The sequence below is a fragment of the Veillonella parvula genome (assembly GCF_040097785.1).
Lineage (GTDB): Bacteria > Bacillota > Negativicutes > Veillonellales > Veillonellaceae > Veillonella > Veillonella parvula_D.
Genome location: NZ_JBBNNS010000003.1, coordinates 230687 through 288357 on the forward strand (window position 1 = coordinate 230687; position 57671 = coordinate 288357).

Consider the following 57671-nt stretch of genomic DNA (forward strand, 5'->3'; position numbering starts at 1 on the left):
GATGGACGGATCATTAATGGTGAAACAACGGTAGATCAATCCATTATGACAGGAGAGTCTATACCTGTTGATAAAACAATTGATGATGATGTATTTGGCGGAACGATTAACTGTTTTGGTGCCATAGATATTATAGCTACCAAAGTGGGCGAAGATAGTTCTATTCAAAAAATGATTCAGCTTATTAGAAATGCAGAACAGAAACAGGCTCCTATTCAGCGTATAGCTGATACTGTTGCTAGTCGATTGGTTCCTATTGCATTGTTGATTGCTTGCATAGGCTATCTAGTAACTGGAAATATCATCGTCGGTGTTACTGTGTTGGTAGTGTTTTGTCCTTGTGCATTGGTGCTTGCTACACCTACTGCGGTTATGGCCGCTATTGGTCAAGCTACTAAACATGGCGTTATTATTAAATCTGGTGAAATTCTTGAAACTATGGGAAAAGTAGACACCATGGCATTTGATAAAACCGGTACTTTAACACGTGGCCAGTTAGCGGTTCAATCTATTTTAGCCGTTGATACAGATTATAGTGAGATTGATATTCTTCAATTAGCTGCATCTGCAGAGGCTAAGAGCGAACATCCTATTGGTAAAGCTATCGTTTCTCATGCGATAGAGCAAGATTTAGAAATACTTGATACGACTTCGTTTACGATGTCTGTAGGTAAAGGGATTATAGCCGTAATAAAAGGTCGAGAATTATATTGTGGAAATGAACGATTCCTTGAAGAGTATAATATTATTGTCAGTGAGTCTATTCAAAAAGTCATTAATGTATATCGAAGTGAAGGAAAGGTATCTGTTATTATTGCAGATAGAGAGCATATTATAGGTATCATTACATTATCTGATACAATGCGAAATGATGCGATAAATATGATATCTGATATCTCAAGCTTAGATATGACAACAGTATTACTTACTGGTGATAGTAAAGCAGCCGCTACATATATTGGAAAGAAATTTGGTGTTTCCGAAATACATGCGGCGCTTTTACCAGGAGAAAAAGTAAGTATTATTGAAGCATTGCAAGGGAAACATCACAAGGTTTGTATGGTTGGCGACGGAATTAACGATGCTCCGGCTATGAAGACTGCTGATGTGAGTATTGCAATGGGGACTATTGGTAGTGATATTGCCATAGAAACAGCAGACATTGCTTTGATGAGTGATGACCTTAGTAAAATTCCTTATATTAAACGATTATCAGATGCTACGATTAAAACTATAAAATTTAGTATTGCTTTATCAATGGTCATTAATTGTATCGCTATTATTCTCTCATTGCTTGAGGTTTTGACGCCTACTACAGGTGCATTAGTGCATAATGTGGGATCTTGTTTAGTGGTCCTCATCGCTGCCCGTTTGTATGATAGAAAGTTTATTTAAATGCAATAAGAGCCGTCCCCGGTTGTATGGGGGCGGCTCTATTGATTAGGGCTATCATAGATCAAGTCTTGGTATATATATTTATATATATCAAGGGAGGTAGTTATCCTCAAACTTGATTATGATTGATGTTGTGTTTTGATGGGACTCCACCAATGGCGTCTATAGGCCTTGATGCCTTCCACCACGGTTCTTGTCGCTTTAGCTGCAATATCTTTCGTTGCAGCCGGGATGCCCTCTAGGCGATAGGGAATACCTAACTCCTTATATTTAGCAATACCCATAACGTGATAAGGTAAGCAATCAACGGCTTGTAAATTTTTCAGAGATCCTAGAAAAAAGCCTAGACGATAGTGACGATCGGCATTATCTGTAATCGTAGGGACTACTACGTGACGAACCCAAATCGGAACTTCCACGTCTGCCGTCAATCGAGCAAACCCGAGAATGGGCTCTAACGGTTTACCCGTTAACCATAAATGCTTGGCTGGATCGATTTCCTTAATGTCTAGGATGACGAGACTAGTTACACTGAGTAATTTACGGTATGCCACCTCTTGGTGGGGGTCAAAACAAATTCCACTTGTATCTAAACAGGTATGGACGTTTCTTTCACGGAAATATGTGAAAAGCTCAATAACAAAGTCGATTTGCATAAGAGCTTCCCCACCTGTGACGGTGATACCACCATTAGTATAAAATTGGTGGTTACGTTCGTACTGGTCCCATAATTCCTTTACGGTCATGAATTTAGCATTATCGCTAGTTTCATCCCATGTATCAGGATTATGGCAATAAGCACAGCGCATGGGGCATCCTTGAAGAAATACCACCATGCGCATGCCTGGACCATCAACCGTACCCATCGTTTCAACCGAATGAATACGTCCAGTCATAGGAAACCTCGATTAGATACGTTGATGGAATGTACGGGAAATAACTTCGTCCTGTTGTTGTTTTGTCAATTTGTTGAAGTGCACCGCATAGCCGGATACACGAATCGTCAATTGAGGGTACAACTCAGGATGTTTTTGAGCGTCTAACAATGTTTCACGAGTAAACACGTTAACGTTCAAATGATGGCCGCCTTTTTGGGAATAACCATCCAATAACTCTACCAAGTTATCAACTTGTTGGTTGCTCATGGGTATAACCTCCTTTCAACCAAGACTAACACTCGTATCGGTGCCGGTGAAAGCAGTTCGATACTGTGGAAGATTTTATTTATCTTCCTCTATAGTAACATTTGGTTCGCTACATGCGAAATTTGTATTGCTGTTAGGTAATTGAGATGGATCTAACTCAATATCAAAATCGCTGACGGAAACAAATGTTTCACCAGATTTACCTAATGCGTCCGGAATGATAGAGAAGGTATTAGAAATACCATCGGAGCAATCACGCCATGGCATTTTAGCTACGGATGCCAACGAGGATACAGCACCGTGAGAATCACGACCGTGCATTGGGTTCGCGCCAGGAGCGAAAGCTTCGCCAGCTTTACGGCCGTCTGGAGTAGAACCTGTAGCAGTACCATATACTACGTTGGAAGTAATTGTTAACAAGCTCATAGTTGGAACGGATTGACGATATGTAGGATGTTTACGAATCTTGTTCATAAATGTGGAAACAACCTTTGCTGCCAAGCTATCTACACGGTCATCATCGTTACCATATTTAGGGAAGTCACCTTCGATTTCGAAATCAACAGCGATGCCATTTTCGTCACGAATAGGTTTTACCTTAGCATATTTAATAGCGGATAAGGAGTCTGCTACTACGGATAAACCAGCGATACCAGTTGCAAACCAACGAGTTACTTTGCGGTCATGCAATGCCATTTCTAGTTTTTCATAAGCATATTTATCGTGCATGTAGTGAATGATGTTCAATGCATTTACATATACGCCTGCCAACCATTCCATCATGTCGTCGAATTTTTCCCATACTTCGTCAAATTCTAAGTACTCGGAAGTGATAGGGCGGTATTTAGGACCAATTTGTTTCTTCAACTTTTCGTCAACGCCACCGTTGATAGCGTAAAGCAAGCATTTAGCCAAGTTGGAACGAGCACCAAAGAATTGCATTTCTTTACCGATACGCATTGGGGATACGCAACATGCGATGGCGTAGTCATCACCAGAGTTAGGACGCATCAATTCGTCATTTTCGTATTGAATGGAAGATGTTTCAATGGATAATTTCGCACAGAAACGGCGGAAACCGATAGGCATGCGAGGGGACCATAATACAGTGAGGTTTGGCTCTGGAGCAGGGCCAAGGTTAGTCAATGTATGTAGGTAACGGAAGGACATCTTAGAAACCAATGTACGGCCGTCAGTACCCATACCACCGATGGATTCAGTGGTCCAAACAGGGTCACCTGTGAACAAATTGTTGTATTCGTGGATACGTGCGAAGCGAACCATGCGCAATTTCATGATGAAATGGTCTACGAATTCTTGGATTTGTTCCTCTGTGTATGTGCCGTTGCGAAGGTCTCGTTCCGCATAGATATCGAGGAATGTGGAGTTACGACCAATGGACATAGCAGCACCGTTTTGCTCTTTAATAGCACCAAGATAGCCGAAGTAAATCCATTGCATAGCTTCGCGAACATCCTTAGCTGGTTTGGAAATATCATAGCCATAGGACGCTGCCATCTCTTTCAATTCTTTCAAAGAACGGATTTGATCTTGTATTTCCTCACGGTCGCGAATAACATCTTCTAGCATGTCACCCATTGTAATGCTAAATTGTTCTTTTTTATCTTCAATGAGATAATCAACACCGTAAAGAGCGATACGGCGATAGTCACCGATAATACGACCGCGGCTGTACGCATCTGGCAAACCAGTTACAATGTGAGCGGTACGTGCAGCTCGCATTTCTGGAGTATATACATCAAATACGCCATCATTGTGCGTTTTGCGATGTTTCTTGAAGAAGTCCTCTGTTTGCGGATCCATTTTGAAGCCGTATTCTTCAATAGCGGATTTTGCTGTGCGCAAGCCACCATATGGGAACATAGCGCGTTTTAAAGGTTTGTCAGTTTGCAAACCAACGATTGTTTCACGTTCTTTGTCGATATATCCTGGCGCATGGGCAGTAATGTGTGTGGCCACAGAAGTATCAGCATCGAGCATGCCGCCTTTTTCACGTTCTTCTTCATAAAGCTTCATTACTTGTTCCCACAATTTTGTTGTTCGTTCTGTAGGACCAGCAAGGAAGGAATCGTCCCCTTCATAGGGAATATAGTTTCTTTGAATAAAGTCGCGTACATCAACGGCTTTATCCCACACACCTGTGTTAAAATCTTTCCATGCAGTATGTTGCATTTTGCACCTCCATAAAAGGATATAACTATAGATTTCTATGCCTATAGTGTACAATGTTTGTAACAATTCCACAATGAATAGATGATATAGATTTTCAATAAATACTATGCGATTTTGTGAAGTATCTCATAAATTTCCATAAGCTAAATTGTTTAAATACACCAGTATATATAGGCTTATATGGGATTTTGCTTTTTGCAATTTCATTTAATGTATATATAATAATATGAAATTGCATATCAATATTAATAAAGGAAATAAAAATTTTATTAAAGAGGATGAAGGCGGATTATTCAATAGTATGATTGGATAGTTTATATTTGTGTACTGTTCGGAGGCCGTTTATATCTTGTACAGAATCAGCCTGCAAGTCTTTATAAATGCATGTATATTGTAATGCTACGGAACGTTGCCAGCCAGGAAAACAAGCGTTTCTTTTCTTCACTGACACTATATACTATACTCTGAGCAGCTCTTGTTGAAGAGTAACTGATATTGCTTAAAATAGGAGGTCACATTATGGATTTTAATGAAAAATTACGGGAGTATAGAACACAATCTGGATTATCTCAGGGGAAATTAGCAGAAACACTTAATGTGTCGAGACAGGCCATAACAAAGTGGGAATCGGGCAATGGAATGCCGGATATTTCAAATTTAAAGGCCCTTTCAGGTGTATTCAATGTCTCTGTGGATGAATTGCTTTCAGAAGAAGCGGTTAAACCTCGATATCCTTATGAAAGCATCGTAGAATATGATATCGATGAGATAAAACATTTCGATATTAAACTGGGTTCTGTTAATTGCGTAAAAATGAGAGCTGGAGAGGGTGAGAAGATAAAGGTTCAATTGGTCAGTGATACTATTGAAAATTTGACGGAACTGGTGAAAGTAAAAATCGATGATATCAAAAGGCGTATCGATGTGGATGTAAATTGTTCCAAATCCTTATCTGAAGAGCTTGTAAAAGAACATTTGTGGATTTTTATAAATTTGCCTGAAAAATATATGGGAGATACGGAGCTAGCGACCCATTGTGAAAAACTAGAGCTATTTGATATTATTAGTGAAAAGTTTGAGCTAGACGGAGCGGTTAAAGAAATTTATATTGCCGGCGGTAACAGTCATATAGAGCTGGATAACAACTCTCCAATGGAGATATATGTAGCGGATTATACGGGGCGAATTGATGTGAATCAGATATCGGCGAAATCTCGGCTGCATGTCCCTCACGAGTATGCTTTCAAAGCGGTGAAAAAAGGTATTCGTACTAAATTGCTCTTTGAAGATCGTGGACATCTTGTAGACGATTTTTCTGTGTCTGAATCAGAAAATCAAATTGAAATTAATGGAATCAATAGTGAACTTACAATAGTCAAGTTAAGTGAATAGTTGTATTAACTACATAGACATATCTGCTACATAGTTTTCATAAAGCGTTATTACTTTTTCTAACGACTTTGTTACACATTTTGTAGGTCCCATAAGGAACAAAGCATCCCCTTCATAGGAATAAAAAATATGATTTAATTTATTGTAGTGTTAGGGGTATATTATGGTACTATTGAGATAGTGTTATTAAGCTATAAAACATGTAGATAACATGATCTTGGTAGAATGAATCAAGATAGAAATAATTTGGATAGAATATACGTTAATCAAAGTGGATTATAAGATTGTATAGGCGAATGCTATTGAAAGGTGGATGTTAATGACAAATCGAAAGAAAGCACTTTTAGGTGCTTCTGCTACTATTGCGGTGTGGGCTACTGCATTTCCTTTCAGTAAAATAGCATTACAGTCAGTAGATTCATTGACATTGTCTGTGGCAAGGGTCATGGGTGGCGCTTTACTTATGCTGGTAATCGGTGTTGTAAAAGGGCTACATATACCGACAACATGGCGTGAGTGGGGACTATATATTCTGTTAGGTGCTACAGGGAATTTTCTTTACCAAGTTGTATTTAATGAAGGCTTGCGCACAATTCCAGCGGCCACATCCAGTATTATTATGGCCTTGACTCCGATGACGACAGCACTGATGGCCACGATTATTTATAAGGATACAATACGACCTATAGGATGGCTATTTACCATAACTGCATTTATAGGTGTAGCCATAATTATTCTATGGAATTCCGCCCTTACTATTCCTGTAGGAGCCTTGTGGACTTTGTTAGGGATGATACTCTTTGCAGTGTATAATATTCTAAATCGTGGACTTAGTTTAAAGGGACATAAGCCTATCACTATCGCCATGTGGTCTATGTTTACGGGGGCTATTATGGCATTGCCCTTTGCGGAACATGCTATTGAATTGATTGTGGTGGCACCGATTAGTGCAAAATTTGCTATGGCCTATTTAGCATTCCTATCTAGTGCGTTAGGCTTTGTATTCTGGAGCTATGCCTTGGAACATGCTGAAAAGGTTTCTGATGTAACTAATTTTATGTATATCTCGCCTATAGTGGCAGCTATTGTAGCAGCCTTCTTATTGGGGGAAATACCTAATATGGGTCTCTATATAGGGGCGCCTGTCATTTTAGGATCCCTATATCTCTTTAATCGATATAGATAATTTATTTTTGTTAGTGTTTGAATTGGTTCAGCTTGATGTAAAAAAATAAAATTAGATAAATAGGGATGTGAACCCTTATAAGATAAGAGCTATATAATAAAAGAACCTCAACCTTTTAACTGGTGAGGTTCTTTTTTGGTTTGACAGTCCTTATAAATTGTAGTAATCTAAGTACATAATTAAATCATACCTTATAGATATGTTTTAAATTTAAAATTAATTCCTACTGAATTGTAGGAAAAGAGGTGGTACAGTGATTGCTATACGAAATGTAACGAAAGAGTTTGATGTTAATAAGCAAAAGGTTACTGCATTATCTGATGTAAACTTTACCATAGAAAAAGGCGACATATTTGGCATTATTGGCTTTAGTGGAGCCGGTAAATCTACACTGTTACGCATGATTAATGCTTTAGAGGTACCTACCTCTGGTCATGTTGAAATAGATGGTGTGAATATCAATGGTTTAAGTTTTAACGAGCTCAGAAAGGTTCGTAAGCGCATCGGCATGGTGTTTCAACAGTTCAATTTATTGAATGCTAAATCTGTGTATGATAATGTGGCGATTCCATTAATTCTAAATAAAGTTCCTAAATCAGAGATTGATAATAAGGTTAAAACCTTGTTAGACTTTGTTGATTTAGGTGATAAAGCAAATGCCTATCCAGGAGAATTATCTGGTGGTCAAAAGCAGCGCGTTGGTATTGCTCGTGCGTTGGCTACAGATCCATCAATTCTGCTTTGCGATGAAGCAACAAGTGCTCTTGATCCAGATACAACAGAGTCTATTCTTCAATTATTAGAACGCGTTAATCGTGAACTAGGGGTAACAGTCGTTATCGTAACTCATGAGATAGATGTAATCCAAAAGATATGTAATCGCGTTGTAGTTATGGAACATGGGAAGCTTATCGAGAGAGGTTCTGTACTTGAGGTGTTTAGTAAACCTAAGCATGAAACAACAAAACGATTTGTTAGGACTGTTATTCCTGATGAAATCCCATCTACAGTTAAACATACCTTGGCTTGTGATAAAAGGCCTTACACAATACTTAAAATGCACTTCTTAGGAAATAATACAACTGATAATGTGCTATATCATATTAATAAAACTTTTGATTTAGAAACGAGTGTGTTGTTTGCTACGGTAACAGAGTTAGAGCATACGGTACTTGGAATTTTCATCGTTCAGTTCATTGGTGATGATCTTGAAGTGGGCAAGGTAAAAGAGTATCTTGTGACACAAGGCATTGAATGGCAGGAGGTGGCACTATAATGGATTTCTTTATGCAAGAACTTGGCGTTCCCGGTTCGCAGTTATTACTAGCTGCAGAACAAACATTATATATGGTGTTCCTGTCTTTATTCATTGGTACAATACTAGGGTTAATTATTGCAGTTACACTGGTGGTAACAAATCCTAATGGGATTGTTAAAAATAGTGTTGTTTATACCATTACAAATACAATTGTTAATATCGTGCGTTCCGTACCATTTATCATCTTGATGGTGTTTATCTTACCGTTGACTAAGATGATTGTTGGTACTCGTGTGGGCACAACGGCGGCTATTGTACCGCTTGTTATATTCATTGCGCCTTATCTTGCTCGACTCTTTGAAAACTCTATTTTAGAGGTCAATAAAGGCATTATTGAGGCTGCACAGTCTATGGGGGCCTCTCATTTTGAGGTGATTTGGCATTTCCTTTTACCAGAGGCAAAGGGATCGCTTATCTTATCCATTACAACAGGTACTATAGGTCTTATCGGTGCTACTGCTATGGCTGGTGCCATTGGTGCAGGTGGTGTAGGTGACTTGGCTCTTACCTATGGTTATGAACGGTTGAACTTCCCATTGATGCTATTTACCGTTGTTATTTTAATTATTTTTGTTCAAATTATTCAAACAATAGGTAACTACTTTGCACGTCGTGCGCGTCGTTCCTAATTTGATGAAATAGATTTTAGTTATATGGATTGTGAAAGTATAGGAGAATGTACTATGAAATTTAAAAAATTCCTTGCCCTTGGTATGGCATTAGTATTTAGCGTAGCTTTTATCGCAGGTTGCGGCTCTAATAATAGCGATAATGGTGCTAAAAAAGAATTAACCTATAGTAAATCTCAAGGCCCTTATTCTGAATTGTTTGAAAAAGGTGTAAAACCAATTTTAGAAAAACAAGGCTATACCTTCAAAGGTGTAGATATGTCTGACTTGGTACAAGCAGACCAAGTATTGAGTGATGGTGAAGTTGATTTTAATGTTGAACAACATACAGCATACATGAAAAACTTCAACGAAAAACAAAATGGTCATCTTGTAGCATTGACCCCAATTCCAACAGTGCCAGCTGGTATCTTTAGTGGTTCTAAGACATCTTTAGATCAAGTAGCTGATGGCGATACTATTGCAGTTCCTAATGATGCGTCTAACATGGCTCGTGCCTATGCGTTGTTGCAAAAAATCGGTTGGATTAAACTTGATCCTAATAAAGACTTAGCGACAGTCACACAAGCAGATATTATTGAAAATCCTAAACATCTTAAATTTACAGAAATGAAGTCCCTTACAATTCCTTCTGTACGTACTGATTTTGATTATATTGTTATTACAGGAGCTATTATTTATAATGCAAAAATTGACCCTAAATCTGCATTGGCAAATGAAGATGTATTGCCACAATGGTTATTACAACTTGTAGTAAACGAGAAAAACAAAGAGGCTCAATGGGCAAAAGACATTGTAGCAGCTTATCATTCTCAAGAATTTAAGGATTACATGGAAAAAAATAATAACGGTTTATGGTTTGTACCAAAAGGTGAATAAATAAGAGAACCACCGATAAGTTGCAGCTTATCGGTGGTTCTTTTTTCCTATAATTCTATTGTATGGTAATACAAAAAATAAACCAATTAACAGTCAATAACGTCCAATCAAGCGGACAAATGAGTGTTAATCAGTTTATGATTAACAATAGTATACTAAACGAAAAAGATTTAGACAAGCTTCAAAAACAATATAATTATCAGTACTATCAAGCTGCGTGTCATGGGTCGTCACATGATTTTGATTTGTTTGATTTAGGTGCTATTAGGTTAACTACGGAACAAGGTTTGAATAAAATAAGGGTTTCACCTAATGATTTTAATTTATATGAAATTATATATTATAATAAAAAGCAGAATTACTGCTGCTGCTGTACATAAAGGTACAGGTAGTCAGACCAGTAATTCTGCTTCTATGGTTACTATATATGAAATGACGAAAGATATCAATGATGGATATGGAACCCTTCACATTGATGTTAATGGCAATCCTGAATTTTATATACTTATTCCTGCCACATAGTTTTCGTATAGTTCTTTATAGTGACCACCGCGTTTGATGAGTTCGTGGTGTGTTCCTTGTTCTGTGATAGTGCCGGTAAAAATCCAAGTATCTTGCAGTACCATGCCTACCGTGTTGTGTAAGCTTTCACGAGATACGTCGCGAATATCTACGCCATCGTTGATGATTGTGGCCGTTAAGGTTGGTATATATAATGTGCCTGCCACGGTGAGTAACGAAAGAATTGATACGATAATGACTGGAAACCATAAAGATTTTATATAGCGTATAAAAGGTTTCATTTAAATCCTTTCAGTAATTTTAGTTAAATTAATAATTTTCGATATTTATATTGTATTGTATAAAACCAAAAATATCTAGTAAAAACTATTACTAAAAGTTTAGTATTAATCAATAAGTATTATGACGAATATTATATTCTCACTAAAAAAATTCTGCTATACTGTATTAGCAATTTTGCAGTTTTATTTTTAGTAAGGAGTGTTCTTAATGAAGTTGAATTGGAAATTATTTGCACCGCTTGTAGTAGCTATTCTTGTATGGCTCATCGGTGCTCCTGAAGGTCTTAGCGCAAATTCTTGGATTTATGTAAGTATTTTTGCAGGCCTTGTGGTGGGGTTGATTTTAGAACCAATGCCACCAGCTTTCATCGGTATCATTGCTGTTACCGTATCTATGTTATTTAAGGTTGGTCCAGCACCTATTATAGACAAAGCAACTGGTGTAGCAAAGGCTATTACGGATGCCCAAGCTATCAGCTGGGGACTTAGCGGTTTCTCTAATGCTATCGTGTGGTTGATATTCGCAGCATTTATGATCGGTATCGGTTATGAAAATTCTGGTCTTGGTCGACGTATTGCATTGTTCCTCGTAGCCAAGCTTGGAAAGTCCTCTTTAGGCCTTGGGTATGCTATTGCTATTACTGACCTTGTGTTGGCTCCATTTATTCCAAGTAATGCGGCTCGTTCTGGTGGTACGATTTATCCAATTGTATCTAGTATTTGTCCGATGTTCGATTCTTACCCCGATAAGAATCCTCGTAAAATTGGTTCCTATTTGAACTGGGTAGCATTGGCAACAACTTGTGTATCTAGCTCTATTTTCTTGACTGGTGCGGCGCCAAATCCATTGGCTCTTGAATTGTCTGCAAAGTCGGGTATCGTAGCTGCCAACTGGGGCACATGGTTCCTAGCATTCTTGCCAGTGGGTATTATACTATTTATCATCACACCATTATTGACCTATGTATTCTGTAAACCGGAGGTAAAAGGGTCCCCTGAAATTGCAGCATGGGCAAGGGATGAATATAAGAAATTAGGTTCCATGACACGCAGTGAAATCTTCATGGCCTTGATTTCTGTATTGGCTCTTGTGTTGTGGATTGGTGCTTCTACATTTAAAGTGAACCCAACTACAACAGCTTTGATTGTTATTATCTTGATGATTTTCACCAAGATTATGACATGGCAAGACTTCCTTGCTAACAAACCAGCATGGAATGTTTTGACTTGGTTCGCTACACTCGTACCTATGGCTGCGGGTCTTAAAAACGTAGGCTTTTTGGAGTGGCTTGCTAAATCTGCAGGTGGTTCTTTAGTATCCTTAGATCCCACAATGGCAGTTCTTGGTTTGTTATTAGCATTCTGCTTGCTTCGTTACTTCTTTGCTTCTGGCACCGCTTATGTAACTGCCATGGTAGGCTTATTTGCTACTCTAATTCTTCAGATTCCTAGTGTTGATCCAGCTCAAGTTATGTTGATTCTTTTAGTACCAATGGGTATTATGGGTATCCTTACACCATATGGTACTGGTCATAGCCCAATTTGGTTTGCTAGTGGTTATAATAAAGGCCCTGAATTCTGGAAATTAGGTGCTATCTTTGGGATTATCTACCTTGCGATATTTATTGTGGTGGGTATTCCATGGATTCAGTTCGTAATGCCACTTTTAGGATAGGCTTTCCGCCGCCATATGTCTCTCTGCGCTCCATTCGCTGCAAGTCGCTGGACAGACATATGGCGGCTTCTTTTATCCTGAAATGGCAATACTCACTTTGGGAAAAGCAAGTCGAGCTTACAGAACGCTACGAGGGGCTTCCTTTATATCCGAAAATGGCATAGCTCACTTCGGGAGGGCAAGTCGCTGGACAGACATATGGCGGCTTCTTTTATCCTGAAATGGCAATACTCACTTTGGGAAAAGCAAGTCGAGCTTACAGAACGCTACGAGGGGCTTCCTTTATATCCGAAAATGGCATAGCTCACTTCGGGAGGGCAAGTCGCTGGACAGACATATGGCGGCTTCTTTTATCCTGAAATGGCAATACTCACTTTGGGAAAAGCAAGTCGAGTTTAAAGAACACTACGAGTAGCTTCCTTTATATCCGAAAATGGCAAAACTCGACAGAACTCGACAAATCTAAAATAATAAATATAATATTGATGTGATAGTAAATATCTTTTTTGGGTTTTCTGATGGAGGTGGTTTATTATTATGTCTGCTACAGAGCGTGTTGTACAGTCGATTTTATATGAGCTGGGCTGTGTTTTGATTGGCTGTTTGGTGATGCAGTTTGTTCCGCATGAGGGGCAGCCTTTGGTCTTGATGATTATTTTTTCCTTGTTGGCGATGGTTTGGAATTTTGTGTTTAACTGGATATTTGATAAACTAGTACCAGGTGACCGATTAGCGCGAGGGCCTGTAATCCGCACAATTCATGCAGTGTTGTTTGAAGGTTTGTTTATGCTTGCCACAGTGCCTATTATTATGTACATGATGCATATGAGCTTTTGGATGGCCTTTGCTACAGATATAACGATGACATTAGTCATATTAGGTTATACTTATATTTATAATTGGGTATATGATCGAGCACGTCTATATTTTGTAGAGGCTTAATTTTAAATGTGAGGTAGGTACCTCTTGTAAAATCTATATCGTATAGTAGGAGGTTCTTATGTCTACAAAATCTATTACGGGCACAGGTCTCTTCTTGGCCGTTGCCTTATTGGCGCAAAGCTTGCGCCTTATGTTTCCATTTATTCCAAACCAAGTGAGCATGTTCCTCATTGGTTCCATTACGTCCGCAACCTTTGTACTTGCCACATGGCGCTATGGATGGAAGAATGGTCTCGTTATCGCTTGGATTGCTCCGGTAGTAGCGCATTTACAAGGCATGTTGCCGTTGCCGCCGTTCATTTTGATTACGGCCCTAGGAACGACAGCGTATGTATTCGTAGCCCACTGGTTAGAACATAAACCAAAGGCATTGCTTATCATTGTGGCTGCTTTGGTAAAAGCCGGCGTACTCTTTGGAGGGTATTCCTTGTTCTTCTCCTTGTTCCAATTTCCACCAAAGATTGTAAATACCATGCTTTTCGTATCTAGTTGGCCGCAATTGGTAACTTCGTCATTAGGTATAATTTTGGCATTACTTATTACTAAACGCACTAAAAATTAGGTCAACTTAACTTAGAGTTATGACAACCCATTCAAAATATATATGACCTTTTAAGGGCACTCAAGACCTATGAGTGCCCATTTTTGTTGACCGTAATCATTGTCTACTTTTATAATTAATATATTGTATACAAATATGAGGAGTTGATAGGAATGAAATTTAATACAAAATGTGTTCACGGCAGTGGCAAACCAGATAGCACTGGTGCAATTTCCCCTGCAATCTATATGTCTAGTACATTTTCCCATCCAAAGTTGGGGGATACAACAGGTTATCAATATTCGCGCGAGTCTAATCCAACGCGTGACCGATTGGAACAATTGATAGCTGGCCTTGAAGAAGGCACAGATGCATTGGCATTTTCCTCCGGTATGGCAGCTGTGGACGCAGTATTCCATCTATTCTCCTCTGGGGATCATATCATCTTGGGTGATGACTTGTACGGTGGCTCTATCCGCATGTTCACGAATATTTACGAGCAAAATGGTATCGAGTTTACGTATGTAGGCACTTCTGATCTTGACGCGGTGAAAGCGGCTTTTAAACCGAATACAAAGGCTGTATATATTGAAACACCGACAAATCCTATGATGGAGATAACCGATATTCGTGCACTTTGTGCATTGACTCACGAACGCAATGCGCTAGTAATCATCGACAATACCTTCTTGAGCCCATACTTCCAAAAACCATTGACCTTGGGTGCCGATATTGTTGTTCATAGTGGTACAAAATTCATCGGTGGTCATCACGATGTAATTTCTGGTTTTACTATTGTAAAAGACGAAGAAATCGCTGCAAAATTGCGTTTAACATATAAAACCGTAGGTGCATGTTTATCTGCTATGGATAGCTGGCTCGTTATTCGCGGTGTAAAAACATTGGCTCTACGCATGGAGCAACATCAAAAGAATGCCATTGCTCTTGCTGAATGGCTAAAAAAACAACCAAAAGTAACTAAAGTTTTGTTCCCAGGCCTTCCAGAACATCCTGGTTATGAAATCAATAAAGCCCAAACAACAGGCTTTGGAGGCATGCTATCCTTTGAAGTAGACAGCGAAGAAACGGCTAAACAAGTATTAGAAGGTATTAAGCTTATTCAATTCGCTGAAAGTCTTGGTGGTACAGAATCCTTGTTGACATACCCTGTAACGCAAACACATCCAGATTTAAAACCGGAAGATGCAGAACGTAAAGGTATTACACGTCGTTTGTTGCGTTTATCTGTAGGGATTGAAGATACAGAAGACTTGATTGCAGACTTGGAACAAGCTTTTAATAAATAAAGGAGTTCCTATGGGACAATATAACTTTGATCAAATTTTAGATAGAACGCACACGAAATCTTTAAAATATGATTTTGCTGTAAAACGAGGCAAACCTGCGGATGTGTTGCCATTCTGGGTAGCGGATATGGATTTTGAAATTCCCCCTGAATTGAAGCAAATTTTATTAGACCGCGTAAACCATGGTGTGTTCGGATATACCGAGTCCGACGACGAATACTTTGATGTGTTACAAAATTGGTTTAGCACTCGTTTTAACTGGATTCCAGAACAAAAATGGCTTGTTAAAACGCCTGGGATTGTATTTGCTTTGGCGATGGCGGTGCGAGCTTTCACCAAGGAGGGTGAAGGTGTGCTCATCAACCAACCAGTGTACTACCCATTTAGCATGGTTATTGATGACAACAATCGGCATCTTATCAATGTGCCGCTCATCAAAGGCGAAGAGAGATATACTATCGACTTTGAAGGCATTGAGCGAGCTATCGTTGAGGAAAATGTTACATTATTCCTCTTGTGTAACCCCCATAATCCGGTAGGACGCGTGTGGACTGAGGACGAGTTGAAACGCCTCGGCGATATTTGTATTAAACATAATGTGCTCATTGTGAGCGATGAAATCCATGCAGATTTTGTATGGAAAGGGCATACGCATAAGGTCTTTGCCGCTCTTGGTGAAAGCTATGCAGAACACTGTATTGTATGTACAGCACCTAGTAAGACCTTCAACATTGCAGGCTTACAAGTAAGTAATATTTTCATTCCTAATGATTCCTTACGCCGCCGTTTTATCAAAGAAATCGATCGTGCTGGTTATAGCCAATTGAACACGATGGGGATTGTGGGCTGTGAAGGGGCCTACAAAGTAGGGGCTCCTTGGCTTGATGAATTGAAAGAATATATTCAAGACAATATTCAATTTACCATCGACTATATAGCAAAATATATGCCAAAAATCCATGTGTATCGGCCTGAAGGGACATATCTCATGTGGCTAGATTGTTCTCAATTGCCGCTGAGCCCTAAAGAGCGAGATGAATGGATCGTTAATGATGCCAAGTTATGGCTCGATACGGGTTCTATGTTTGGCATCGATGGGGAGGACTTTGAACGCATTAATGTTGCTTGTCCTCGTAAAATATTAGAAGAAGGGCTCGAATCTTGGCGCCGTGCCTATGAGGCTAAGGGCTTTTAATTAGATTAGGTTATCAAATTGTAGAATATGTAGAGGTGACATTATGCCTATTAAAGTAATAAAAAATTTACCGGCCATAACGAAATTAGCTCAAGAGAATATTTTCGTTATGGATACTGAGCGGGCGGAAAATCAACAGATCCGACCTTTGCAAATTTTGCTAGTCAATTTGATGCCTACTAAAGAAGTGACGGAGACGCAAATTTTGCGTGCTCTCAGTAATAGCCCATTGCAAGTTAATTTAACATTGTTGCATACCGCATCTCGTAAGGCTAAAAATACAGATGAACAATATTTAGAAACTTTCTATCGTACTTTTGATGAGGTAAAAGACCAGTTCTTTGACGGTATGATTATTACCGGTGCTCCTGTTGAGTTAATGCCTTTTGAAGAGGTAGACTATTGGTCTGAACTCGTAGAAATCATGAACTGGGGCGAAGAACATGTATATTCGACCTTCTATATCTGTTGGGGGGCTCAAGCTGGTTTATATCATCACTTTGGTATTAACAAATCTATTATGGATGAGAAATTATTCGGTGTTTATGAACACGATATTTATAATGATCGACCAGTGCTCATGCGTGGATTTGATGAAAAGTTTTGGATGCCACATTCTCGTCACACTACAGTTTCTTTGCAACAAATTAAGGAAAATCGTGACTTGGAACTTTTGGCTGGGTCTGAACCAACAGGTGCTGCTATCGTTCGTAGTTTAGATAATAAGCATATCTTTGTATTTGGTCATGCCGAATACGATTGGGACACACTTAACCGTGAGTACGTGCGGGATATCAAAAAAGGTATGGATATTGCAGTTCCTGAAAACTACTTCCCGGATAATGATCCAAAACAACGTCCCATCGTGCGCTGGCGCTCTGTAAGTACACTATTATTTACAAACTGGTTGAACTACTATGTATACCAAGAAACACCGTACATCATTGAACAAATCCAAAAAATGAAATTTGAACGGGATAAAAATTTAGGCGCTTACATCTAAATGTAAGTACTTATTTCTAATCTATTGATAGTAATATGTACCCCTAATTACTTCTAACATTTCTCAAGGGAACTAGTTCTTTGGAAGTAATTAGGGGATTTTTATTTTTCATAAAATGATTTAGTTCGCATTAGAGTCTTTGGTAAAAGTTTTTATCGTCCTTTGCTTACCATAGTTTAAAGTTATGGAGAAGACCATATAAAAAATAGTAGACATATTTTTTAAAACATAGTACTATACTAGGCATAAAGAATGAACTCAATTCACAGTTAATATAAAGGAGTTGTTATAATGAGCAAACAATACAGATTTGAAACATTACAATTACATGCTGGTCATACCGTTGATCCAACAGGTTCTCGTGCAGTACCTATTTACCAAACTACATCTTTCGTATTTAAAGATGCAGAAGAAGCAGCAGGCCGTTTTGCATTAACTAATCCTGGTGGTATTTACTCTCGCCTTGGCAATCCTACTACAGATGTATTGGATGCTCGTGTAGCACAACTTGAAGGCGGTGCAGCTGGTATCGCAGTAGCATCTGGTTCTGCAGCGGTTACGTACTCTATTTTAAATGTAGCAGATGCTGGTGATAATATTGTTGCTGCATCCACATTGTATGGTGGTACTTATAATTTGTTTACTGCTACATTGCCTCGTTTGGGGATTCAAACTAAATTCGTAAATCCGGATCATTTGGAAGAATTTGAAGCAGCTATCGATGAAAAGACTAAAGCCGTTTATATCGAATCTATTGGTAACCCTGGTATTAATCTTATCGATGTACAAGCCATAGCTGATATTGCACATAAACACAATATCATCTTGATTGTAGACAATACATTTGCATCTCCATACTTATTCCGTCCATTAGAACATGGTGCTGACGTAGTTGTACACTCTGCTACTAAATACCTTGGTGGTCACGGTACAACATTGGCTGGCGTAGTTGTAGAATCTGGTAAATTCGACTATAAAGGTTCTGGTAAATACCCTGGCTTCTCCGAAGGTGACGAACACTACAATGGATTAGTATTTGGTAATTTGCCAATCCCATTCACTGTAAAAATTCGTGCTCAATTACTTCGTGATACTGGTGCATGCATTACTCCACTTGCAGCATGGCAAATCTTGCAAGGTATTGAAACATTGTCCTTGCGCGTAGAACGTCACGTAGAAAATGCTCGTAAAGTAGTAGATTTCTTGAGCAAACATCCTAAAGTAGCATGGGTAAGCTATCCAGAATTAGAAGACAGCAAATACAAAGCATTAGCTGATAAATACTTCCCTAAAGGTGTTGGTGCAGTATTCACATTTGGCGTAAAAGGTGGTAAAGAAGCAGGTATTAAACTTGTTGACTCCTTGGAAATCTTCTCCAACCTTGCCAATGTAGCAGATGCTAAATCTCTTGTTATCCATCCTGCATCCACAACACATGCACAACTTAACGAAGAACAACAAAAATCTGCTGGCGTAACACCAGATATGATCCGTGTATCTATCGGTCTTGAAAATATAGATGATATCATCGAAGACTTAGCACAAGCTTTAGATAAAGCATAGTTTTCGTACCTCTTGTTTGGAAAACTATAGATCAAACCTTCAAAACTTACAAATGACATCCTTAAGCTGAACTTTGCTTAAGAAATAGAACACATAACTATCAAACCTATAAAACTTATACAAAAGGCCTCCCGCTGGGAGGCTTTTTTGTTATTAGTGTGTGTTGTCTTTATAAGAATGAAATGTTGTGTAGGTGTAATACAACCTTGATAGAATGGGCATAAAAAGACCTTGGATTTAATGATCCAAGGCCTTTAAGGGAGTATAGTGTGTGTAACGTTTGGTCTGTGGTGTGTGAGCACAGACCGTTTTCCTATTGTGTGAGATAGGATTTAGGGAGTCCGTGGTTAGTGTTACGGACTCTCTGAGAGTGTGTTAGAGAGTGTATCTAAAGGATACAGTGTGTATAGTATGTGTGTTATATGTGTAGTGTGTCATCTAAGTGGGTTAGGATAGGGTTTCACTTGATGATAAAATCTTAGTATTTTGTGTTTTTAACTTTAGCGCTAATAACTTTGCCGGATGTAGCGTCTACTTTTACTTCCGCATTTTTACCGCCGCCAGTTGTCATATCAAATTCATATACAACTCTGCCGTTTTCACGTTCAACAGTCCAATCCATAGTTTGGAAATCAGAACCAACTTTTTCCATAGCTTTTGTTTCAGCTACTTCAGGAATGATGATGTTTTGAACGTTAATTGTTTTAGAAGCTTTGGAGTAACCTTTTACTTCTTTGCCAACGATTTGACCAGATGCTTCGTCTACTTTAATTTCTACTTCGCGGTTGCCATAATAACCTTCTACTTCATAGTAAGGATTGTGTTTTGCATCATAGGAAATAGATTTTACAGTAGCGCCAGGGAATTGTTGTTGGAATACTGTAACAGCGCCCATGTAATCAACAGAATAGTTTGCTTGTGCGGATGGAGCAACGCTACCAACACCGTTCCAGTTGCTATGGTTGTTGTAACCATGGTTGCTAGCTGCACCAACTACACCTGCTAATAATACTGTACTAACGCCAAATGCACATAGTACTTTGGATACTTTCTTAACATTTTTCATAAGCAATGCCTCCTGATAGCAAATTATAATTTTCGTTTAGTTACGATTTTGTGAAAGTAGATTTTACTCAATCTACTTATATATAATTTAATATTGTTATATGAAAATAAGGTGAAATTAGATGATTTTTGTATGAAGATGAGTATATCTTTTAGTTATTATGAACTATTGATAATAACTATTAGCTATAGTCAAAATTAAAAAGTACTAAAAACATAGTATATATAGTATTAGACTATATAGTAAACTAAAAGTCAACTATTATAGTTGACAATTAAAAATACAAGTGCTTTAATTTAGATAGTTAGTAGTTTGTTTCCGTGTTATCTTGGACTTTTATTCTCCATTGATAGCACAAATTCCTGCTTAGGTCTGTTATGAATGGAGGTATACCATGAGCTCTACTGTATCAAAACAAACTCGCATTACCACCCGTCAGTTAACGATGACAGCACTCTTTGTGGCGCTAATCGCGGTTGGTGCTTTCATACGGGTCCCATTACCGAATTGTCCGTTTACATTGCAAATCTTATTTACTACATTAGCGGGCATTGTTTTAGGTAGTCGTTTAGGTGCCGCTAGTGTTGGCATTTATATTGTACTAGGCCTTGTTGGGGTTCCTATTTTTACATCTGGTGGTGGTCCTAGTTATATTTTGCAACCTACCTTTGGTTATTTAATTGGCTTTATGGTTGGTGCGTATGCAGTAGGACGCATTGCAGAGACAATGGATACACTATCGTTTAAACGTTTGCTAGCCGGATCTATATTAAATCTATTTATTGTATATGGTCTTGGCATGGTGTACCTATACTTTATTATGAATCTGTATTTAGGTAAGCCGATTGGTGTGGAAGCTGTCATTATTACATGCTTCCTAATCCCAGTTGGCCCAGATATTTTCTTGTGCGCTGTAGCAGCATCTCTTGGCAAGAGAATTATTAAAGAATTACAGCACTAATAGAATGTTTTAATAACTATTTTTTAATAACTATTATAATTAGAATAACTAGAAAAAAAATATAATAAATATAATAACTATAATAACTATTATAACTATTATAACTATTATAAAGCATCAATCTTTTGTAGATTCATATAGATATTGAATTATGAAATATACGTTATTTTATTCAACAGAATCATTCCTATTAAAAACGAGGCGTTAAGCCTCGTTTTTTATGTAATTCTTAAGGGTATACATAGCCTAATATAGGTTCTGCAGATTTGATTTTTGTAATCTCTACATATGGTTGTTTACGACCGTGGAAGTCTCGCGTAGAAACCTTTCCTTCAATCGATACCCATTGTTCATTTTGTAAGCTATCACCATCTGTTTTATAGGCTGTCATGCCAATAGGGGCAACGTCAGCAATACAACAAGCCATAGCCATACGAGAAATAGTAAATTCGTTAGATTTTAATGTATTATCTTCGCGGTTCACATAGCCTGTCATATAAACTGTGTAGTCTTTATATTGATCAGCATTAGATCCAACTTTTACAATGGTTTGATAGAAATTGTCTGAGTTCAAAACGATTTCTTTTTTGTCCTTGGAAATTCCTGGCTCTTTGCTTTCACTGTTAACAGTGACAACCTCTCCAATAGCATCGTTTGTAAAGTCAAAATTGTTAGTATCATCGTTTACACGAGTGGCACCATGAACGCCTGTTGAGGGTACAAGAACGGGAGGAACGATGAGCAACATAATAGGAATAATAATCGGAACGATAGATTTCCAGTTATGCTTGTAGTATTTTGACGGTGCCCAAATAATCGTCGCTAGACCACCTAAAATAAGGGCAACGCCACTAATACCTAGTAAAAGTTCATAACGCGGTGCAATATAGTTCAAATAACGACCTGTCACAATGAGGTAAATACAACAGATACCTAAGATGAGATACAATAGACCTTTCACGATAGAAAAGCGATCTTTCAGTCCTAATGTCATGAAATCATCTCCTTTTAATTAATTAAGAACTGAGATAATGATTATAAAAATTTGTAAATTAGCTAAGAAAGAATTTGAATACTAATGCTGCCATATAGGACATAACGGCAATCGTTATGCTTAATCGTATGATAAATGAGGTAGGCATATATTGCTTTAATATATATACGTTTTTGATATCTAGCATCGGACCTAAGATGAGAAAGCCCATTACGGAGCTAATAGGAAATAAGGTGCTCAAGGATTTACCGATGATGGCATCTGATGTAGAGCAGACTGAAAAGAAGAATGCTAACATCAGCAAAATTGGAATGGCTGTAAATTCTGGCAAGGTTAATCCTGCGTTGAGAAGCCAAGGCTTGCCATACACTTGAACTATAGATAGTACAGTTGCCGCCATGGAAAAATAGAATAAGAGTTGAGAAAACTCTCGTTCCATATGGACTAACAATCTTTTTTTATCGATATGTTTAGTTTTAGTTGTTTCTAAAACGATTTCTTCGTAGCTAAGATTCTGTGGTGTTCTTGCTTTCAAAATAGATGTGGCTGGAGGCCAAAATCGGAACGATAGGGCTACTAACAAGGCAACACCTAGTCCTAAAACGATACGCCATACGGAGAGCATGGGATTGTCAGGAAACGCATACCATGTAGAAAGAATGGTGATAGGGTTGATAATCGGGCTAGCGAGCATAAATAAAAGAGCTACTGATAAAGGGATGCCTCGATCTATTAGCGCCTTGAATAAGGGGATGATGGCACAGTCACAAATTGGCAAGGCAAAGCCACTGACCATAGCAGCCCCATAGCTTTTCAAAGAATGGTCACCTAACAGTTTTAGTAATACTCGTTGTGGTACGAAATAGCGAATAATCGTTGAGCCTACCGTGCCTAATAAAAGGAATGGAATGGCCTCGATGATGAGGCCCGTGATTATGGCGAAGCATTGGTGAATGGAATAGGGGATGTCATGGCGAAAAGCTGTGACCAACAGTATATAGGTTGTAATACCAATAACTAATAGATTAGGAATGAGTCCCCATGTGGAATTCCGGCACAGTTGTTCTACTTTTTCTGGTGTAGGAGCTGTTATAATTTTAGCCTCTCCGTTGTAGGTACGTAGTAAAGCGTGATGTGTATTGGATTCTGTGATAATACAATCTGCACTATACAATTGACTCATTACATCATTACCTAAACCAGGGAGTATGGTTGAAACAAATTGATCGGTACAAATATACAATACCTTTTCTACTTGTAATAGGTGGCTTAATATATCGCTATATAGTAAGGCTTCTAGTTGATGAAAGCTTACCATGCCATTCCACTCAATCCATAGCTCTTTTGGCTGTAGTCGTTTTAAATAATCCCCGATTTTACAGGCTATCAATTCGTAAGACTTGATATCGCTAGGAACAATGGCACTGAGTTCATCCGCATTGAGTTGTAAGGGCTCTTTGATGAGAGGTTCACTGCCTTCTTCGGCGCTGATTATTGCGGTACCGCCTAGCTTTTTACGGTATTGTAATTGTTCGTTTATGAACGTGCTTTTACCGGATCCAATAAACCCTGTAACGATATAAACTGGTATCATGATTGACACACTTCGTTATGTACCATTGGTACATTAAAATCTGTGCCGATAACGACTAAACTATAGTCATTAGTTTCACTAGGTGAAAGCGAACAGTAATGAGTGCCGTATTGGAGTTCGTGAGGACCTTCCGTGGTTGGTACAATCCCTTTGGCACGAAGCACTGTATCAGGCATGCCTTCTAAAATGGTTTTCCATTGTGCAAGACTAAGGGTGCGCAAATCCTTAAAGGTATGACTCATAAATAAATGTTCATCGTGTAAGCAGTGATCATCATGACAATGATACAGGCGCTTGATGTAATCACGCAAACCAATGGTATCCCATGCTTCTTCATGAATTGGTGTATGTGGCGCGAGGTCGCGAATCATACGTTTTGTAATGCTTGTCTGTTGAATATCTTCTGTATGGCTCAAAAAAATCGCATCACTATGAGTGATTTGATCCTTGAAGAAAAGACCAAAATTTTTGATAAACATTGGTGCTTGCATAGCATCGACAGTCGTTATTGATGCGTGAATGTAAGCAGATTTTGCAATGTCCTCGTCGTTACAAGTATGGATGATTTCACTGAGCTTGCTAACACCTGATGGCTCGATGTAGATCATATCGATTTTGTAATTTTGCAGAATATCAAGTAGTGCTTGTTGGAAATTTCCTTGTAAGCTACAGCAAATACAGCCAGATGTTACTTCACGGACTGTGGCCCCTGTTTTTGCAAGATTAGCAGCATCGAGGCTAGTTTCACCAAAATCGTTTTCTATAATAAGAATTTTATCTTTCGATGTATGTTCTTTTAGTATATGTTGTAAGAATGTTGTTTTTCCAGAACCTAGAAATCCGGATATGATAACTATTGGAATCATATATACCTCCTGCGTAATGTAAACACAGTATACACCTATAGGATAACACAGAAAATACTCTATGGGGTATATGGAAACTAGCAAGTTTATCAGAGTTTAACAGCCTTCTCTGAAATTTATAGATTATATACTATATATGAGTATACTGGCACATGTAGTTGATATTCATAATTATTTATAAATAAAACGATGCATTCCATGTTGTTCATATATGAAAGAATACTCCTGTATGAATAAATATTTATTTATGTAGTTGAAAAATTTTTATGAAAAAAATCCCTCCTACAAGATAATTCAGTTGGAGAGATGGCTGAATTACTTGTAGGAGGGTTGGAGAGTCACTATTACATGGGTCTCGTAACTTGATGTGTTATTTGCTTATAGTATAACAAATTATACATCAAAAATATAGTAATTATTTATTTTATTGTAATTTTGCTAATAATGCTTTGAGGTACACATATACATTTTCAACAGAAGGTAAATGAACGCGTTCTGATGGTGTATGAGGACTTACGATAGTAGGCCCAAAGCTAATCATTTGTGTATTTGGCAATACGCCTTTTAACAAACCACATTCGAGACCTGCGTGAATAGCATTTACATTAGCTGGTGTATCGAACATTTCGTTATGCAAGGAAATCGCTTGTTCTTCCAATTTTGAGCCTTTGTCGTATTCCCATGCTGGATATCCACCTGTACGCTCTGCAGCTACGCCAAGTGCTTTTGCAAGAAGCATCATTTTTTTCGTTAAGAATTCAAGACTATTGCTATTGGAACTACGAATAGAAATGAGTATTTCAATGGTATGTTGATTTTCACGTACGATAGCAATATTATTAGATGTTTCTACAAGGTTTGGAATAGACTTACTTACAGAATGAACCCCATCTTGTGCAAGATAGATATATGTAATAAGTGCTTCTGTTGTGTCTTCTGCATATACTATTTCAGGAGTAGGAACATCTTCAACTACGAATGTAAGTCCTGGATCCTGTACGCTATATTCGTGTTGATATTGTTTTTCTTGGTATGCGAGTAATGTTTTAATGGCTGCCACATCTTCAGAACGTACAGATAATACAGCTACTGCCTTAGACGGGATTGCATTATGTTTTACGCCACCTTCGAAGAACGCTAAACTAATAGGATATTGCTGTTGAATATCATAGAGCACACGGGTTAGCACTTGGTTAGCATTGGCTCGTTGCTCGTTGATTTCGATGCCGGAGTGCCCCCCCTTGAGGCCGGTTACTGTAATGGATAGGCCCGCATCATAGCCTGGTTGATTGTTATCGCGTAACAATGGAATTTTTACATGTACGTGGCAACCGCCAGCACAACTAACGGTGAAGTCATGTTCTACCTCTGTATCCAGGTTGAGTAAGTAGTCACCAGTTACTTGACCTTCTTTAATGGCAAAGGCACCATCCATACCAGTTTCTTCGTTGGTAGTGAATAATAATTGCATAGGTCCATGTTGTTGGCTTTCATCTTCAAGGAGAGCAAGCATCATAGCAGCACCCATGCCATTATCGGCACCTAATGTTGTATGGTCTGCGTGCATCCATTCGCCTTCGATGATATTGGCGATTGGATCTTTAGAGAAGTCGTGGTTAGAGTCATGGTCTTTAACACAAACCATATCAATATGACCTTGTAAAATGATGGATGGACGGTTTTCATAACCTGGAGATGCAGCTTTTTTGATAATTACATTAAAGATTTCGTCTTGATGAACTTCAAGACCTAAATTTTTAGCAAAGTTCACGATGTAATCGCTGATGCCTTTTTCATTGCCGGACTCACGAGGGATTTGGCTCATTTCTTTAAAAATTTCTAATACGCGTTTTGCTTGAACGATTGTTTCCATAATGGTACCTTTCATTCTCATGTAAAATAGACATGTATGTATTATTGAAAGCTTTTAAAACAATATAAAATATTATAGCGTAATGGTCGCTTGTTTTACAGCCTAGACTAGGTCCTTTCATACATACGAACTATATAAATTATTATTGTATATATATAGTTATATCACAATAAAGATTATTAGGATAGCTTATGCTAGGCTAGCTATATAGGAATAATATTGTATAATGAGGGTATACGAATAACGAATAACAATTAACTAAATTTCTATAGATCTTAGAAGGTTGGTGAACTAATGCAACATGAAAGCCGCAATATTAGCATGCTTATGGATTTTTATGAGATGACTATGGCACATGGCTACTTTACAAAATTAAAAAATGTGGATCGCGTCGCATTTGATGTTTTCTTTAGACGTAATCCAGACAAGGGCGGTTTTGCTATTTTTGGTGGTCTCGAACAAATCGTTGAGTACATTTTAAATTTACACTTTGATGAAAGTGATATCTCTTATTTACGGAGTCAGGGTATTTTTAGTGAAGAATTTTTAGCATATCTAAAAGATTTCTCTTTTACCGGTGATGTATATGCCTTTCCAGAAGGTTCTATCATCTATCCTAATGAACCTGTTATTACAATTGTGGCACCTCTCATAGATGCACAAATCATAGAAACTGCAGTGCTTACTATGATGAACCATCAATCTCTTATTGCCACAAAAGCTAATCGTATTGTTCGCGCTGCGGATGGGCGTATTGTGGCTGACTTTGGTGCTCGTCGTGCACATAATGTAGACGCTGCTGTATACGGTGCAAGAGCTGCTTATATTGGTGGTGTTCAGTCCACTGCAACTGTTTTAGCAGGGCAACAATTTGGTATTCCTGTCAGTGGGACCATGGCACATAGCTGGGTTATGTACTATGGCTCTGAATATGATGCTTTCAAAGCCTATGCCGAAGTGTATCCAGATAATCCAGTATTCCTCGTTGATACTTATGATGTGTTAAATTCTGGCGTGCCTAATGCTATTAAGGTAGCAAAGGATGTATTGGAGCCAATGGGTAAACGCTTAAAAGGAATTCGCCTAGATTCTGGTGACCTTGCGTATTTGGCAAAAAAAGCACGGCGCATGCTAGATGATGCAGGTTTAGAGGATTGTAAAATCATGGCATCTAATAGTCTAGATGAGTATACAATCACATCTTTGCTAATACAAGGTGGGCCTATTGATATTTTTGGTGTAGGGGAACGCCTCATTACCTCTAAGAGTGACCCCGTATTTGGTGCGGTATATAAGATTGCTAGCATCGAGAAAGATGGTATGTGGGAACCGCGTATCAAGATTTCTGAAAGTGTTGAAAAAATTACTAATCCAGGTTTAAAAAAGGTATATCGTGTTTATAATGATAAAGGTCGTGCGATTGCAGATCTATTAACATTGTTGCGAGAGGTACCTGATACAGAGGAACCATATCGTTATATCGATCCTGAGCAACCTTGGCGTGAATTATATTTTGAAAATTGCACTTTTAAAGAGATGAAGCAGCTTATTATCAAGGATGGTAAATTAGTTGTGGACTTACCAACTCTAGAGGAAATTCGAGCATATGTGCAAGATCAATTAGCTAATGAAATTTGGCCTGAAGAGCAACGCTTTGAAAATCCACATCGTCACTATCTTGATATGAGTCCTAGCTACTATCAATTGAAGATGGATTTATTGAACCGTATTTATCGGAAAAAGTAGGAGGGCCTATGTTAGAAAATCCACAAGCTACAAAGGATGCCCTCGTTCAATGGATTCGAGATTATTTTGGTGAAAATGGTCCTAACTGTAGTGCTGTAGTGGGCATTTCAGGTGGTAAGGACTCTACTATCGTGGGGGCTCTTTGTAAAGAAGCTCTCGGTGCAGATCGCGTAGTTGGTGTTCTTATGCCAAATGGAGTGCAATCGGATATTGATGATGCTCAGGCAGTGGTAAATCATTTAGGAATTCCGCACATAACGGTCAATATTGGTGCTGCCTATGAGGCGCTAACTCATGCTATCGTTCAGGCTAAGGGGTATGATGTTGTAACGGGGAGAACCGATTTATCTAAAGATGCTGCCATTAATACGCCGCCTCGTCTCCGGATGGCAACTCTCTATGCAGTAGGGCAAAATTTGCCAAATGGTGCTCGTGTAGCCAATACTTGTAATGGTTCTGAAGACTACGTAGGATATTCTACAAAATACGGAGATAGTGCAGGTGATTTTAGCCCTCTCGCACAACTCGTAGTAGAAGAAGTTCGTCAAATAGGAAAACTTCTTGATATTCCATTGCACCTAGTTGATAAGGTACCAAGTGATGGTCTCAGCGGTCAGTCCGATGAGGATAAATTAGGATTTACCTATGCTGTATTGGATCGTTATATCAGAACTGGGGAAATTGAAGATCAGATAACAAAAGAGCGAATCGACTATCTGAATCGAATTAATAAACATAAATTAGAGCTGATGCCGTCATTTGATCCAAAGCTTTAATTGATAAGGCAGAAATCTCGATTTATAGAGATGAATCTATGAATCTATAGGGGCGAAGCCATAAAATAAGATAAAATAATTTTTTAGAATATAATAAGGCTGGCCATTATTGACCAGCCTTATTGAATCGTACTTAGTTTAAATTTAATACCAATAATTATTTTATAGTTTTATAGTGGAGGTAATATGGATACAAAAATCGCTTTGATTGGTACTGGAGGAACTATTGCAGGAAAAGGTACCTCAAATACTGATTTAACAGGCTATACGGCAGGGGTATTAGGACTTGACGAAATCTTAGCCTCCGTACCTGGTACAAAACCGTATGGTCCTTATACATATACTCAGTTTAGTAATATTGAAAGCTCCGATATTACCGTAAATCACTGGTTAGAACTTTCTAAGTTAGTGCAAAAATTGGTTAATCGAGATGATATCGGTGGTGTTGTTATTACTCATGGCACAGATAGCATGGAGGAGACAGCATATTTTCTGAATCTGACAGTTCATACAGACAAGCCAATTGTTATTACTGGATCTATGAGACCCGCAGGTGCTATTAGTGCAGATGGGCCAATTAATTTATTGCAAGCTATCCAAGTAGCGAGAACACCATCGTCTGTAGGTAAAGGTGTGATAGTCGTATTAAATGGCTACATTGATGGGGCAAGGGATGTATCTAAATGCAACACTACTAATGTAGCGACTTTTGATAGTCCATTAGTGGGGCATCTTGGTATTGTACAAGATGGTGTTGCCCACTATTATAAAGTGTCTACTCGACGTCATACTCAAGACTCTGTATTTGATGTGAGTAAATTGTCTGAGTTACCTCGTGTAGTTATAATGACCTGCTATGGTGGTATGGATGATATGGTGCCTATGAGTGTAGTTGCTACAAATCCTGACGGTTTAATTTTAACAGGTCTTGGTCATGGTACAATCCCACAAAACGTACGTCAAATCACACAGAATACAAAGTTTCCAACGGTACGTGCTTCTCGTACCGGTAGTGGTATGGTATCTGCAGTGCCACAAGATGCACTGGCAAACTATCTAGTATGTGATACTTTAAGTCCACAAAAAGCGCGTATTTTATTGATGCTAGGGCTTACAAAAACTAAAAATCTTAAAAAGTTACAACAATTCTTCTATGATTATTAAAAGCACATAATATTCATGGAACATAATGATTCTTTGATCTAATAATTAATTTAATAAAAGTTGAGAAAATATCTCAAAATTTAATTTGATATTCATTTTCAAGAATTATACTACATGTAACAGTTTTATATGCAATAAACCGCACATTCCGATCGCCTAGGATGTGCGGTTTTTCATTTGTATTATATTTTTCATATATGAGTGGGGTGTTGAATGATAATTTGGGGGCATTCTAGATGTTTTTGGATATCACAAGATAGGATTATTCAGCTCCAATAGCATTTTCTAGTGCTCTTTGTACGCCTACATAGACGGCCTTGGCTAAAGTGTCTCCAAATAGTGAGAAGGAGCCAGCATCGGTTAAGATATCTCCATTTGTATCGATGGTGAGAACGATACCATCTGTAGAGGTACCTGTGGCAGATGTTTTGCGTTCTTTCGTAATTGCGTCAAGAATGTCTTCGTTAATAAACGGATGGAGGCGTACGCTTTCAACATTCCAATCTTGTAGGGCTGCGGTTTTAGCCTCGGTAATCGTCATGATAGCTTTTACCATAGCGCTATCTGTTAAAGCTTTATTTGTAAATACGAGGATATTAATTGTGCCTGGTACTATGAAGTCTCCATCACGCTCTTCATAACAATAACCTGTACCTGCGCGATGTGCCGTTTTTTCATAGCCTGCAGTCACGATAGTTTCTACGATAGTATCATGTTCTTCGACTTTGGCATAGGCGTGTAGATGCATTGTAGCAGACGTGAGGAGGGCTGTACTAAAATGAACAGGTGTATCAATGTGCTCAAATTCTTGAGCTAAATAATCGGCTACAGAGCCACCGGGTAAATCTTTTTCTGTTTCGATTTGATATGTTAGCTGTTGATTACGTACGGCTAGAGTATGGTGATAGCCACCATTTAATTGTCCGCTCGAAAGAGAATAGTGGATATCGTCAAAGTGTACCGTGACGGAGTGTAACTCTCTAGTTACATAGCCTCCAGTAGCGAGTTCTTGGGGTGCTTCGTATAGATTTTTGAACATGTAAGTCTCCCTAGTTTTATGATTGTTATATATGGAATATAACGATATAATATCTTTATTATCGTATTGCGAATGCATATGTAAAATTATAGCATATATGTTTACTGTTATTATATTGACATTATGTTGAGACGTATATTTGTTATTGTATAGATTTATATTATGGATGGTTATTATGGCTAATTTCTTAAGTGCTGTTTCTGAATTTCTTTTTAAAGACGCTAATATATTAATTCAAATGAGGGACTGGTTCTTTGCACAAGCTGGAAATATCTTATTAGCGTTAATTTTATTTTGGATAGGGCGATATGCTATTAAATGGGTAAAAGCTTTTGCTGTTCGCATTATGACAAAAGCTTCCTATGACTCAGCAGCAATGAGCTTTATCACTCAAATTATTAATTACGCCTTGCTAGTAGGGTTAGTATTGATTTGCTTAAACCAAATTGGTGTTCCTACAACATCTTTTATAGCTGCTTTTGGTGCTTTTGGTTTAGGTATTGGTCTCTCCTTACAGAATAACCTTTCTAATTTAGCATCTGGTTTATTAATTCTTATCTTCAAGCCTTTTAGAGCGGGTCACGTTATTCAGGTAGGTGATGTAGTCGGCAGTGTTAAATCAATCCAATTTATGTATACAGTTATTACTACAAAAGATCAAAAGAATGTATACATACCTAATTCTCTTCTTACATCCCAAGCTGTAACTAACATTGTTTATACTTCAGAACGCGTTATCCCATTTACGTTTGACATTGGTTATAATAATGATCATCATGAAGCAATAAAAATCTTAAAAAATATTTTTGCAGCAGATAAACGTGTCCTTAATCCGAAGAATATGGAAATAGGTATCTCTGAATTTGGAGACAATTCTGTACGAATCGCCGCTTATGCTCGTGTTAAGTCGAAGGATTTCCTCGCTGTTCAATACGGCATTATGTCTGATGTAAAAGATGCTTTTGATAAATATGGCATCGACATTCCATATCCTCAGCGTGTAGTATATATTCAAAATGATCCTCAACATGTAGTATATATTCAAAATGTAGATACATCGACAGGTGAAATTAAAGGGACAAAGAAAAAAGCAACTACTACAAATGTAGAAATAGATAATAGTCTTGAAAGTTAGGATACTGGAAGGTAGAACGAGAGTGATGACACTTTTAACGACGAATATTCATATATTTTATAAGAAATTGGTATTGGCCATAACTTTTATAGGAATCGTATTTATAGGTGCTGGTGTTGCTCAAGCTGCATATATTACACCTCCTTCTACTGTTGGTGAGGCCGTAGTCCTTATTGATGCAGATACAAAAGAAATTTTATTTGCAAAGAATCCAGATAAGTGGATGCATCCAGCTAGTACTACGAAAATGGTTACCTTGTTAACTGCTTTAGAACTGAAGGGCACACAGCTTGATGAATTAGCTACTATAAGTAGTTATGCAACGAGCATGGAAGAATCAAACCTTGGGGTTCGCGTAGGCGATCAGATTACATTGGAAGGTGTTCTTGAAGGTATGATGGTTGCTAGTGGTAATGATGCGGCCGTTGTTGTAGCCGAAAATGTAAGTGGTTCTGTAGATAAATTTGCTAAGGATATGACTCGTATTGCTGCAAAAGCGGGTGCAAAGAATAGTGTGTTCTTGAATCCTCATGGATTAACACAAAAGGGTCACCATTCTACGGCTCGTGATTTAGCGATGATTGCAGCGTACGGCATGAAATACCAAATGTTCCGTGACAAGGTTGCTAATGATTATTACAAGGTGCCGTATCAAAACCGTGCACCAGAAACAATTCGTACTACAAACCATTTTATTCGCAATAAATATCCAGGTGCGAATGGCTTGAAAACAGGTTTTACAAATGCAGCAGGAGAATGTTTGATTGCGTCTGCCACACGGAAGGACCATACTATGATTGTAGTTATGCTTAATGATGATAATCGTTGGGAAGAAGCTGTACAATTCCTTGATTATGGATTTAAACTCCGTGGGGTAATTTAAGGACCTATTGTGTAATGGGGGACATATGAGTTCATTTTTTGCATTTTTAAAACGCATGCGCTTTATCAATCGATGGAGCCTCATGCGAAATACGGAAATAGAAAATATTCAAGAACATAGCCTTGAAGTGGCTATGGTAGCGCACAACTTAGGGGCCATAAAAAATGAATACTTCGGTGGGAATGTAGATATCAATAAGGTAGCTGTCATAGCTATGTATCATGAGGTGAGCGAAATCTTTACAGGAGATATGCCGACACCAATCAAGTATTTTGATCCAAAGTTGCGGGAACTGTATGGTGAGGTTGAAACTTTGGCGCAAGAAAAAATGCTATCAACCTTGCCAGACCGGTTACAATCTGTTTATAAGCCTATACTTGTTGATGCAGAAACTAGTCCAGAATGGCCTCTCGTTAAGGCTGCCGATACAATTTCAGCCTATATGAAATGCGTCAAAGAGCTCAAGGCAGGGAATGATGAGTTTAAAGAGGCACATGACTCTATCTTAGCTAAGTTGAAAACTCTAAATATGCCTGAGGTAGATATGTTTATTGAATTATATATCCCTGCTCTTGGTAAGAGTTTGGATGAGTTGAACTATTACGAAATTAAATAATTACTAAAAGAGACGACCAGAGGTCGTCTTTTTTAGTTTTATGTAATTATAGATTCTTCTACTTATGTGCCTATTAGTAACAGTTTGCTTATGTGAGTATTAATGACAATCTACTTGTGTGACCATTAGCAGCATATCGTGTAATAATTATAGTTTATTTTTTCTATCTATAATCTCTTGATTTCTCATTAGTATTTTTTTACCTCGCCACGAGAAGGCTCGATGACCGTATTTTGCTTTGAATTCTTTGTTCGTTAGTGTTTCTAGTTCGTCTATATTAATATACGGTTCTATCTGTTGGAATTCTGGGATGGGCGTAGTTGGAATATCTTTGTTGTGAGGACACACCTCTTGGCACACATCACAACCAAATACGAGTGGTGTTTTAGCGAGAATCTGCTCCTCTTCATCGGTGAGTTCTCCTTTTTTCTGAGTTAAGTAGCTTTTACAAGTCGCGAATTTAAATTCGTCATGGCCCAAACATTGGCCTAAGCATGCTGTAATACAACGATTACATCCTATACAGGACTGCTCAAGAGGGGCATTTGGTTTGAGTTCTAGTGTTGTTAAAATCGTACCAATAACGACATAAGAACCCCATTTAGGGCTGATAAAACAGTTGTTCTTTCCGTAAAAGCCGAGACCTGCTAAGTAGGCCATGTACCGATCTGCTAAAGGCGAGGTGTCACAATGAATGGAGAACTGAGCCGAGTCATCAATTATTTGTAATCTTTCAATAAGACGTTCTAAATATTCATTAATGACCAGGTGATAATCTGTTGACCATGTATAGCGCGATAGATTGGCATGGCCTTTGTGTTGTACATGGTACGGGAATAGACAAACGATGGCACTTTTGGGCATAAACTGAGTCGTTCCTAGTAGTCTTGCTTCCACATCTGCCGTAGTAAAGGGGCATGGGTTGCTTTCAAATAAAATAGTTTTGGCCTGTTCAGGTAGTGGCCATGAGGCAATTCCAAATTCATAAATATGTAATTCTTTGCAAATTTCCTGTAAATTTATATCTTTCATCGTAGATTTAGTGGTAAATAATTGGTAAAATAAAAGTATAAGAAATGCACGAGATTCTATAGTTTTTTGTTAAGTTTGTAGTTTGGTGAGAACTGTATTTTTATAGTTAGCACCGTAATTCTGTTAGTATTAGTATACCATTGAGAGGACAGATTATGTTAGCATTTATGAAAGTATTACAACCGAAGACGGTGGAAGAGGCTTATGAATTAGCCACAAAGAACAAAACTGCTCCTATGCTAGCAGGCGGCTGTTGGCTGCGTCTAGGACGACGAACTTGGCCATCAGTGATTGATATGGCGAGTCTTGATTTGCGTTATGTTCGTGAAGAAGATAAGGCGTTTGTTATTGGCGCTATGGCGACACAAGGAGATGTGGAACGCTTTGAGCCTTTACAACAATTCTGCGGCGGTGCCGTAGTTAAAGGCGTTAAGGAGATTCTTGGCGTTCAATTTAGGAATACTGCTACCATGGGCGGTTCTGTAGCAAGTAAGTTTGGCTTCTCTGATATCATCCCTGCGCTATTGGCAGTGCATGCAGACATCGTTACCTTCAAAGGCGGTCGTATGTCCATGCAAGATTATATGACTTATAGAGAACGTGATATTCTCGTGGAAATTCGCATCCCTAAAGTAGATGTAGCTGTAGCTGTTGAAGCCCTTCGCATTTCTCGTGGTGATTTCCCGTTATTGACAGGTGCTCTTCGTCATGATGAAAAAGGGGTTGAATTGTATATCGGTACAAGACCTGGTGTACCTCAATTAGCTGTTAAAGCAAGTGCCTTGCTTTCAGAAAAAGGATTATCTGCCGTAAAAGAGGCAGGTCAATTGGCATCTGAAGAACTGGTGTATCAATCTAACTCTCATGCGTCTAAAGAATATCGCATGGAAATGGTAAAAGCAATGGTTCAACGCTTAGCTAAGGAGGTGGCACAATAATGGAACTCGTACTTAATATTAATAACAAAAATGTAACTGTTAATGTGCCAACTGATGAGATGTTGCTAGACACATTGCGTAATCTTGGCTATTACAGTGTCCGCTGTGGCTGTGATACTACAAACTGTGGCCTTTGCACTGTATGGGTGGATGACGAAATTATTTTGTCCTGTGCATACCCTACATTTCGTGCGCCAGGACATAAAATTACTACATTAGAAGGCTTACAAGAGGAAGCTGAATTATTAGCGGCTTGTATCGCAAGTGAAGGCGCAGATCAGTGTGGCTTTTGTACAACTGGCATGATGATGAGTGCTATTAATTTGAAACGCAAAAATCCAAAGGCTAGCGATGATGAGATTCGCGAATACCTCATAGGTAACTTATGTCGCTGTACTGGTTATGAATCACAACTTCGAGGAGTTCGTAAATTCTTAGAAGGAGGCCTATAATGATGAATAAGCATATTGGAAAATCCTATGACAAAGTTGACTCCAAAGGTATTTTGTCTGGTAAACCGTCTTATACTGGCGATTTTGTTCCCAAAGATGCGCTCGTTATTAAGGCTCTTCGTAGCCCTCATGCTCAGGCGCGCATCAAATCTATTGATACATCTAAAGCCAAATTGATCCCTGGCGTAGAAGCTATTTTTACTTATGAAGATGTGCCTAATACGCGATTCACATTAGCAGGTCAAACATATCCAGAGCCATCCGCTTATGATGCGCTCATCTTGGACCCTGTAGTTCGCTATGTTGGAGACGAAGTAGCTCTTATCGTAGCAAAAGATGAGGCTACAGCGCTTAAAGCAATGCCGCTTATCAAGGTTGAATACGAAGTACAGAAACCTGTACTTGATATGCATACTGCTATCGACCATGAAACTATAGTACATCCTGAAGATGATATTCACAATAATATCCCTGTAGGACAAGATTACAAACGCAATATTTGCGTATCCTATCACAAACGGGTAGGAGATGTGGAGGCAGAACTTGCTAAATGTGATTACGTGGCAGAAGGTACATACTTTGACCAGGCCACACGCCAAACAGCGATGGAACCATTCCAAAGCTTTGGATATATAGATGCGCTAGGTCGTGTAGTTATTGTATCCTCTACACAAATCGTATTCCATGTACGCCGTCACATCGCTCGTGCACTCGGTATTCCGGCCACAAAAGTCCGTGTTATTAAACCTCGTATCGGCGGCGGTTTCGGCTCTAAACAAACGGCTTGTACAGAAATTATGACGGCCTTTGTAGCGTGGACATTGAAAAAACCTTGTTATCTCTTATACGATCGTACAGAAGCACAAACTTGCTCTACTACACGTCATGCTCGTGAATGGAAAATCCGTGTAGGTGCTACAAAAGATGGCATTATTAAAGTTATTGATATGGACTCCATCACAGCCGCTGGTGCACATGCAACTCATTGCTTCACTACTACAACGGCTGGCGAACATAAATCTGTACCTTTGTACAACAAAGCGACTGCTGTTCATTATGGTACAGAGGGTGTGTATACTAACCAAACTCCTGGTGGTGCTTTCCGTGGGTATGGTGCAACAGAAGCATTGTGGCCATTAGAATGTGCAGTAAACCAGTTAGCTGATAAGATGGGGATTGATCCAGCTGAGTTACGTCAGAAGAACTTAATAGCGGAAGGTGAACAAAGCTTAGTATATGCTCCAGATGAATATCTTGATTCTGGTCTTTTCCAAGATACCGTAAATCGCGTAAAAGAAATGGCTCGTTGGGATGAACGCCCTCATTCTTGGGATATCGATGAGCGCTATCGCGGTGGACTTGGCATGGCTTTAGCATTACAAGGCTCTGGTGTCGCAAATATCGATGTGGCGTCTGTTGAAATTCGCCTTGGTGACGATGGTAATTATACATTGTATACTGGGTCTTCTGATATGGGCATGGGGTCTAATACCGTATTGACTCAAATGGCCTGTGAAGTAATCGGCTGTCCTATGGAATATATGACTGTTATTGAATCAGATACAGATATCGTACCATTCGATCCAGGGTCCTACGCATCTAGTACAACCTATGTAACAGGTACTGCTGCTAAGATGGCAGCAGAAGAATTGCGCACTAAGATTATTGCTAAATTCGCTCAATTCTTTGAAACTGACGTTGAAAACGTTGACTTTGACGGCGTTGTAGCTACCACAAAAGATGGTGCTAAAACAATGGATATCCATCAATTGGCACCAAAATTATTAGTTGGTGTTAATGCGGAGCAATTGTCTGGTTTTGCTACATGGGGCAGTCATACGTCCCCACCTCCATTTATGGCATCTATTGCTGAGGTGAAGGTAGATAAACAAACAGGTAAGGTTATTCCTCTTCATTTCTATTCTTGTGTTGATTGTGGTACGGTTATCAACCCTAAATTGGCTCGCGTTCAAGTTGAGGGTGGTGTGGTACAAGCTATCGGCATGGCTTTATATGAAGATGTACGCTATTCCAACAATGGTCGCTTGGAAACAAACAATCTTATGACTTATAAAATCCCAACCCGTCAGGATATTGGTGAATTACATACAGACTTTGTAGAATCTTACGAGCCTACAGGTGGTTTCGGAGCAAAATCTATTGGTGAGGTTGTCATCAATACGGGGTGCCCTGCTATTCAACATGCCATTAAAAATGCAGTTGGTGCGGATATTCGTACATTACCTATGACACCTGAAAAGGTATTTATGGCTATGGACGAGAAATATAAAGTATAGAGATTTCTAGTTCTTTTTACTTTCTAAGGAGGCCTGGTTCTATGACATCACAAACATCCTATTGGAATCGATTGATTCAGCCGGGAATCGTTGCCCTTGTTGGGGCAGGCGGTAAAACGACTGTGCTTTCAAAACTAGTAGAATATGGACGGCTGAAAGGTCAGCCCATCGTAGTTACGACTACGACTCGACTTTATGAGTCTCAGGTGGCTCATTATGAACCGATTTATACTCATAATATTAATGAAGCTGATGAGTATTGTACTGACCGACTTTTACATGGCTATTGTGGTGCGTGGTTCGCTGGAATTACAGGAACAAAAGTAGACTCCTTAGATTGTGATCTTATCGATGGTTTATCCAAGTTACATCCCAATTGGCAAATTGTTGTAGAAGCAGATGGGGCGAAGGAAAAATGGCTCAAGGCACCTAAGACGACCGAACCTGTCATTCCATCTCTTACAAAGACTACGATTGGCCTCGTGAATCTACAAATGCTAGGGGCCCCGTTAGATGATGAGCACGTACATAATATCGAGCTTGTTCAAGATATTGTAAAACGCGATATGGGGGCTATTGTAACTCCTCGTATGTTGGCTGATCTTGTTTTGCATAGGCAAGGTTTATTCCAATACAGTAAAGGTAAGAAAATACTATTCTGTACTGGTTATGAAACAGTACAACATCGCATTATCGATGATTTTATTGATCATATTGTTGATAGTGATATTACGGCTATCATTTTGGCTGATGGATATAAAGCAAGTTGTGAAATCCGTCGCATTATTCAATGTCGGTAGGTACTCATGACTATTATGAAGGCAAATTGTAACACCGCTTTTAGTCCCATGAGAGACCCCATAGACCGTCATCCTTTGCATATTGGCATTGTCCTCCTTGTGGGAGGACAATCCAAGCGTATGGGATGTAATAAGCAACTCTTGCCCTGGCGTGGTAAGACTGTTCTAGATGCGGTCTGTGGGGCTCTTCAAGGTGGATGGGGTGGACAGGTGGCTTCTACTGTATCGTGTAGGCTACCTTTTGTGGCGGTTACTGGTGATGATCATGAGAAATTAGAACCAATTGTCACAAACTATGGTTTTGAAGCCATTCGAAATGACCATCCTGAACTAGGGCAAGGCGTATCCATAGCGATGGGAGTACGTCATTTGATGAATACGTCATCCATACCGCTAGACGGTATTCTCTGTTCAGTAGGAGATCAACCACTTCTGACGAGTGCTGTTGTACACGAGGTCATTCGTGCGTTTAACGAAAACTTTCATCCGAAAACTATCGTCGTTCCACATTATGGGGCAAATTATCACTCGGGAAATCCCGTTCTCTTTGGTTCTCATTGGTTTGATTATTTACAACAGATTCAAGGGGATCAAGGGGGTAAGACCATTATTCATGGTGATGGTAAAGCCCATGTCGTGAAATTATGGATTAGTGATGATATTGGCGACGATATCGATACACCCGATGATTTTGAGCGTTTGAAACATCGTGAAAGTGAGGCATTATGAAACCATTGGTACTCATGCGTGGAGGCGGAGACATTGCTTCCGGCGCTGTATATAGATTGAGACGGGCGGGCTATCCCGTTGTAATTAGTGAAATAGCGATTCCTACCATGATTCGCCGCGAAGTATGTTACGGTAATGCGGTTCATCGTGGAGAGATGATTTTGGAACGTTTTGTTGCTCGTCATGTGTCTCTTAGTGAAGTGAAGGATACATTGGCACAGGAAATCATCCCCGTTGTTACTAGCTCATATGAGGAATTATTGGACACTTTAAAACCAGAGATTGTAGTCGATGCTATTTTGAGTAAAAAGAATCTTGGTACAAAACGGGATGATGCAGATCTCGTTATCGGTGTGGGCCCTGGATTTATTGCTGGAGAAGATGTAGATGTAGTCATTGAAACGATGCGTGGTCATTCATTAGGTCGCTGTATCTATGATGGACCAGCTCAACCTAATACAGGTATCCCTGGAAATGTAGGTGGCTACACTCATGAGCGCGTTATTCATTCTCCAAAGGCTGGACTATTTACAGCAAAACGTCATATTGGGGATTCTGTACAAGCTAATGAAGTAATTGGTTATGTTGATGAAGAACCAGTAAGAGCGAAAATTACAGGTATTCTACGAGGCATTTTAAAAAGTGGGCTCATCGTATCAGATCATTTTAAGTTGGCTGATGTGGATGCTCGTTGTGAAGAGTCTCATTGCTATAGTATTTCAGATAAATCCCTTGCTGTCGGTGGAGGTGTATTAGAGGCTGTTACCGCTTGGGATTATGAAAGGAATCTAGATGGAAACAATTTATGATGTGATGAAAGATCGTCTACAGGTTACTGAAACTACTGTGATGGTTACTGTTCTATCCGGTCCTCGTCAAGGGGATAAGACTATTTATGCTGAAGATGGAAGGGTTCTATACGGAACTCCTATTGAAGGGTTTACTGTAGATAAAGCAAAGCTAAATTCTCTATGCATGGTAGGCGAAATGGAGTGTTTCGTACAACCTGTAGAAAATGATCCGTCAGTTCTCGTATTAGGCGCAGGTCATGTTAGCCGAGCGATTACAGATTTGCTGCTGTTTATTGGATGTCGTGTTACAGTCGTAGATGACCGTCCAGAATATGTAGTTCCTGAATTCTTTGATGAACGTGTCATACGTAAATGCTTACCTTTAGAAAACTTCAAGAACGATTTACCTCTTGATGAATATACTGGTTTTATCATTGTGACACGTGCTCATGAGTACGATAATATATGCTTAGAGCAATTACGAGGGTACTTGCCTACCTATATGGGCGTTATGGGCAGCCAAAAACGCATCCATCACGCTTTTGAAGTGTTGCGTGAGCAGGGATGGACTCAAGATGAGTTAGATATGGTATATGCGCCTATTGGTCTAGATTTAGGAGCTCAAACGCCTGAGGAAATTGCATTATCTATCGTTAGTGAATATTTGGCAGTGGTGCGTGGAAAAAAAGGCGGCTCATTGCGGAAAGGTAGAGTGATCCATGAATCGTGAGTTTATTGAATACCTTAGTGAACGTAAAAACGAAACCTTAGCAGTAGCCACTATTTTATATACTTGTGGATCCACACCTCGTAAAGCTGGTACATCTATGGTTGTATTTCCTGATGGATCTATTTTTGGTACTATCGGCGGCGGACGTGCGGAAAATGAAATCCGCCTAAGTGCGGTGGACTCTTTGAATAAAAAAGAAGCTCACCGTCGTATCGATGTTCATCTCGATGATGACGTAGCTGTTAAAGAAGGCATGGTTTGTGGGGGCCAAATGGATGTTTGGATTGAAACACAAAACATCTAATAAAAATCTCATTCAGCGTTTGTTTATAAATTTACAGTACTCTCAAAATGAGTTAAAATATAAGGTACAGTCAAAGAATTGATTGTACCTTATTATTTTGTATAAGGAGCTATTTTTATGCATATTGACGCACTTATACATACCTTTAGGCTTCTTGATATTGTTGATATCATAATCGTTGCTATTGGTATTTACTATTTATATAAATTGCTTAAAGATACACGGGCCGTTTCTCTTTTAAAAGGTCTCGTTATATTGGCAATTTTTAATTTATTGAGTCATCTGTTAAATCTATACGTTATCAACTGGATTTTGCAACAAAGTATGACTGTTCTTCTCTTTGCGTTACCCGTTGTATTCCAACCTGAATTGCGTCGTGCTCTAGAACAATTGGGGCGTGGCCGAATTTTCAGCAAGGCACAAAATGTAAACGAAGAAGAAATGGATATGGCCATTAATGAAGTGATGGCTGCGGCTCGCGTTATGTCTCGCGAACATACGGGGGCACTTATCGTTTTTGAACGTGAAGTAGGTCTCAATGACTTTGTAGATACTGGTATTCTTATCGATGCTGTATTGAGTCGCGAGTTGATTAAAAATATCTTTGTTCCTAGTACACCGCTTCATGATGGGGCCTTGATTATTCGTGATGGGCGAATCCGTGCAGCGGGCTGCTTGTTGCCGTTGACTGAGGACCGCACATTGAGTACCGAACTAGGTACACGTCACCGTGCAGCTATTGGCTTATCTGAGCAAACAGACGCTGTGGTAGTCGTTGTCAGTGAGGAAACAGGGACCATCTCTTATACATATGGGGGTCATATTTATCGCCATTTACCAGAGGATCAAATTAAAGAGGCATTGCGCACCTTTATGGAACGCCCTCGTCAAACCATTACTAGTATGTGGAAATGGAGGGCAAATAAATGATGATTCATTTGAAACGCAATTGGCCTGCTAAATTATTATCCTTGTTAGCAGCTATCGTTATGTGGTTCTTTATCATGCGCGATCAGAACCCTGTGATGGAAGTAACCTATACAATACCTGTACAGGTTCAAAATCTTAATTCTGGCTATATCATAGAAGATGCACCAGATGTGGTCCGTGTTGTTCTGGCTGGTCCACGTGATACCATTATGTCTATGAAATCAGATAATTTACGGGCTTATATTGATGCATCTGGTGTAAAACCAGGTCAAAATAATGTAACTATTAATTTTACGCCTCCGGCAGGGATGAATCTTGTGGAGGTTAAACCAGATACCATCACTATCAATGTTGATGAATATGCAGAGAAAACGATTCCTGTTGAAATAGTTCCAATCGGCAAGTTCTCTGATGATATTGCTTTGAAATCGGTAACGATTGTGCCGAAAGAGGTAACTGTTTCTGGTCGTAAGCAACAAGTTAATGCAGTGAGCAAGGTTGTCATGAAAGTCAATGTGGCTGGTCAAACGAAGAACTTTAGCGCTGTTAGTACCTTAGAAGCTTGGGATACGGCAGGTAATGTACTAGATGTACATATTAATCCAAACCAAGGTCAAGCACAATATGAACTTAACTTATTACGTAAAGAAAAGGCGGTTCCTATTACTGTTCCGACTGTTGGTACAGTAGCAGAGGGTTATGAAGTTAAATCCACGTCTGCTACACCAACGCAACTAACGGTTACTGGTCGTGAAGAAATGATTGATTCCGTTACAGAAATACAAACAGAACCTATTGATGTGTCGGGTGCTACTGAAACTGTACAGGGTAACTATAATTTAGTATTACCGAATGGTGTTAATAGCAATACCACAACGGTACGGGTGAAAGTAGAAATACAAAAGAAAGTACTTAATGGATGATAAGTTTTTATGAGGCTTTGAAATCTTGCGACAAAGACCCTAATAGAGTGAATATTTCTCTATTAGGGCCTTTTTATGATTTATATATTAGCTTTTATAGTAGTGTTGTATAATAAAGATGTATGACTATTTTCTTACAGATCAAGTGGTAAAGAATTTTGGTCAAAGATTAAAGAAGTAGGCTCACCTAAAAGGGAGGCTTTAATAGGAAAGCTATGATTAGAATAATAAATCTCCGCGTGGCTGTTACGGTTAAGTCGGATATCAAAAGTATTGTAGAAAAGAAATATCCCCCGTTACGTGGCGCTATCGAAACGATTCATGTTGTTCGACGTGCCGTAGATGCCCGTAAGAAGCCAAACATTGTTTTTGTATATACCCTATTCATTGAGGTTCATAATGAAGCTCAAGTCATGAAAAAGCTTGGTAAAGAAAAGGATATATCTGTATTTGCTGCAGAAGATCCAGAACCTATTGTTTTTGGGTCCGTACCATTAGCTCATCGTCCTGTAGTTATGGGCTTTGGCCCTGCGGGGATGCTTGCAGCCTTTTACTTAGCTCGTGAAGGCTATCGCCCAATCGTGCTTGAACGCGGTCAAGATGTAGATACACGTAGTCATGATGTAGAGACATTTTGGAAAAAGGGCATATTTAAGCCTGAGTCCAACGTACAATTTGGGGAAGGCGGCGCAGGAACTTTTTCCGATGGTAAGTTGACAACTCGCATTACCCATCCGCGTTTACATGAAATATCTAAATACTTTGTAGAGTTTGGTGCGCCTGAAGAAATCTTATATAAACATAAACCTCACGTAGGTACTGATAAATTGCGTACCATGGTAAAAGCCATGCGTGAGCGCATCATCGAATGGGGCGGTGAAGTCCGCTTTGGTTCTAAGGTAACAGATTTATTTATTGAAAATGACCGTATCGTAGGCGTTGAAGTTAATGGTAGTGAGCGTATTGATACGACTGTTGTTTTGTCTGGTGTAGGCCATAGTGCACGTGACACATATGAAATGCTTTATAAACGCAATGTGGAAATGACGGCAAAACCATTTGCTATTGGTGTTCGTATTGAGCATGATCAGGCTGTAATTGATGAGTCCCAATATGGTGTAGAACCATCTAGTTTGGGCCTCGGTGCAGCAGAATATTCTCTCGTATACCACGATAAAGAATCAGGCCGTACTGCATATAGCTTCTGTATGTGCCCAGGAGGTCAAGTAGTAGCATCTGCCTCTGAAGAAGGTGGCGTTGTCGTAAATGGCATGAGCTTATACGCTCGGAACAGCGGTGTTGCTAATAGTGCTATCGTGGTTAACGTAGGTCCAGATGACTTTGGTACTCATCCATTAGATGGCGTTGCATTCCAACGAGAATGGGAACAAAAGGCCTATGAGTTGGGCGGATCTAATTTCCATGCACCTGCACAAACAGTAGGGCAGTTTTTAGGGCTTTCACAAGCACCTAGTGTACAAAATAGTATATATAGCTACGAGCCAGGTGTCGTGAATTGCGATTTACATGATTGCTTGCCACCGTTCGTCACATCCGTATTAGAGCGGGCCTTGCCATACTGGGGTCGTCGTATCCGTGGATTCGATAATCCTGCGGTGTGTATGACAGGCGTTGAAATGCGCACCTCTGCACCGCTTCGTATGGGACGCAATGAAGAACGCATTTCTCCTACTGTAGGAGGTTTCTATCCTATGGGTGAGGGGGCTGGCTATGCAGGGGGAATTATGAGTGCTGCCCTTGATGGTGCGGAAACGGCCATTTTATGTATGGCAAAATACGCAAAACCTAATTAGTGGGAAATTATACTGATGGATTGAATTACAGTATAGATTCATACTATTTATGTAATATAGATGTGACTTTATAGTAGGTATGCTTTCTATATTATGATATAATACACAACAGTAATTATTGAAAAGATACACACGGTAGATATATAGACTTGTGAAACTTTCACAAATCCTTAGAGGAGGATAATTATGGCTCGTTTATTTGGTACAGATGGTGTACGTGGTGTTGTTAATGAGTTTTTAACGCCGGAATTAGCCTATCATTTAGGTCGTGCGGCAGGAACGCATTTTGGTAAGAAAAAGGATCACCCTACGTTCTTGATTGGTCGCGATACGCGAATTTCTGGTTCTATGCTTGAAAGTGCATTAGCGGCGGGCATTTGCTCTGTTGGTGGCAATGTAGTAATTGCAGGTGTTATCCCAACACCTGCAGTAGCGTATCTTGTACGGCAACAAGGTTTTGATGCGGGTGCTGTTATTTCTGCATCCCACAACCCATATCCAGATAATGGCATTAAATTCTTTGATGGTAATGGCTATAAATTACCTGATGAAGTGGAAGATGAATTGGAAAAATATGTTCGTCAAAGTGCAGATAATGAATTGGCACGTCCTACAGGTGATGGTATTGGTAAAATTGAGTTCAATAGTAACTTGGCTCATTTATATGCTCATTTTGTACGTCACACAATCGATACGTCCCTTGAAGGGTTGACTATCGTTTATGATGGTGCCAATGGTGCAGCTTCCAGTGTAGGTCCGGAAATTTTGTCTGGACTAGGTGCTAAAGTCATTAATATTAATGTGAATCCAGATGGTTTGAATATCAATCATCATTGTGGTTCCACACATATTGAAGGCTTACAAGTAGCCGTACAACAACATAATGCAGACCTTGGTATTGCTAATGATGGCGATGCTGACCGCTGTTTATTGGTTGATGAAAAAGGTCAAGTCCTCGATGGTGATCAAATCATGTTGCTATGCGCCCTTAAGTTGAAAGAAGAAGGCAAACTTAAAGGGGATACCATAGTTGGTACCGTTATGAGTAATATTGGATTCCATAAAGCAGCAGAAGAACTTGGTATGAAAACAGTTTCCACTGCTGTTGGTGATCGATATGTATTAGAATACATGCGTGAACATAATCTTTCCGTTGGTGGTGAACAATCTGGTCACGTAATCTTTTTAGATCACAATACCACTGGTGACGGCATGTTAACAGCTGTTCAAGTGGCGGCTCTTATGAAGGAGAAAAAGCAACCTCTTTCTGAATTGGCCGGCATTATGACAAAATACCCACAAGTTCTTGTAAATGTTCGTGTAGCTACAAAAACTGGCTGGGAAGACAATGACCTCATCAAAGCTGCTATCGTAACAGCTGAAGGAGAACTTGGTGACGAAGGTCGCGTCTTAGTACGTGCATCCGGGACAGAACCACTCATTCGTGTCATGGCTGAAGGGCCTAACCAAGAAGAACTACAATCCCTGTGCCAAGAAATTGCTGATATTATCGGTAGAGAACAAGGGTTGGCTGAATAAAAGTAGGGTGTGAGGCGGCAGAGGAGCTTGCGACGATGAAGCCCACATATCACTTTGTTCCGAGCGTAAGATTTTGCGAAGCAAAATCCACAGCGAGGAACCATCTTTACTGAGATTAATCCTATGGATTTTAATAATTGTGAATCCATTCTACAATTTGACATTAAAGGTATCCCCTCCTATATATGTCCCTTTGCTCCGTCCTACGTAAAGTCGCTGCAGGAACATATATAGGAGGTTTAGAGATGAGTGATATTTAAAATTGAATAATCATAATGAATAATCTTTTTATTTTGGTTTATTCTAAGCTTAGAGGGTGAAATTATGAAAACAATAGGTTTAATTGGGGGAATGAGCTGGGAAAGTACGATTACGTATTATCAAGTCTTGAATGAAACTATTAAGCAAGTTTTGGGCGGCTTACATTCAGCAAAATGTATTTTATATAGTGTCGATTTTGAAGAGATAGAAAAGTGTCAAGTAAATGGAGATTGGATCAGAAGTGCTGAAATTTTATCCGATGCTGCTCAATCTTTAGAAAAGGCTGGTGCTGATTATATTGTTATATGCACGAATACAATGCATAAAGTAGCGGATGAAATAAAAAGACATATTCATATTCCACTTCTTCATATTGCGGAAATGACTGCAGTAGAGTTGGAAAAATCAGGTATTACAAAGGTAGGTCTGCTCGGTACCAAGTACACGATGCAACAAGATTTTTATAAATGTATCTTGGAAAATCGGGGGATTCATGTTGTTATACCTAACGAAGATCAAGTCGAACTTGTGAATGATATTATATATAATGAATTGTGTTTAGGTGTTATTTCTAATGAATCTAAACAACAATACTTAGATATTATTGGTGATTTGGTAAAATCTGGTGTACAAGGTGTTATCTTAGGCTGTACTGAAATTGGGCTACTTATTAAACAAGATGATACGGATATACCTTTATTTGATACTACATTGATACATGCAAAAAATGCGGCTTTAATTTCTATTGATAGAGCATAATATAGTTAGGTTTTATTTTGTTCAAGCAACATAACTCTCTATTAGATATTTTATTCATTTTTAGAATATTTAATAGAGGGTTATTTTTATGCAATTAGAATTAGATAGAGGCTAAAGGAAATCTTTTTGTATAGTTTGAATTTATATGAGCGGCGTTATTATAGGCACAACAGTATATAAGTAATAAATTATGTTATTATAAACATATGGTCTAAAACATGTTCGGTGATAGTAAAGGTGTAATATGAAACTTGCTATAAGAGAGTATTGGCAAAATCTAAAAATAGAATATGAAACTACTTATAAGGTATCTATATTTAGTGATTATAATGTATTAAAGGAATATGTAGAGTGTTTTAAAACATACTTGAATGGTTTGCTGCATGAGCATCCGCATGATTTAAATATAGTATGTGCTTTAGCAACTGTTGAACAGGTGTTGCGGCATGAAGAAAATTCAATACAACTATTAGAAGAGTTTCTCAGAAAATATATAGAAGAACTGAGTGATACCGATAAAGCAAGAGTTTATACTAATTTAGCTTTTTATTATAACGATGAGGGAAATATAAAAGAATATGACTATCTATCTGCAGCTGTGAAGCTAAATTCTCCATATATAGAAACTTACAGAGGGCTGGCTTTATATCATTTTTCAGCTTATAGAGATAAAGGTTCTGTAGAGGAATTGAAGGAAAGCTTACGTGCCTTTGAAAAGGGAAGAACAGTATCCGATGGTTATGAAATGAACTTTGGCTATGCAGTGTGTTTGTTTGAGCTTAAGGAATACGAGAAAGCAAAGGTCATTTTTGAAGAGTTATTAAAAAGCTATCCCAATAGGATGAGGTTACTAGTTTGTATTGCTTATTGTGATGTGTATTTAGGTAATAAAAAGCAAGCCCTCGATCGTTTGAAGCAAATTAAGCTTGGAGGCGATGTAGCATATCATTTAAGTAATGATGAAGTTTTTGAGTTTGATATCATTGACGTCTATTATATATTAGATGAGTATAGCCTATTCTTAGACGAATGTGAAAAGGCTAAAGAGCACTGTGATTTAAGTGATGGCCCTTATTACTTTGGTCTTTGGATTATGAATCAACATGATATGTTCCGTCGTGAAGTGGACAAGCAACGAACAGAAATATTGGCATGCATTGAAAATGCAAAAATGGACGAAGACTTTGATAGCGAAGAAGAAAAGCAGGACTATATCAAAAGCTGGGAAGATGATTTAGAGAATCTAAATTTATTGGAACATAAAATTAAAGATGGAAACTACAAGCCTATGGTTGAATTAAAACTGTGGCCTATATATGGCTGCTATTTAATAGACTGTTTAATTCATAACTTATAATACGCTAACTTCATAGTAATAGGTCAAAAGAATATTTATATAGTTGAAGTCTTTTATAATTTTGATTGAAAAAGAATAGCACTACTTTGGATTGGAATAATTCAAAGTAGTGCTTTTATTATTATTTATCAGCCACAACGAGTTTATATCCATTCAAGTGAATGTTACTACCTGTGGTGTCTTCGTTATTCAAAGATTTTACATAGCTGTCGCCTGTGAGTATCCAATTGGAGTCTTTGCTGAGTTTCACAGTTACTTCTTTAGCAGCATTGTCTGTGTTTACAGCGCCTACAAGGCTAGATCCATTTGTCATGTCTAGTGCGATGGTACTGATTGAATCAGCTATAATATTACCGCTTAGTTCTTGATTAGATGTGCGGAGTGTAAGATGACCGCCGTTCTCACCAGTTTTTCCCCAACGGGAGTCGGCAGCTGCTTTCACTAGGGTAGAAGTGTTCGGCATAGAGATTGTATTGTTAGAAAGGTCTACTTCAGCAGTAGTGTTGTTTACATAGAGGAACGCACCCGTAGCGTGAGTTGTAAGTGTATTATTCTCTGCTTTCAGACGAGCAATACCGCTTTCAGCATCACCAGAGAAGCTTTGATATAGCATGAAACCATTATCTTTGTAGCCTGTTACATTGGAGTTTGTAAGGGTAATGGAGTTCTTACCTTCTACGACGCCAATTTCACTGTTATTCGCTATGCCGTTGACATTGTTCACTATAATATTACCCGTGGAGTAGATAACAGGACTGCCTTCGCCAGATGTCGTAAGTTTGGCTGCTTCTGCGTTGATAGTGCCTTCTCCGCGATCTGTAGCAAGTGTGGCAGAATGAGCCCCTTCAGTGGTGATAGTTAGGTTTTTGCCATTTACAGTACCTTTGTAAGTAGCATCTAATCCACGAGAGGAATCGCTTTTTGTGTGAATATTAGTATTTTCTACGTTGATAACCGAGCCTTCACCAGTGGCAAAGACTGCGTTAGAGCCTTTAGAATTAGATGTAATATTACTGCCTTTAATATTGATTTGGCTCCCGTCGATACCGAGGACTACTGCATTTTGACCGTGGAAATTGCTGTTGTCATCGCTTGTAGTGTCGCCTGTTTTATCGAAAACGCTATTTTCAATATCAATTACCGCTTTATTTTTACCGATGAAAGCATTCTGATCAGCCGTTGTGTTTGTCATCGATTCGTGAGCAATGGATTTGTTTTCTGTAACGATAGTTGTGCCTTTAAAAGTACTAGGATCTACTTCAACTTGTGGTGCCATTCCATTAGGGGCTCCATTCTGCATAGCCATTGGAGGCATACCGTTAGGAGTGCCAGAAGGAGGATTTCCATTTGGATGTATTTGGTTAGACGTGCCTGTAGGTGATTGACCTGCAGGTGGTTTGCCGTGAGGTGCACCGTTTGGAGGTGTGCTTCCTTGTGCGGATGGTACTGTTTTAGTTTGTTCTGTTGAGGTTACAACTGCTACGTTAGTACTAGTTTGAGTCTCTGCGGCTAAGGTTGGGATAACCGCTAATGTCGACAGAGCTGCACCAAGGACTGCAGGTAATACCCAACGACGCAATTTTCTATATGACAAACTGTTCTTTTTAATTTTATGTTGCTTCTTTATAGTTGTTTTATTCATGATTATCATCTCCCAAATTATATACATACATTTTGAAAATACAACAAAATCTAATTGTGTAAAATTTAGAATGGTAGAAGTATAATTTCTTACAATGAAAAGGACGTGAAGCATAGAATCAATCTTTTCTATTCTTTTTGAATTATCTGTGGTGGTTTACTTTTTATCGATATTTTTAGTATAATATACGTCAGTACATATTTTATTTTGTACTGATTCTGCCGTATATCATAGAAAGGAATTCCAAATTCGTAAAGGCGAATAGCGCAAGTACCCGCGAAGGCAGTCGTTAGGGTAGACGAGGTGAAGAGTGATCGAGTCATCAGCGGATGCTCTTCCGGCATATTCATGTCGTAACAGGTATTAAAAAGCCCATCGGTAACGATGGGGACAAAGTATATCTGAATGAATTGTATTGAACTAATATTTAATACATTAAATAGAATATTAATCTAGAACATTAATTAGTTAGCCTTAGTTTTTGCTGGGGCTAGAAATACCCCCAGTTATAGGAGGATATACGTATGTGCGGTATCGTAGGATACATTGGCTTTAATCAAGCATCTGATTTCTTGTTGGACGGTATGGCAAAGTTAGAATACCGTGGTTATGACTCTGCAGGTATTGCTGTTATCGGTCCTGAAAATGTAATTAAAATTCAAAAGAAGGTTGGCCGTCTTGCTAATCTTGAGGCAGTTGTGAAAGCAGATCCTAATGAAGGAACTGTAGGCATTGGTCATACACGTTGGGCTACACATGGTCGTCCATCCGATATGAACGCCCACCCTCATGCATCTGAAGATGGTAAATTTGCTGTTGTACACAACGGCATTATTGAAAACTACATGCCTTTGAAAGAAGAGCTCCTTGCAAAAGGGTACCATTTCAAATCTGAAACTGATACAGAAGTTGTAGCTCATTTGTTAGAGGATATGTACGATGGCGATTTCGTGGGCACAGTACGCCGCATGCTAGCTCGTGTTGATGGTGCGTATGCTCTTGAAATCATCTGCTCCGATGAGCCAGATAAAATCATTTGTACTAAAAAAGAAAACCCATTGGTTATCGGCCTTGGCAAAGGTGAAAACTTTGTAGCATCCGATATTCCAGCTATCATTAACTACACACGTGATACATACATCTTGAGCGATGGTGAATTAGCTATCGTAACTCGTGATAATGTATCCGTATTCGACCGTGAAGGTAACCCTGTTGATAAAGAGGTATTCCATGTAAATTGGAACGCTGAAGCAGCAGAAAAAGGTGGTTATGAGCATTTCATGTTGAAAGAGATTCATGATCAACCTAAAGCTGTTCGCGATACATTCGGTACACATATCGCTGAAGATGGTAAAACAGCAATCTTTGATGAGCTAAATTGGACTGCTGAAGATGTAGCCGCTTTCAATAAAATTCTCATCGTTGCATGCGGTACTGCATACCATGCAGGTCTTGTAACAAAACAATATATTGAAAACTTGGCGCGTATTCCAGTTGATGTAGAAATTGCATCTGAATACCGTTACAGCAATCCGTTGACTGATGATAAAACATTATGTATCGTTATCAGCCAATCTGGTGAAACATCCGATACATTGGCGGCTTTGAAAGAAGCTAAACGCCTTGGTGCTAAATCCTTGGCTATCACCAATGTTGTTGGTTCCAGCATTTCTCGTGAAGCAGATAACAAAGTTTACACATGGGCGGGCCCTGAAATTTCTGTAGCGTCCACAAAAGCGTACACTACTCAATTAGTAGCGGGCTTGTTGTTCGCCGTATATCTAGGTCAATTAAATGGTAAATTAAATCCAGCCTTAGCCGAAGAAATTCTTAGCGGCGTTAAAAACTTACCATCCTTGATTCATGAAATTTTTGAAGTAGACGAAGATATGAAAGCCTTTGCTAAACATTATGGCTTCAAATCTGATGCATTCTTCTTGGGCCGTGCTATCGACTATGCAGTAGCGATGGAAGGTGCTTTGAAGTTGAAAGAAATTTCTTACATCCACGCTGAAGCATATGCTGGTGGCGAATTGAAACATGGTACATTGGCTCTTATCGAAGAGGGCGTACCTGTTATCGCATTGGCTACACAAGAGGATGTGTACGATAAGATGATTAGCAACATCCGTGAAGTAAAAGCTCGTGAAGCTATTGTAATCGGTATTGGCATGAAAGGTGACGAAGAATTATCTAAACACGTAGACCACACAATTTATGTGCCTCGTGCGAATAAATTTATCGCTCCAATCTTAGCAGTTGTACCATTGCAACTATTGGCGTATTATGCAGCAATTACACGCGGTGCAGACGTAGATAAACCACGTAATTTGGCTAAATCTGTAACCGTAGAATAATATATAACCAACAGTGCTTTGGCACTGTTGGTTTATTTCAATATAGGGAGACTATTATGGCAGTTATATTTTCCGGCATCCAACCAAGTGGGGAGTTAACACTTGGTAACTATTTGGGGGCTTTACGTAATTTCTTAGACTATCAAGATACTGATGAATGTTACTATTGTATCGTTAACCAACATGCGATTACGGTACCGCAAGATCCAAAAGAATTATTTCAAAACACTCGTAATTTGGCTGCATTGTACCTTGCGGTTGGCCTTGATCCTAAAAAGGTAACATTGTTTGTTCAATCTGAAGTACCTGAGCATGTTAAGCTCGGTTGGGTTATGCAATCTATTAGCTATGTTGGCGAATTAGAGCGTATGACTCAGTACAAGGATAAGTCTCAAAAGCAAGGGGATTCTATTCCAACTGCATTGCTTACGTATCCACCGTTGATGGCGGCAGATATTTTGCTATATGGTACGAATTATGTTCCTGTAGGGGAAGACCAAAAGCAACATCTCGAGTTGACTCGTAATTTAGCAGAGCGTTTTAACCGTAGATTCGGTGAAACTTTTGTAGTACCTGATATCAAGGTCGGAGAAGGTGGTGCTCGCGTTATGAGCTTACAAGAACCAACTAAGAAAATGAGTAAATCTGATGATAACCAAAATGCTACAATCCGTCTTTTGGATGCACCAGATTTAATCGTGAAAAAGTTGAAACGAGCTCAAACTGATTCTGATAATGCAGTGCGTTATGATAAAGAGAATAAACCTGGCATTTCTAACTTGATGGGAATATACCGTGCTATTACAAAAGACAGCTATGAAGTTATCGAAGAAATGTATGCCGGCAAAGGTTACGGTGTATTTAAATCCGATATTGCTGATCTATTAGTAGCAACCCTTGAACCAATTCAACAACGTTACAATGAATTGATTACAAGCCCTGAATTGGATGTAATCCTTGATGAAGGGGCTGCTAAGGCGCATGCTAAAGCAAGTGTAATGTATCGTAAGGTAGAACAAGCTATGGGCTTGTGCCGTAAATAAAATCATATAGTAGACTTTCAATTTGTGAGGTAAACCATGACGAAACAAGAGGCGATGGAACGCTTTTCATCAGGTGCCGTACAACAGAGCTTAGAAATACATCGCGGTATACAGTGGACCGGTCGCATCATCGGTCTAGTTGCGTGTGCGTTGATTGTAAAATATATGCCCTCAGACTGGGCGGAACGTGTATGGTATTATCTGTTGTTGCTCGTGATATTATGGACCCTTCATAGATTAGGTGAAAGTCAAGCTTTTATCTGTGAAAAGGGCCTCGTGTTAAAACGTAGGCCTTTTTCTGTGAAAGAATACTTTCACAGTTTATTCTATGGGGATGAATATTTCGTCTTTGTTGATTATGAGCATATTATCGGATTCACTGAGGAATGGCGCGAGTTGCAAGCGATGAATGGTCATGGTGGAATCTATGTGATACCACTTGATCTGCATCAGGTGGCGTACAAGGATAAAATGGCGATGATTGAGGCCATCCATAAACATACGCAGTCATAAAGCATAAGCACTAAGCGTCATATAATATAGGCATACAGAAAGATAAAGCAAATGAATCTAGAATCATAAAATGTATATGTGGAGAATCTGTAAGATAAGAAACTCAAAAATTCACCAAATTAACTATTTACAACTTTAATGAACTAAAGTATAATACAATCATTAAGTACGGAATCTAAATCTATATTGAACATATTATTAAGTGGTAAATAGGCGATAATCGCTGTGGAGGATAGTTATGAATTGGAAAAAGATGATGGCCGTTGGCCTTGCAGCTGTATCTATGATGGCATTTGTAACAGGTTGTGGTGGTGACACTAAAAAGGCTAATACAGAATTGCCTAAGAAAGTTGTTATCGGTTTAGATGATAGTTTCCCTCCAATGGGCTTTAAAGATGAAAAAGGTGAAATCGTCGGGTTTGATATCGACATGGCTAAAGAAGCAGCTAAACGTGCTGGTATGGATGTAGAGTTCAAAGCTATTGACTGGTCCAGTAAAGAAGCGGAACTAAAATCTAAAAAAATTGATGCTTTGTGGAATGGCTTAACAGTCTCTCCTGAGCGCGAGAAGAATATTTTATTCTCCAATACATATATGAAGGATAAACAATACGTCATTGTTCGTAATGACGATGACTCCATTAAAGGTAAAGCCGATTTAGCTGGTAAGGTAGTAGGCGTGCAACAAGCTAGTACTGGTGAAGCAGCATTGCAAAACGATCCAAGCGGTAAGACTGTTAAAGAAACAAAATCCTATGCGGATTTTGTAAGTGCATTTATGGATCTTGGTATTGGTCGTGTTGATGCGGTTATTGCTGACGGTGTAATCGCTCGTTATCTTATGACAAAAGAACCTGGTAAATACAAGATTGTAGAAGGTACTGACTACGGCGTTGATAATTTCGCTGTTGGTTTCCGTAAAGATGATACTGCTTTGCGTGACAAAATTAATGGTATCTTAGCTGAAATGAAAAAAGACGGTACTGCTGATAAAATTGCTGAAAAATGGTTAGGCTCAGGCGCAGACTTAGATAAGAGCGATGCTAAATAGTACAATTCGTGATATACTAATAGTACTATGGTCAGTAGGTACAACTGATAATTAAAGAACGAAATGTACACTAGAGAAGCGGCCAGATGGCCCTTCTCTAGTCGTGTTTTGAAGGAGTCTTTCATGTTAGATTATTTATTGCAGATTATCCCAACCATCGCTGATGGTTTAAAGGTAACCGTATCGCTATTCTGTATTGTATGGATTTTATCTATTCCTGGTGGCATTTTAATGGCTATGTTACGTCTATCTAAATTGCCTTTAGTAGATAAGCTTGTTGATGCTTTCGTGTACTTAATGCGTGGCACACCGTTGATGTTACAAATTTTATTCGTCTATTATGCCTTGCCAATCATTACAGACGGTGCCATTCAGATGGATGATGCGACGGCAGCAGTTCTTACCTTCGTATTAAACTACGCAGCTTATTTATGTGAGATTTTCCGTGGGGGCATTCAATCTATCTCTCGAGGTCAGTACGAAGGGGCGAAGGTGCTTGGTTTTACCTATGCGCAAACTATGCGTAAAATCATCTTACCACAAATGTTTAAACGTGTATTGCCTCCTCTTGCGAATGAGACGATTAACTTATTGAAAGATACATCTCTCGTGTATGTATTGGCGATGAATGATATCTTGCGTATTACAAAATCTATCGTACAACGTGATTTTGATATTTCTGCATTCCTCGTGGCAGCATTATTCTACTTAATCTTTACCTTTATTTTGACGAATATCTTCAGCTACTTAGAACGAAGATTTGCTGTATACGAAGATTAATCTAATTCTATGGTAGTTTGTCGTATGTAATGGTGTAGCTAGTTTTATAGGTGGAATACTTTTATTTGATGTCTATAGATGCGATTTCGTAGATGAGATATCTTTACTTGAGACGCTAATTATATACTTAATCTGACGATGTAAGAGGTACTTATGACATTTGTAAATATGGAGCGTATTGAAAAACGCTTTAATAATCAAACCGTATTGCGCGATGTGTCGCTCAAAATGAATAGAGGCGAAATTGTTTCTATTATCGGACCTTCTGGTTCTGGTAAATCTACATTTTTACGCTGCTTGGGTCAGTTAGAAACGATTGATGGAGGCTCTATTACCGTTGATGGTACGATTCTTGCTAGTACTGAAAATGGGGTTGTAAAATACGCTTCTCCTCAAACTCAGCATGAATTATTGCTCCGCATGGGTATGGTATTCCAATCTTTCAACTTGTTCCCGCATATGACGGTATTAGATAATATTATGATTGCTCCACGTATGGTAAAAGGTATGAAAGATGACGAAATCTCACCGATTGCAGAGCAATTACTCAATAAAGTAGGATTATGGGAAAAACGAGATATGTATCCATCTCGCTTGTCTGGCGGTCAGCAACAGCGTGTAGCTATTGCCCGTGCGCTAGCGATGAATCCAGAAATCATGCTTTTTGATGAACCCACATCTGCTCTTGATCCTGAGCTTACTGGTGAGGTTCTTAAGACAATCAAACAATTGGCGGACGATCACATGACG

52 protein-coding genes and 1 pseudogene (2 of these 53 running past the window's edge) are annotated in these 57671 nt (G+C 38.9%); 41 read left to right on the forward strand and 12 right to left on the reverse strand.

The genetic code is table 11. The features are described from left to right. Positions 1–1395, forward strand: partial view of a heavy metal translocating P-type ATPase gene (locus AAA071_RS07255; protein ID WP_316581561.1) — the 3' portion only. It extends 501 nt beyond the left edge of the window; 1395 of the gene's 1896 nt are visible here — the last part of the coding sequence; its start codon lies off the left edge, out of view; its stop codon occupies positions 1393–1395. A 119-nt stretch (positions 1396–1514) separates the two neighbouring features. On the opposite strand, the gene pflA is transcribed toward AAA071_RS07255, so the two are convergent. From pflA to pflB, 3 genes are all read right to left on the reverse strand, one after another. Further along, positions 1515–2291 carry a pyruvate formate-lyase-activating protein gene (pflA, locus tag AAA071_RS07260; RefSeq protein WP_174892183.1) on the reverse strand — a complete coding sequence of 259 codons (777 nt, stop codon included), beginning with the start codon at positions 2289–2291 and terminating at the stop codon, positions 1515–1517. A 12-nt stretch (positions 2292–2303) separates the two neighbouring features. Beyond that, complete coding sequence (gene grcA3 / locus AAA071_RS07265) at positions 2304–2540, reverse strand: autonomous glycyl radical cofactor GrcA3 (RefSeq protein WP_004693956.1); 237 nt, start codon at positions 2538–2540, stop codon at positions 2304–2306. A gap of 75 nt (positions 2541–2615) precedes the next feature. Continuing rightward, positions 2616–4733 (reverse strand): formate C-acetyltransferase, encoded by a 2118-nt coding sequence (gene pflB / locus AAA071_RS07270; protein WP_278456681.1) that lies wholly within the window; start codon positions 4731–4733, stop codon positions 2616–2618. A 519-nt stretch (positions 4734–5252) separates the two neighbouring features. On the opposite strand from pflB, the gene AAA071_RS07275 reads away from it, so the two are divergent. From AAA071_RS07275 to AAA071_RS07300, 6 genes are all read left to right on the forward strand, one after another. After that, a complete protein-coding gene (locus tag AAA071_RS07275; RefSeq protein ID WP_004693953.1) occupies positions 5253–6125 on the forward strand; it encodes a helix-turn-helix domain-containing protein in 873 nt (290 codons plus the stop codon). A 319-nt stretch (positions 6126–6444) separates the two neighbouring features. Next, entirely contained in the window at positions 6445–7311 is an 867-nt protein-coding gene (locus AAA071_RS07280) for a DMT family transporter (protein WP_039965380.1), read from the forward strand. Between the two features lie 253 nt (positions 7312–7564). Beyond that, on the forward strand, positions 7565–8587 hold the full coding sequence (locus AAA071_RS07285) for a methionine ABC transporter ATP-binding protein (protein WP_118091044.1): 1023 nt from the start codon (positions 7565–7567) through the stop codon (positions 8585–8587). 71 nt (positions 8588–8658) lie between these two features. Beyond that, complete coding sequence (locus tag AAA071_RS07290; RefSeq protein WP_423837869.1) at positions 8659–9258, forward strand: methionine ABC transporter permease; 600 nt, start codon at positions 8659–8661, stop codon at positions 9256–9258. 54 nt (positions 9259–9312) lie between these two features. Then, a complete protein-coding gene (locus AAA071_RS07295; RefSeq protein WP_008602988.1) occupies positions 9313–10137 on the forward strand; it encodes a MetQ/NlpA family ABC transporter substrate-binding protein in 825 nt (274 codons plus the stop codon). Positions 10138–10449: 312 nt separating this feature from the next. Beyond that, the gene (locus AAA071_RS07300) at positions 10450–10659 is read left to right on the forward strand and encodes a hypothetical protein (protein WP_012863840.1); all 210 of its coding nucleotides are present in this window, start codon (positions 10450–10452) and stop codon (positions 10657–10659) included. A gap of 59 nt (positions 10660–10718) precedes the next feature. On the opposite strand, the pseudogene AAA071_RS07305 reads toward AAA071_RS07300, so the two are convergent. After that, positions 10719–10940 (reverse strand): annotated as a pseudogene (locus AAA071_RS07305) (hypothetical protein); the annotation flags it as partial. Between the two features lie 208 nt (positions 10941–11148). Between AAA071_RS07305 and AAA071_RS07310 the strand changes: the two are divergent. From AAA071_RS07310 to AAA071_RS07340, 7 genes are all read left to right on the forward strand, one after another. Next, the gene (locus tag AAA071_RS07310; RefSeq protein ID WP_118091041.1) at positions 11149–12615 is read left to right on the forward strand and encodes a DASS family sodium-coupled anion symporter; all 1467 of its coding nucleotides are present in this window, start codon (positions 11149–11151) and stop codon (positions 12613–12615) included. 537 nt (positions 12616–13152) lie between these two features. Beyond that, positions 13153–13557: a PACE efflux transporter gene (locus tag AAA071_RS07315; RefSeq protein WP_128114419.1), complete on the forward strand. Its 405-nt coding sequence runs from the start codon at positions 13153–13155 to the stop codon at positions 13555–13557. Positions 13558–13615: 58 nt separating this feature from the next. Further along, positions 13616–14119 carry an ECF transporter S component gene (locus AAA071_RS07320; protein ID WP_349234101.1) on the forward strand — a complete coding sequence of 168 codons (504 nt, stop codon included), beginning with the start codon at positions 13616–13618 and terminating at the stop codon, positions 14117–14119. A gap of 152 nt (positions 14120–14271) precedes the next feature. Then, positions 14272–15405, forward strand: a complete 1134-nt coding sequence (locus AAA071_RS07325; protein WP_195394476.1) for a trans-sulfuration enzyme family protein — start codon at positions 14272–14274, stop codon at positions 15403–15405. 10 nt (positions 15406–15415) lie between these two features. Then, positions 15416–16600 carry a MalY/PatB family protein gene (locus AAA071_RS07330; protein WP_077708051.1) on the forward strand — a complete coding sequence of 395 codons (1185 nt, stop codon included), beginning with the start codon at positions 15416–15418 and terminating at the stop codon, positions 16598–16600. A 43-nt stretch (positions 16601–16643) separates the two neighbouring features. After that, positions 16644–17603 carry a homoserine O-acetyltransferase MetA gene (gene metA, locus AAA071_RS07335; protein ID WP_004697897.1) on the forward strand — a complete coding sequence of 320 codons (960 nt, stop codon included), beginning with the start codon at positions 16644–16646 and terminating at the stop codon, positions 17601–17603. A gap of 291 nt (positions 17604–17894) precedes the next feature. Beyond that, positions 17895–19166 carry an O-acetylhomoserine aminocarboxypropyltransferase/cysteine synthase family protein gene (locus tag AAA071_RS07340; RefSeq protein ID WP_077708052.1) on the forward strand — a complete coding sequence of 424 codons (1272 nt, stop codon included), beginning with the start codon at positions 17895–17897 and terminating at the stop codon, positions 19164–19166. A 478-nt stretch (positions 19167–19644) separates the two neighbouring features. Here AAA071_RS07340 and AAA071_RS07345 read toward each other — a convergent pair whose 3' ends face one another. Continuing rightward, positions 19645–20232, reverse strand: a complete 588-nt coding sequence (locus tag AAA071_RS07345) for a PepSY domain-containing protein (RefSeq protein ID WP_278456680.1) — start codon at positions 20230–20232, stop codon at positions 19645–19647. A 394-nt stretch (positions 20233–20626) separates the two neighbouring features. On the opposite strand from AAA071_RS07345, the gene AAA071_RS07350 reads away from it, so the two are divergent. Next, the gene (locus tag AAA071_RS07350) at positions 20627–21193 is read left to right on the forward strand and encodes a biotin transporter BioY (protein WP_008602966.1); all 567 of its coding nucleotides are present in this window, start codon (positions 20627–20629) and stop codon (positions 21191–21193) included. 229 nt (positions 21194–21422) lie between these two features. On the opposite strand, the gene AAA071_RS07355 is transcribed toward AAA071_RS07350, so the two are convergent. The 4 genes from AAA071_RS07355 to AAA071_RS07370 form a co-directional block, all read right to left on the reverse strand. Continuing rightward, positions 21423–22187: a TIGR03943 family putative permease subunit gene (locus tag AAA071_RS07355; RefSeq protein WP_008715346.1), complete on the reverse strand. Its 765-nt coding sequence runs from the start codon at positions 22185–22187 to the stop codon at positions 21423–21425. A gap of 58 nt (positions 22188–22245) precedes the next feature. After that, a complete protein-coding gene (locus AAA071_RS07360; RefSeq protein WP_060919401.1) occupies positions 22246–23781 on the reverse strand; it encodes a permease in 1536 nt (511 codons plus the stop codon). Next, positions 23778–24647, reverse strand: coding sequence for a CobW family GTP-binding protein (locus tag AAA071_RS07365; RefSeq protein WP_008602960.1), 870 nt, complete (start codon positions 24645–24647; stop codon positions 23778–23780). Before AAA071_RS07365 ends, AAA071_RS07360 begins: the two co-directional genes overlap by 4 nt. A 424-nt stretch (positions 24648–25071) precedes the next feature. Next, entirely contained in the window at positions 25072–26520 is a 1449-nt protein-coding gene (locus AAA071_RS07370; protein ID WP_316581468.1) for an aminoacyl-histidine dipeptidase, read from the reverse strand. A 294-nt stretch (positions 26521–26814) separates the two neighbouring features. Here AAA071_RS07370 and AAA071_RS07375 point away from each other — a divergent pair, with 294 nt between their 5' ends. The 3 genes from AAA071_RS07375 (at position 26815) to AAA071_RS07385 (ending at position 30206) form a co-directional block, all read left to right on the forward strand. After that, positions 26815–28266 carry a nicotinate phosphoribosyltransferase gene (locus tag AAA071_RS07375; protein WP_221741373.1) on the forward strand — a complete coding sequence of 484 codons (1452 nt, stop codon included), beginning with the start codon at positions 26815–26817 and terminating at the stop codon, positions 28264–28266. 8 nt (positions 28267–28274) lie between these two features. Further along, positions 28275–29042, forward strand: a complete 768-nt coding sequence (gene nadE / locus AAA071_RS07380) for an NAD(+) synthase (RefSeq protein WP_287520424.1) — start codon at positions 28275–28277, stop codon at positions 29040–29042. Positions 29043–29228: 186 nt separating this feature from the next. Continuing rightward, positions 29229–30206 (forward strand): asparaginase, encoded by a 978-nt coding sequence (locus tag AAA071_RS07385; RefSeq protein WP_295816280.1) that lies wholly within the window; start codon positions 29229–29231, stop codon positions 30204–30206. A gap of 262 nt (positions 30207–30468) precedes the next feature. Here the strand turns inward: AAA071_RS07385 and AAA071_RS07390 are convergent, their stop codons facing one another. Further along, the gene (locus tag AAA071_RS07390; RefSeq protein WP_278618449.1) at positions 30469–31245 is read right to left on the reverse strand and encodes an adenosylcobinamide amidohydrolase; all 777 of its coding nucleotides are present in this window, start codon (positions 31243–31245) and stop codon (positions 30469–30471) included. 175 nt (positions 31246–31420) lie between these two features. On the opposite strand from AAA071_RS07390, the gene AAA071_RS07395 reads away from it, so the two are divergent. From AAA071_RS07395 to yfbR, 3 genes are read left to right on the forward strand one after another with little or no spacing between them, the layout of a single operon-like run. Further along, positions 31421–32380: a mechanosensitive ion channel family protein gene (locus AAA071_RS07395; protein ID WP_012863855.1), complete on the forward strand. Its 960-nt coding sequence runs from the start codon at positions 31421–31423 to the stop codon at positions 32378–32380. A 25-nt stretch (positions 32381–32405) separates the two neighbouring features. Then, positions 32406–33263, forward strand: coding sequence for a D-alanyl-D-alanine carboxypeptidase family protein (locus tag AAA071_RS07400; RefSeq protein ID WP_316581494.1), 858 nt, complete (start codon positions 32406–32408; stop codon positions 33261–33263). A gap of 25 nt (positions 33264–33288) precedes the next feature. After that, on the forward strand, positions 33289–33879 hold the full coding sequence (gene yfbR / locus AAA071_RS07405; RefSeq protein ID WP_038125773.1) for a 5'-deoxynucleotidase: 591 nt from the start codon (positions 33289–33291) through the stop codon (positions 33877–33879). A gap of 147 nt (positions 33880–34026) precedes the next feature. Here the strand turns inward: yfbR and AAA071_RS07410 are convergent, their stop codons facing one another. After that, complete coding sequence (locus AAA071_RS07410) at positions 34027–34911, reverse strand: epoxyqueuosine reductase (RefSeq protein ID WP_316581131.1); 885 nt, start codon at positions 34909–34911, stop codon at positions 34027–34029. A gap of 155 nt (positions 34912–35066) precedes the next feature. Here AAA071_RS07410 and AAA071_RS07415 point away from each other — a divergent pair, with 155 nt between their 5' ends. The 14 genes from AAA071_RS07415 to AAA071_RS07480 all read left to right on the forward strand — a co-directional run bounded on the left by AAA071_RS07415 (position 35067) and on the right by AAA071_RS07480 (position 49535). After that, entirely contained in the window at positions 35067–35849 is a 783-nt protein-coding gene (locus AAA071_RS07415; RefSeq protein WP_278456673.1) for an FAD binding domain-containing protein, read from the forward strand. Beyond that, a complete protein-coding gene (locus AAA071_RS07420) occupies positions 35849–36301 on the forward strand; it encodes a (2Fe-2S)-binding protein (protein WP_004693892.1) in 453 nt (150 codons plus the stop codon). Before AAA071_RS07415 ends, AAA071_RS07420 begins: the two co-directional genes overlap by 1 nt. Continuing rightward, positions 36301–38598: a xanthine dehydrogenase family protein molybdopterin-binding subunit gene (locus AAA071_RS07425; protein WP_060919405.1), complete on the forward strand. Its 2298-nt coding sequence runs from the start codon at positions 36301–36303 to the stop codon at positions 38596–38598. The genes AAA071_RS07420 and AAA071_RS07425 overlap by 1 nt, the downstream gene beginning before the upstream one ends. 41 nt (positions 38599–38639) lie before the next feature. Beyond that, positions 38640–39398 (forward strand): selenium cofactor biosynthesis protein YqeC, encoded by a 759-nt coding sequence (gene yqeC / locus AAA071_RS07430; RefSeq protein ID WP_278456672.1) that lies wholly within the window; start codon positions 38640–38642, stop codon positions 39396–39398. A gap of 6 nt (positions 39399–39404) precedes the next feature. Beyond that, on the forward strand, positions 39405–40127 hold the full coding sequence (locus tag AAA071_RS07435; protein ID WP_278456671.1) for a nucleotidyltransferase family protein: 723 nt from the start codon (positions 39405–39407) through the stop codon (positions 40125–40127). Continuing rightward, positions 40124–40936: a selenium-dependent molybdenum cofactor biosynthesis protein YqeB gene (gene yqeB / locus AAA071_RS07440; RefSeq protein WP_008602932.1), complete on the forward strand. Its 813-nt coding sequence runs from the start codon at positions 40124–40126 to the stop codon at positions 40934–40936. The genes AAA071_RS07435 and yqeB overlap by 4 nt, the downstream gene beginning before the upstream one ends. Further along, positions 40920–41648, forward strand: a complete 729-nt coding sequence (locus AAA071_RS07445; protein WP_008602931.1) for an XdhC family protein — start codon at positions 40920–40922, stop codon at positions 41646–41648. Before yqeB ends, AAA071_RS07445 begins: the two co-directional genes overlap by 17 nt. Beyond that, positions 41638–41952: an XdhC family protein gene (locus AAA071_RS07450; RefSeq protein ID WP_004693881.1), complete on the forward strand. Its 315-nt coding sequence runs from the start codon at positions 41638–41640 to the stop codon at positions 41950–41952. Before AAA071_RS07445 ends, AAA071_RS07450 begins: the two co-directional genes overlap by 11 nt. 117 nt (positions 41953–42069) lie before the next feature. Further along, entirely contained in the window at positions 42070–42882 is an 813-nt protein-coding gene (gene cdaA / locus AAA071_RS07455; RefSeq protein WP_008602928.1) for a diadenylate cyclase CdaA, read from the forward strand. Further along, positions 42879–43805 carry a CdaR family protein gene (locus AAA071_RS07460; RefSeq protein WP_012863867.1) on the forward strand — a complete coding sequence of 309 codons (927 nt, stop codon included), beginning with the start codon at positions 42879–42881 and terminating at the stop codon, positions 43803–43805. Before cdaA ends, AAA071_RS07460 begins: the two co-directional genes overlap by 4 nt. 215 nt (positions 43806–44020) lie before the next feature. Continuing rightward, complete coding sequence (locus AAA071_RS07465) at positions 44021–45619, forward strand: NAD(P)/FAD-dependent oxidoreductase (protein WP_349234102.1); 1599 nt, start codon at positions 44021–44023, stop codon at positions 45617–45619. A gap of 186 nt (positions 45620–45805) precedes the next feature. After that, positions 45806–47158, forward strand: coding sequence for a phosphoglucosamine mutase (gene glmM / locus AAA071_RS07470; RefSeq protein WP_008602925.1), 1353 nt, complete (start codon positions 45806–45808; stop codon positions 47156–47158). Positions 47159–47482: 324 nt separating this feature from the next. Beyond that, complete coding sequence (locus tag AAA071_RS07475) at positions 47483–48178, forward strand: aspartate/glutamate racemase family protein (RefSeq protein WP_316581130.1); 696 nt, start codon at positions 47483–47485, stop codon at positions 48176–48178. A 244-nt stretch (positions 48179–48422) separates the two neighbouring features. Continuing rightward, on the forward strand, positions 48423–49535 hold the full coding sequence (locus tag AAA071_RS07480) for a tetratricopeptide repeat protein (protein ID WP_316581129.1): 1113 nt from the start codon (positions 48423–48425) through the stop codon (positions 49533–49535). A gap of 121 nt (positions 49536–49656) precedes the next feature. On the opposite strand, the gene AAA071_RS07485 is transcribed toward AAA071_RS07480, so the two are convergent. Next, a complete protein-coding gene (locus AAA071_RS07485) occupies positions 49657–51177 on the reverse strand; it encodes a hypothetical protein (protein WP_278456664.1) in 1521 nt (506 codons plus the stop codon). 524 nt (positions 51178–51701) lie between these two features. On the opposite strand from AAA071_RS07485, the gene glmS reads away from it, so the two are divergent. The 6 genes from glmS to AAA071_RS07515 all read left to right on the forward strand — a co-directional run. After that, positions 51702–53534 (forward strand): glutamine--fructose-6-phosphate transaminase (isomerizing), encoded by a 1833-nt coding sequence (glmS, locus tag AAA071_RS07490; RefSeq protein WP_119562334.1) that lies wholly within the window; start codon positions 51702–51704, stop codon positions 53532–53534. 56 nt (positions 53535–53590) lie between these two features. Further along, a complete protein-coding gene (trpS, locus tag AAA071_RS07495) occupies positions 53591–54577 on the forward strand; it encodes a tryptophan--tRNA ligase (protein WP_278456663.1) in 987 nt (328 codons plus the stop codon). 36 nt (positions 54578–54613) lie between these two features. Then, positions 54614–55090, forward strand: coding sequence for a hypothetical protein (locus AAA071_RS07500; protein ID WP_008602920.1), 477 nt, complete (start codon positions 54614–54616; stop codon positions 55088–55090). A 238-nt stretch (positions 55091–55328) separates the two neighbouring features. After that, positions 55329–56141: an amino acid ABC transporter substrate-binding protein gene (locus tag AAA071_RS07505; protein WP_012863876.1), complete on the forward strand. Its 813-nt coding sequence runs from the start codon at positions 55329–55331 to the stop codon at positions 56139–56141. Between the two features lie 123 nt (positions 56142–56264). Continuing rightward, positions 56265–56921 (forward strand): amino acid ABC transporter permease, encoded by a 657-nt coding sequence (locus tag AAA071_RS07510; RefSeq protein WP_227037746.1) that lies wholly within the window; start codon positions 56265–56267, stop codon positions 56919–56921. Between the two features lie 153 nt (positions 56922–57074). Next, positions 57075–57671: the 5' portion of an amino acid ABC transporter ATP-binding protein gene (locus AAA071_RS07515; RefSeq protein WP_077708072.1), read on the forward strand. Its footprint extends 159 nt past the window's final position; only the first 597 of its 756 coding nucleotides appear in the window; it begins with the start codon at positions 57075–57077; the stop codon falls past the right edge of the window.

What these genes read in the sequence shown, in the direction of transcription:
- AAA071_RS07505 (WP_012863876.1), top strand. Translation starts at nt 55,329, where the DNA reads ATGAATTGGAAAAAGATGATGGCCGTTGGCCTTGCAGCTGTATCTATG.
- AAA071_RS07415 (WP_278456673.1), top strand. Translation starts at nt 35,067, where the DNA reads ATGTTAGCATTTATGAAAGTATTACAACCGAAGACGGTGGAAGAGGCT.
- AAA071_RS07500 (WP_008602920.1), top strand. Translation starts at nt 54,614, where the DNA reads ATGACGAAACAAGAGGCGATGGAACGCTTTTCATCAGGTGCCGTACAA.
- yfbR (WP_038125773.1), top strand. Translation starts at nt 33,289, where the DNA reads ATGAGTTCATTTTTTGCATTTTTAAAACGCATGCGCTTTATCAATCGA.
- AAA071_RS07485 (WP_278456664.1), bottom strand. Translation starts at nt 51,177, where the DNA reads ATGAATAAAACAACTATAAAGAAGCAACATAAAATTAAAAAGAACAGT.
- AAA071_RS07510 (WP_227037746.1), top strand. Translation starts at nt 56,265, where the DNA reads ATGTTAGATTATTTATTGCAGATTATCCCAACCATCGCTGATGGTTTA.
- AAA071_RS07345 (WP_278456680.1), bottom strand. Translation starts at nt 20,232, where the DNA reads ATGAAAAATGTTAAGAAAGTATCCAAAGTACTATGTGCATTTGGCGTT.
- AAA071_RS07375 (WP_221741373.1), top strand. Translation starts at nt 26,815, where the DNA reads ATGCAACATGAAAGCCGCAATATTAGCATGCTTATGGATTTTTATGAG.
- yqeB (WP_008602932.1), top strand. Translation starts at nt 40,124, where the DNA reads ATGAAACCATTGGTACTCATGCGTGGAGGCGGAGACATTGCTTCCGGC.
- AAA071_RS07435 (WP_278456671.1), top strand. Translation starts at nt 39,405, where the DNA reads ATGACTATTATGAAGGCAAATTGTAACACCGCTTTTAGTCCCATGAGA.
- AAA071_RS07480 (WP_316581129.1), top strand. Translation starts at nt 48,423, where the DNA reads ATGAAACTTGCTATAAGAGAGTATTGGCAAAATCTAAAAATAGAATAT.
- AAA071_RS07315 (WP_128114419.1), top strand. Translation starts at nt 13,153, where the DNA reads ATGTCTGCTACAGAGCGTGTTGTACAGTCGATTTTATATGAGCTGGGC.
- AAA071_RS07450 (WP_004693881.1), top strand. Translation starts at nt 41,638, where the DNA reads ATGAATCGTGAGTTTATTGAATACCTTAGTGAACGTAAAAACGAAACC.
- AAA071_RS07350 (WP_008602966.1), top strand. Translation starts at nt 20,627, where the DNA reads ATGAGCTCTACTGTATCAAAACAAACTCGCATTACCACCCGTCAGTTA.
- AAA071_RS07400 (WP_316581494.1), top strand. Translation starts at nt 32,406, where the DNA reads ATGACACTTTTAACGACGAATATTCATATATTTTATAAGAAATTGGTA.
- trpS (WP_278456663.1), top strand. Translation starts at nt 53,591, where the DNA reads ATGGCAGTTATATTTTCCGGCATCCAACCAAGTGGGGAGTTAACACTT.
- AAA071_RS07425 (WP_060919405.1), top strand. Translation starts at nt 36,301, where the DNA reads ATGATGAATAAGCATATTGGAAAATCCTATGACAAAGTTGACTCCAAA.
- AAA071_RS07390 (WP_278618449.1), bottom strand. Translation starts at nt 31,245, where the DNA reads ATGTTCAAAAATCTATACGAAGCACCCCAAGAACTCGCTACTGGAGGC.
- AAA071_RS07460 (WP_012863867.1), top strand. Translation starts at nt 42,879, where the DNA reads ATGATGATTCATTTGAAACGCAATTGGCCTGCTAAATTATTATCCTTG.
- nadE (WP_287520424.1), top strand. Translation starts at nt 28,275, where the DNA reads ATGTTAGAAAATCCACAAGCTACAAAGGATGCCCTCGTTCAATGGATT.
- AAA071_RS07290 (WP_423837869.1), top strand. Translation starts at nt 8,659, where the DNA reads ATGGTGTTCCTGTCTTTATTCATTGGTACAATACTAGGGTTAATTATT.
- grcA3 (WP_004693956.1), bottom strand. Translation starts at nt 2,540, where the DNA reads ATGAGCAACCAACAAGTTGATAACTTGGTAGAGTTATTGGATGGTTAT.
- AAA071_RS07410 (WP_316581131.1), bottom strand. Translation starts at nt 34,911, where the DNA reads ATGAAAGATATAAATTTACAGGAAATTTGCAAAGAATTACATATTTAT.
- AAA071_RS07325 (WP_195394476.1), top strand. Translation starts at nt 14,272, where the DNA reads ATGAAATTTAATACAAAATGTGTTCACGGCAGTGGCAAACCAGATAGC.
- AAA071_RS07300 (WP_012863840.1), top strand. Translation starts at nt 10,450, where the DNA reads ATGATTTTAATTTATATGAAATTATATATTATAATAAAAAGCAGAATT.
- AAA071_RS07385 (WP_295816280.1), top strand. Translation starts at nt 29,229, where the DNA reads ATGGATACAAAAATCGCTTTGATTGGTACTGGAGGAACTATTGCAGGA.
- AAA071_RS07445 (WP_008602931.1), top strand. Translation starts at nt 40,920, where the DNA reads ATGGAAACAATTTATGATGTGATGAAAGATCGTCTACAGGTTACTGAA.
- AAA071_RS07320 (WP_349234101.1), top strand. Translation starts at nt 13,616, where the DNA reads ATGTCTACAAAATCTATTACGGGCACAGGTCTCTTCTTGGCCGTTGCC.
- AAA071_RS07310 (WP_118091041.1), top strand. Translation starts at nt 11,149, where the DNA reads ATGAAGTTGAATTGGAAATTATTTGCACCGCTTGTAGTAGCTATTCTT.
- AAA071_RS07355 (WP_008715346.1), bottom strand. Translation starts at nt 22,187, where the DNA reads ATGACATTAGGACTGAAAGATCGCTTTTCTATCGTGAAAGGTCTATTG.
- AAA071_RS07420 (WP_004693892.1), top strand. Translation starts at nt 35,849, where the DNA reads ATGGAACTCGTACTTAATATTAATAACAAAAATGTAACTGTTAATGTG.
- AAA071_RS07360 (WP_060919401.1), bottom strand. Translation starts at nt 23,781, where the DNA reads ATGATACCAGTTTATATCGTTACAGGGTTTATTGGATCCGGTAAAAGC.
- AAA071_RS07475 (WP_316581130.1), top strand. Translation starts at nt 47,483, where the DNA reads ATGAAAACAATAGGTTTAATTGGGGGAATGAGCTGGGAAAGTACGATT.
- glmM (WP_008602925.1), top strand. Translation starts at nt 45,806, where the DNA reads ATGGCTCGTTTATTTGGTACAGATGGTGTACGTGGTGTTGTTAATGAG.
- AAA071_RS07275 (WP_004693953.1), top strand. Translation starts at nt 5,253, where the DNA reads ATGGATTTTAATGAAAAATTACGGGAGTATAGAACACAATCTGGATTA.
- metA (WP_004697897.1), top strand. Translation starts at nt 16,644, where the DNA reads ATGCCTATTAAAGTAATAAAAAATTTACCGGCCATAACGAAATTAGCT.
- AAA071_RS07395 (WP_012863855.1), top strand. Translation starts at nt 31,421, where the DNA reads ATGGCTAATTTCTTAAGTGCTGTTTCTGAATTTCTTTTTAAAGACGCT.
- AAA071_RS07370 (WP_316581468.1), bottom strand. Translation starts at nt 26,520, where the DNA reads ATGGAAACAATCGTTCAAGCAAAACGCGTATTAGAAATTTTTAAAGAA.
- pflB (WP_278456681.1), bottom strand. Translation starts at nt 4,733, where the DNA reads ATGCAACATACTGCATGGAAAGATTTTAACACAGGTGTGTGGGATAAA.
- AAA071_RS07465 (WP_349234102.1), top strand. Translation starts at nt 44,021, where the DNA reads ATGATTAGAATAATAAATCTCCGCGTGGCTGTTACGGTTAAGTCGGAT.
- pflA (WP_174892183.1), bottom strand. Translation starts at nt 2,291, where the DNA reads ATGACTGGACGTATTCATTCGGTTGAAACGATGGGTACGGTTGATGGT.
- AAA071_RS07280 (WP_039965380.1), top strand. Translation starts at nt 6,445, where the DNA reads ATGACAAATCGAAAGAAAGCACTTTTAGGTGCTTCTGCTACTATTGCG.
- AAA071_RS07340 (WP_077708052.1), top strand. Translation starts at nt 17,895, where the DNA reads ATGAGCAAACAATACAGATTTGAAACATTACAATTACATGCTGGTCAT.
- cdaA (WP_008602928.1), top strand. Translation starts at nt 42,070, where the DNA reads ATGCATATTGACGCACTTATACATACCTTTAGGCTTCTTGATATTGTT.
- yqeC (WP_278456672.1), top strand. Translation starts at nt 38,640, where the DNA reads ATGACATCACAAACATCCTATTGGAATCGATTGATTCAGCCGGGAATC.
- AAA071_RS07365 (WP_008602960.1), bottom strand. Translation starts at nt 24,647, where the DNA reads ATGATTCCAATAGTTATCATATCCGGATTTCTAGGTTCTGGAAAAACA.
- AAA071_RS07295 (WP_008602988.1), top strand. Translation starts at nt 9,313, where the DNA reads ATGAAATTTAAAAAATTCCTTGCCCTTGGTATGGCATTAGTATTTAGC.
- glmS (WP_119562334.1), top strand. Translation starts at nt 51,702, where the DNA reads ATGTGCGGTATCGTAGGATACATTGGCTTTAATCAAGCATCTGATTTC.
- AAA071_RS07330 (WP_077708051.1), top strand. Translation starts at nt 15,416, where the DNA reads ATGGGACAATATAACTTTGATCAAATTTTAGATAGAACGCACACGAAA.